This is a genomic window from Marinobacter sp. L-13 (assembly GCF_056857715.1).
Map to the genome: position 1 here is coordinate 1 of NZ_JBSXNQ010000038.1, position 57,671 is coordinate 57,671.

The following is a 57,671-nucleotide window of genomic DNA, read 5'->3' on the forward strand; positions in this document are numbered from 1 at the left end:
GGCTCACGGTTTACGCTCCACGCTTCCTCCCCACGGTCGGTCACCCTTCCGCAGTTGCGCTTCACTTCGTTCGCTGTGGCCAGCTCACGGGAGGACTTGCACCTCCAGGAGTGCGCCCGTGCCGGGCGCACCAAAAAAAGCGCCCGAAGGCGCTTTTCCCGAATCCAGCTCAATCAGTCTTTCTTGGCGCCGATGCGACCACCGAAACGCTTCTGGAAACGGTCGATACGACCACCGGTATCCATAACTTTCTGCTTGCCGGTGTAGAATGGGTGGCACTGGGAACACACATCCAGCTGCAGATCATGGGTGTAGGTAGAACGAGTCTTGAATGTATTACCGCAAGAGCAGGTCGCAGTAATCTCTTCGTACTTCGGGTGGATACCTTCTTTCATGGCGAACCTCGTTAGGTCATGCCGCTACCTGATCACGGGGCATCGAATCTGCCCAGGCGCCAGGCACCGCACGTTTGAATCAATTGAGAAGACGGGGCACAATCATGCCCTGCCGGAAACAGACCGCGAATCTTACTTGCAATTAGTTCTGCAGGCAAGCACCACACTGACTTCCGGACTCGCCCACCTTGGATTTCGCGGCAGGCCGCCGACTAGACAGGATAAGGAAAAACCGTGACACCCGTCATCCCGTGGAGCACTCAGTGCCGTTGATCGCACGCATTGCCTTGAATCGTCCCCTGCGTCGACTCTTCGATTACATTATCCCGGAAGGCCTTGAACTGACGCCTGGTCAGAGGGTGCGAATACCCTTTGGCCGGCAGCAGGCAACGGGTCTTGTTGTTCAGGTGGGCGTTGAGCCTCCTCCCGGCATCACTCTCAAGGCTGTGGCAGGGGCAATGGAAAACTGGCCTGCATTGCCCGTGGAAACCTTCAAGCTTCTCAGTTGGGCAAGCGACTATTACCAGCATCCGCTCGGCGAATGCCTGTTCACTGCCCTGCCCCCAGCACTCAGACGAGGGCGCATTGCAGAGGAAAAAAAGGATCAGTGGTGGCTGGCAATCGACAGCGGCTCGACGATTCCCGCGAATGCGCATAAACAAAAAGCCCTTTGGGATTGGCTGAACCAGCGATCCAACGGCGCCCCGACAACCGATATTCTGAGGGCGGGATTCAACCGGGCGCAACTCAAGGCACTGCAGGAGAAGCAACTGATCGAGGTTGTCTCGCCAGCCCGACCGGCGGATTTCAATGAAGCCCCCGAGCTGCTGGCCCGCCGACCCAGATTATCCGAGGCGCAGACATCTGCCGCCGAGCAGCTGGCTACCCCGGACGAAGGGTTTTCCGCCTTCCTTCTGTACGGCATCACCGGTAGCGGAAAAACCGAGATCTACCTTCATTACCTGAAAGAACACCTGGGAAATCAGGATCAGGCCCTGGTACTGGTTCCGGAGATCAATCTGACGCCCCAAACGGTCGCCCGATTCCAGCGCTATTTTGGCGCACGGATTGTCGTATGGCACTCAGCGCTGAACGACAGTGAACGTCTGACGACATGGCTGAAAGTGCGGAACGGCGAGCCCGTTATCCTTGTAGGTACGCGATCGGCTGCTTTGCTACCGTTCACCAACCTGCGAACCATCATTGTCGATGAAGAGCACGACAGCTCTTACAAGCAGGGTGAAGGTTTTCGGTACTCCGGCCGGGACCTGGCCGTCTACCGCGCACACCTGAACAAATGCCCCGTCATTCTGGGATCCGCCACTCCGTCGCTGGAATCCGTTCATAATGCAGAGCAGGCCAAATACCATCTGGTAAAGCTTGAAGAGCGCGCCGGCAATGCTGCGCCCCCGGTCATCAGCTTGCTGGATATCCGGAGTCGCCCATTGGAGGGCGGCCTCTCCCGCCCTGCCTTGAATGCCATCGAACAGATTCTGGCAAAAGGTGAGCAGGCGCTGGTTTTCGTCAATCGGCGAGGGTTTGCCCCGGTCATGATGTGCTTTGACTGCGGCCACATGGTTGAATGCCCGCGCTGCGACACTCGCCTGACCTACCACCGCCGGGACCGGGCGATGAGATGCCACCACTGCGACTACCAGACGGCGGCGACCGAGCAGTGCCCAAAGTGCAAGAGTGAGGCCTTCAAACCGGTTGGGCAGGGCACCGAGAGAACGGAGGACATTCTTGCCACGGCTTTCCCGGATACACCGGTGGTGCGAGTGGATCGCGACAGCACGCAGCGCAAAGGCAGCATCCAGGGCATCCTGAACCAGGTAAACACCGGCAAACCGTGCGTGCTTGTGGGCACCCAGATGCTGGCGAAAGGACACGACTTCCCGAATGTCACACTCGTGGTGGTGGTAAACGCGGATGGTGGGCTGTTCAGCGTGGACTTTCGCGCCCCCGAGCAACTCATACAGACCCTTCTGCAGGTCAGTGGCCGCGCCGGACGGGGCACAAAGCCCGGCAAAGTGCTTGTGCAAACCTGCCACAGCGACCACCCGCTGTTAAAGACACTGTGCGAAGGCCACTACCTCGACATCGCCGACCAACTCCTGAAAGAGCGGGAAGAAGGCCAATTCCCGCCATTCCGCGCCATGGCTATCTTCAGGGCAGAAGGCGACACCATGGAGAAAAGCTTGCAAGTGCTGGATACAATTAAGCCCCTCGCGAATACCACAGGCATCGAAACCTGGGGACCGTTGCCAGCCATGATTGCCCGGCGCGCCGACAAGCACCGCGCGCAACTGATCCTCAACGCCCGCAACCGGAAAAAGCTGAACAGCCTGCTTACCGGAATCTGTCAGGAACTGGACCAGAGAAAGCTGCCTGCCGGGGTCAAATGGATGATTGATGTTGATCCGCAGGAAACAGGATAATTTGAGCCGAGACTGCGGAATCCCGAGCCTTTTGCTTGCAGCCAAACTTTCCGCGATAATAGCCGCCTTCTGTTTTCAACGGGCCTCCTGCCCCGAATCCAATTCTCCTGTAAACCGAGTCATCTGACAGCATGAAAGAGACCGTTTCCGATCTGCTCCAGTCTGCACTGGCAGCACTCCAAGCCGATGGCACGCTGCCTGCGGACCAGTCCTTCACTCCACAGGTGGGCAATACCAAGGACAAGTCCCACGGCGATTATGCCTGCAACATTGCCCTGGTTGCCTCGAAAGCGGCTGGCTGCGCGCCCCGCAAACTGGCGGAGGCTCTGATCGAGAACCTGCCTGAGAGCAGTGCGGTGGAGAAGGTGGAGATTGCCGGGCCCGGTTTTATCAACTTCTTTATGAGCACTGCGAGTGCCTTCGAAGTGGTCAATACCATACTGGATGAAGGCGATCGTTTCGGCCGCAACAATCAGGGCCAGGGCGAAAAAGTTCAGGTGGAGTTTGTCTCGGCCAACCCCACAGGCCCCCTCCACGTTGGCCACGGCCGTGGCGCTGCGATCGGCGACTGCCTTTGCCGGCTGTTGGAAGCAAACGGTTACGATGTAACCCGGGAGTTCTACTACAACGACGCCGGGGCGCAGATTGATAACCTGGCGCTCTCAGTCCAGTCGCGGGTGAAAGGTCTGACGCCGGACGACGAAAGCTGGCCGGCGGACGGCTACCGGGGCGATTACATTGTTGATGTTGCCAAGGCCTACCTTGCCGGCGACACCGTTACTGCAGACGATCGGGAAGTGACCGCCAAGGCGGATCCGGAGGACCGCGATGCCATCCGCGAATTCGCCGTCGCCTACCTGCGGCGGGAGCAGGATCTGGACCTGAAAGCCTTCGGGGTTCAGTTCGATGTCTATTTCCTGGAATCCTCCCTGTACGAAGACGGCAAGGTCGAAGCCACGGTCAAACGCCTGCAGGAAAATGGCTACACCTACGAGCAGGATGGCGCCATGTGGCTGAAGACCACCGAGTTCGGCGATGACAAGGACCGGGTCATGCGCAAGAAGGATGGTGGTTACACCTACTTCCTGCCGGATGTCGCCTATCATCTGGACAAGTGGCAACGGGGCTTCACCACCGTGATTAACGAACAGGGAGCCGACCATCACTCAACCGTTACCCGCGTCCGCGCCGGCTTGCAGGCACTGAATGCTGGCATTCCTCAAGGCTGGCCTGATTACGTGCTGCACCAGATGGTAATGGTGACCCGCTCCGGCCAAGAGGTAAAAATCTCCAAACGCGCGGGCAGCTATGTCACAGTCCGGGACCTGATTGATGAAGTGGGCCGCGATGCCACCCGATTCTTCCTGGCCGCGCGCCGCGTCGATTCACAATTGACCTTCGATATCGATCTGGCTCGCTCCCAGACCAATGAAAACCCGGTCTATTACGTTCAGTATGCCCACGCGCGCATCTGCAGCGTGCTTCGAAAACTGGCCGAGGAAGGTGTCGAGCGCAGTCGCAACGAATGTATTGGCGACCTCTCTCTGCTGACGCTTGACGAGGAAAAGGACCTGGCCAACCAGCTGGCCAAGTATCCGGAGCTCATTGCCAATTCCGCCGCGCAACGTGAGCCGCACCATCTCACGCACTACCTGCGGGACCTGGCGGGCCAGTTCCATACGTATTACAACGCCCACAAGGTATTGATCGAAGATACGGCGATTCGTGATGCCAGGGTCAGCCTCTACCTTGCCATCCGGCAGGTTATTGCCAACGGCTTAGACCTGTTGGGCGTCAGCGCACCGGAAGAGATGTAACACGAATGTCCCGAGATTACGCCCGCAAGGACAGGCCCGCCAAAGCGTCGGCCACGTCGCGCACGAAACCGGCGAGGCAGACAAAGCCAAAAGCGGCCCGTCCAAAACCCAAGGCCAGTGCCCGTGCCCAGCACGGCAGCTTGTCACTCAAGTGGATTCTGTCCCTGGCTGCCGTGGGCGGCTTCATCGGGTTTATCTTTTATCTGAACTCCCTGCCTGCAAACCCGGGTTCGCAACCGCAAGCGGTCAGTGAGAAGCCGGCCCAGAAACCTGCGAAGACGCCCGCAGAGACCGCGAAGGAAGAGGAAAAACCCGGGTTCCGCTTCTACGAGATGCTGCCGGAATCCGAGGTGGTACCGCCGAAAGTCGAAGAATACACACCCGGACCGACACAAACGGATTTCAATTATCTGCTTCAGTCCGGCTCTTTCCGCAGCAAGGAGGACGCCGAACGACAGCGGGCCCAGATTGCCTTCCAGGGTTTGCGGGCAAGTACCCAGAGGATTGACCTGGACAACGGTTCGGTCTGGTACCGCGTCAACGTTGGCCCCTTCACCTCCCGAAGCCAGATGAACTCCGCCATCGACAAACTGGTTTCCCTGAATATCCAGCCACTGGTCCGGAAGATCCCCAAGGAAGGCTGATCTTTCGGGCCGGGTGCGAACACCTTGAATTCGCACCAGAAGCCTCCATAACAACGGGATACCAATTTCAATCAGGCAATTGGAGCCCAAATGACTACCATTCTTTCCGTCAGGCGCGATGACGAAGTTGCCATGGGTGGCGACGGCCAGGTTTCCCTCGGCAATACCGTAATGAAAGGCAATGCCCGGAAGGTTCGCCGCCTCTACAACGGCCAGGTGATCGCCGGCTTCGCGGGCGGTACCGCCGATGCCTTCACCCTGTTCGAGCGATTCGAAGCCCAGCTTGAAAAACACCAGGGCAACCTCACCAGGGCTGCGGTGGAATTGGCGAAAGACTGGCGAACTGACCGTGCGCTGCGCCGGCTCGAGGCCTTGCTGGCTGTAGCGGACAAAACCGCCTCGCTGATCATCACCGGCAACGGGGATGTGATCGAGCCGGAACAGGGCCTGATTGCCATCGGGTCTGGCGGGCCCTTTGCCCAGGCTTCAGCCCGGGCCTTGCTGGAAAACACAGACCTGTCCGCCCACGAGATAGTCGAGAAAGGTCTGGATATCGCCGCCGATATTTGTATCTACACCAACCACAATCGCACCCTTGAAGTGCTCTCCAAAAACGACTGATCCGGAGCGACCATGTCTGCAATGACTCCCCGTGAGATTGTCCACGAGCTCAACAAACACATCGTGGGCCAGGAAGAAGCCAAGCGGGCGGTGGCTATCGCCCTGAGAAATCGCTGGCGCCGGATGCAGCTGGACAGCAGCCTGCGCGATGAGATCACTCCCAAGAACATCCTGATGATCGGTCCCACGGGTGTGGGTAAAACCGAGATTGCCCGGCGCCTCGCAAAATTGGCCGATGCCCCGTTTCTGAAAGTGGAGGCCACCAAATTCACCGAAGTCGGCTACGTCGGCCGCGACGTGGAATCCATCATTCGTGATCTGGCGGATATGGCCGTCAAGATGCTGCGCGAAGCAGAAATGAAGCGTCACGAAGAACGGGCATTGGACGCGGCGGAAGAGCGCATCCTTGATGCACTGATCCCGCCGCCCCGGGATTTCGGTGAAGACAGCCAACGCAGTTCCGACTCCTCCACTCGCCAGCTGTTCCGGAAAAAACTCCGGGAGGGCGAACTGGATGACAAGGAAATCGAGATCGACCTGCGTAATTCCAACGCCGGAGTCGAAATTATGGCGCCTCCGGGCATGGAGGAGATGACCAATCAGCTGCAGAGCATGTTCTCCAACCTGTCTTCCGACAAGCGAAAAACACGGAAGATGAAGGTTTCTGACGCCCTCAAGCGGGCCAAGGAAGAAGAGGCTGCGAAGCTGGTCAACGAAGAAGAGATCAAGCAGAAAGCCATTCAGGCCGTCGAGCAGAATGGCATCGTGTTCGTGGACGAGATCGACAAGGTCGCCAAGCGATCCGAGAATACCTCGTCGGATGTTTCCCGCGAGGGCGTCCAGCGCGATCTGCTCCCGTTAATTGAGGGCAGCACCGTAAGCACGAAATACGGATCTGTGCGCACCGATCATATTCTGTTCATCGCTTCCGGCGCGTTCCACCTGTCCAAGCCCTCGGATCTGATTCCGGAGCTGCAAGGCCGCTTGCCGATCCGCGTTGAGCTTCAGGCACTGACACCCGAGGACTTCAAACGCATCCTGACCGAACCGGATGCCTCCCTGGTGCAGCAGTACGAAGCGCTGATGCTGACCGAAGGTGTGAAACTGACCTTCCGGGAGGATGCCATTGCACGTATCGCCGAGGTTGCCTGGAAGGTGAACGAGAGCACTGAAAACATCGGTGCCCGTCGGCTGCATACCGTCCTTGAGCGGTTGCTTGAAACCCTTTCCTTCGATGCCGGTGACAAGGTTACCGATGGCTTCGAGGTAACCGCCGAATACGTGGATGAAAAGCTTGGAGAGTTGTCCGAAGACGAGGATCTGAGCCGGTACATTCTGTAGGCGTGAGCGAGGGGGCAGATGACACAGTCATCTGCCCCCTCGCCTACTGAACATTATTGCGCCTTTGAAAAGAGGTGCGAAACGTTAGTCAAGCCACCCGCCAACCGGCCCTTCTCGGCTTTTTTCTTCCTGCCCTTGGCCACATACAGTGGCAGCATTTCGCCGTATAGACTGGTACTGATCGTCCGCTGCTCGTCTTCAAGGCGATCCCGGCGAAGCTTGATGCCATATTTCGCCAGCTTGGGCTCCAGCTGATCTGCGCGACTCAGAAGATCCCGCCGTGTCATCTGATAGGCGTGCTCACACACCATTCTACGGGACTGGAAGCTGAATACGTTGGAGAAGAACAGCTTGGCGTCGTCTCGGGTGGGTTCAAACAGCAGAATATCCTTGTCGGGATAATCCCGGGCATACTGGGCAATGCCCGACTGCATCCTTGAGTACACCATGGTCCTGAAGGTCTGTGACAGAACGTTTGGCATACCTGAGCGGGTCAGCTCGCCCGGCTTCATGGAGCCGGCCCGGACCGCCGCACTGGCGTCAATCGGCACCTGGGGATTCACGGCGAAAACCAGGTCGGCACCGTCTTCAAAAGCCACGGAGGCGTGCAAACCCTTGCGCAGCGTACCGTCCACATAATACCGCCCATCGATTTCCACTGGCACATACAACCCCGGTGAGGCAGTGCTGGCCTGAATAGCCTTGGAAATGGGCACATGATCAAAACCGGGAGCACCAAAGCAGACCGCTTCGGTACTCTCAACATCGGCAGCCACGATGTAGAGGCTGCGCTTGAGCTGACGGAAATCATTGGTGCGCCCAAGCATGGTGAAGGCCCGTTTGAGATACTCATGCAGGCCTTCGTTATCAAACAGCCCGGCCGGCGCTGCCTGGGCCAGAATGGTCATGGCTTCCAGCAGACTCTGATCGTAGGGGTTGTTGACGAAGCGACTCACTGCCGTCGAAACCAACCCGGGAATTGCCAGCAATCGACTGCCAATCTCCCGGAAAGCCGGGCGATAGAATACTTCCGGATGGAACGGGTGTACTTCCGCCTCGTTACGCACGAAAATTCGGCAAAGTTGCGCCGTGGTCATCTGGTTGGCGAGATTCGCCGCCACAAAAGAGCCGCCATTAACACCAACATAGACATCGATGTTGTTGAAATCGAGACCATCAAGTGCCTCATCCAGCGCCCGGAGCGCTCCGATTTCATAAATGCCGCCCAGAGGACCACCGCCACCAAGGGCAAGCCCGATGCGGGGAGCGGGTTTATGGTCAATTGGCGAGCTCATAGCCTTCCCTTTTCCGGATTAAGAATGCGGGTCCTTCAGGCAGACCGCCGGATAATTCCAGTTTCAAGATAACAACCGTATTTAGAGTGCGCACCCTATATTGCCCAAACCCGTACCTGCGATCAGGAAACGGCGGCCTCTGATACCGCCATAGCCGTCGACTTGCCGGGGCGCAGGTAACGGCCGAAGCCGGCATTACGCAACGCCAGGTCGACACAGCTCTTGATCACGTGAGGCGAGTCCAGTAACAACACATCCTCCAATAGCTGAATGGCCCACTCACGGCTGACACTGCGAATCACCGATTTGACCTTGGGCAAGCTGGCGGCGTTCATGGACAGGGAATCGTAACCCATGGCCATCAACAGCAGCGCACCGCCGGGATCACCCGCCAGTTCACCGCAGATGCCAACAGGCTTGCCCACCGAGTGAGCGTCCTGGGCGATTCGCACCAGCGCCTGGAGCACCGCCGGGTGATACGAGTGATAGAGCTGGGCAACCCGGGGATTGTTACGATCCACCGCCAGCAGATACTGGGTCAGGTCGTTGGAACCAACAGAGAGGAAGTCCACCCTGTCCGCCAGTTCCCGGATCTGGTAAACGGCAGCGGGGATTTCGACCATCACGCCCACCTTGGGCATGTGAATGTCGTAACCCTCTTCCCGAACCTCGTGGTACACCCGGTAAATCAGGTGCAGGGACTCCTCCACCTCCGAGATGTTGGAGATCATTGGCAGCATGATCTGGAGGTTGTTCAACCCCTCGCTGGCCTTGAGCATGGCCCGAACCTGAACCAGGAAGATCTCCGGGTGGTCGAGGGTAACGCGGATACCCCGCCAGCCCAGGAACGGGTTTTCCTCCTGGATCGGGAAATAGGTCAGCGCCTTGTCGCCGCCAATATCCAGCGTACGCATGGTAACGGGGCTCGGCGCGAAGGCTTCGAGCTGCTCCCGGTAATACTCTCGCTGCTCCTGCTCTGAGGGGAAGCGGTCCTTGATCATGAAGGGCACTTCGGTCCGGTAAAGACCGATACCCTCGGCACCGTGCGAGAGCGAGCGCACCACATCGGTCATCAACCCGGTGTTCACCAGCAGTGAGACCCGATGGTGATCGGTGGTTTCACAGGGCTTGTCCTTGAGAACTTCAAGCCCGCGAATAAGTTCGTCTTCTTCGTCGCAGATCGCCTGGTAGTAGGAGCGGAGGTCTGCCGATGGCGAAGCAAAAATCTGGCCCTCAAAGCCGTCTACGATCAGCTCCTTGCCGTCGAGCTGATTTACGGGAATATCGACCAGCCCCATAACAGTCGGCACGCCCATGGCGCGTGCCAGAATGGCGACATGAGAGTTACTGGAGCCTTTGACCGACACCAGACCCACCAGCTGCCCCTTGGGGACCTCGCCAAGCATGGCCGGTGTCAGCTCTTCGCTGACCAGGACCGTGCGCTCGGGGTAGTTCAGGTGTTTCTGCTCGCCTTCCTGCAGATGAGACAGCAGACGGCGGCCCAGGTCCCGGATATCAACAGCGCGTTCCTGCAGGTAATGATCGTCCATCATCTCGAAATGACGGATGTACTGCTGGACCACCTGCTTGAGAGCGCCCTGGGCCCAGATCCCTTCCCTGATCTTGTTCGACACCTCACCAGGCATGGCATCGTCGCCCAGCATTCTCAGATAGACATCGAACAGGGCCTGCTCTTCAGGACGCAGCTGCGAAGCCAACCGCTTGGCAACCCGCTCGATATCTTCCCTCACCGCTTTAACCGACGCTCCGAACAGGGCCAGTTCCTGATCAATATCGTCAGTCGGCTTTTCCGGAACCACATCAAGGTCAGCGGATGGATAAACGACAACGCCATTGCCGATGGCAACACCTGGAGCACCCGGCACGCCGTTAAAACTGACATCGTGTGCCTCCTCACCGGTCAGGGACAGGCCACTGATGGCGCCGGTGGCTTCACTATGGGCTATGACCCCCGCCAGCTGAGCGGAAACGGTTACCAGGAATGCCTCTTCGCCCTCATCAAAGCACCGGGAACTCTCCCTCTGCTGGACAACGAGCACACCCAACACCCGGCGATGGTGAATGATCGGAACACCCAGGAACGAGCGGAAGCGCTCCTCACCAGTCTCGGGGAAGTAACGATAGCGTGGATGGGAGGGCGCATCCTCGAGGTTGATAGGCTCCTCACGAGAGCCCACCAGGCCGACAAGACCCTCTGAATAGGCCAGGCTCACCTGGCCAACCGCCTTGCGGTAAAGGCCTTCGGTGGCCATCAAAATGTAGCGGTTGGTGGCAGGGTCAAGCAGGTAGACGGAACAGACCTCGGTTCCCATGGCTTTCTGCACCCGCGATACAATGATATCCAGCGCCTCCTGCAGATCGCGGGCGCTGTTTACCTCTTGTACTAGACTTCGCAGAATGCTCAGCATGGCGGTGTCAGTCCGTCATTTCTGGTGTTCCTGTAAACGCCGATTCTGCTCCGCCCTGTGCCACTGCTCCATGTTGTAGAACAGTCGCGGCGCAAGCTCTCTCAGCGCGCGTCGATACACTTCTCGCTTGAATGAAACCACCTGCCCCAACGGATACCAGTAGCTTACCCACTGCCAGCCGTCGAACTCCGGTGAATCCGTACCGTCCACGCAAACCTGCGCGTCCGGCGATAACATCCTCAGCAGGAACCATTTCTGTTTTTGGCCCACACAAACGGGGTGGGAGTTTTGGCGTACCATCCTCCTCGGGAGTCGATACCTCAGCCATCCTCGCGTGCAGCTGATGATTTCCACATCGTTTGCACAGAGGCCGATTTCCTCTCCAAGCTCCCGGTACAGCGCATCCTCGGGGGATTCATCATGTTTGATGCCACCCTGGGGAAACTGCCAGGAGTCCTGCCCTATTCGCCTTGCCCAGAGAACTTCTCCTCTGTGATTGGCCAGAATGATTCCGACGTTGGGTCTGAAACCGTCTGAATCGATCACGGCACAGTCCTCTCAAAAGTCGGTTGACCGGTACAAAAATTCACCGGTCGGATTTGTCCAAGTTGCTCTCATTCTTACAGAATCCCAAGGGTTCGGCAAACGGAGCCGTTGGGGACAGGTCATGATAGACTTGGCGTTTTACTGCAAGCCCTGTGATCACCGGAGGTAGCCGCTTGACGCTCGCAATTTTTGATCTCGACAACACCCTTTTAGCCGGAGACAGCGACCACGCCTGGGGCGAATTTCTGGTGGAGGAAGGCATTGTCGATGCCGAGGAATACCGCCTTGCCAACGACCGCTTCTATCAGGAATACCTGAACGGCGAGCTGGATATTCTGCACTACCTGGGGTTTGCCCTTCAGCCTTTGGCCAGTCACAACATGGAAGAGCTACTGGCGTGGCGGGAAGCCTTTATGGAGAAAAAAGTACGCCCCATGATGCAGGCCACTGCGAATACGCTGCTGGACAGCCACCGGGAGCAGGGTCACACCCTGATGATCATCACCGCCACCAACCGTTTTGTGACTGAACCCATTGCCGAGGCCCTCGGCATCGAACATCTGATTGCCACCGAGCCCGAGCTTGTCAACGGCCGTTATACAGGCGAAGTGGCCGGCACTCCGAGCTTTCAGGATGGCAAAGTCGCGCGACTGGATGACTGGCTGAGTGCCCATAACAGGACACTCGAGGGGGCCTGGTTCTACAGCGACTCCCACAATGACTTGCCGCTGCTGAAAAAAGTGGACAACCCGGTAGCCGTCGACCCGGACCCGACCCTGGAGCAATTTGCCCGGGACAACGGCTGGAAAGTGATGTCACTGAGAGGCTGAAATGTGAATATGGGGTCAGATGAAAGCTTTCATCTGACCCCGACTTCAAATGCTTCAGAAGAAGCCTGTTAGTGAGCGTACAAAGCAGGACTTGATGTAATCGGTCTCGGGGATGCCCGGAATCACCGGGTGATCCGGAGCCTGATGCCCCTGCTCGAGCAACTGGACAAAGCGGTCGATCTTGCGGCCGCTGCCTCGAATGATGTCCACCAGCTTCTCCTGCGAGAGATGCATCGAACAGGACGCGGAAACCAGTATCCCATCGCGCTCCAGCAACCGCAGACCGAGCTGGTTCAGCCGGGCATAGGCCTCTTCACCCGCCTTCTGGTCCCTGCGCCGGGGAATCAGTGCCGGCGGATCGAGAACCACCACATCAAACTTCTCCTTCTCATCCGCCAGCGCCTTCAGGGCTTCGAAAGCATCGCCCTCAATGGTTTCCACATTGTCCAGGCCGTTGAGTCTGGCGTTGTGGTGGACCGAATCAATGGCACTGGCCGAACTGTCCACACAGGTCACCTGGGTGGCCCCCGCACAGGCTGCCTGGATACCCCAGCCACCAACGTAACTGAACACATCCAGGACCCGCTTACCCGGCGCATAAGCCTGCAAACGGGCACGGTTCATCCGATGATCGTAAAACCAGCCCGTCTTCTGGCCGCCTTCCAACGGCACCTCGAACCGGACACCGTTCTCCTCCACCTCCAGCAGACTCACCGCAGCGCCATGGGCCTGCTCCACGTAGGTATCCAGCCCCTCCACCTTGCGCATCTTGCCATCGTTCTTGAGGATGATCGCCTCAGGGTGCACCAGCCGCTGGACTGCCCGAACAACTGCCTCCTTCATCGCTTCCATACCGGCCGTGGAAATCTGCACCACCACCGTGGAATCAAACCGGTCAATCACCAGCCCCGAAAGCCCGTCACTGTCGCCAAACACCCAACGGTAAAACGGCTTGTCGAAAAGCCGTTCTCTGAGCGCAAGCGCAGCCTCCATCCGCTGGGTCAACCGCTGGGGCGTCATACCGTGGCCCGGATCCCGACTGATCAGCCGGCCACAAATCAGCGCATGGGGATTAACGAACACTGTACCCAGAGGCTTGTCGTTCGACGCCCGAAGCTCCGCCTGAACACCGGCCTCGAATTCCGTCAGCGGACTGCGGCGGGTGTCCACCTCATTGCTGTAAACCCATAGATGGCCAGCACGGAGACGGCGCTCTGCGCCTTTTCGAAGATACAGAACCGGAAAATTCATAAAGACCACCTGGAAAGGAAAGACAGGGATTATACAAGATGAGTTGAAACTGATACCGATGTATGACGGGCTGACGGGGCGGGCCTTCCAAAACTGTGCGGAGCCAGGGATGGCGGAGCCAAGCGTACAGGGACGTATTCACAGCGTGTTTTGGAAGGCCCGCCCCGTCAGGCCAGCCTCCCAAGCGGAAGTGTTATTCCTCGGCCGCCACATGCTCCGCATAAGCTGTAGAATCCATCAGGCCATCCAGCTCACCAGCATCCTCAAGCCGCACCTTGTAAAGCCAGCCGTCACCGTAGGGATCTTCGTTGACCTTCTCCGGCTCGTCCTCAAGGCTCTCATTCACCTCGATAACCTCACCGGTCACCGGGCTGAACACATCCGAAGCCGACTTCACAGACTCAGCGACTCCGGCTTCCTCTCCACCGTTAACCGTTGCGCCCACATCCGGAACACCGATGTATACCACATCACCCAGTTGCTCCTGGGCAAAATCCGTAATACCGACAGTCGCCGTGCCATCGTCTGACACGCGAACCCATTGATGGGTCTCAATGTATTTCAGGTCTGCGGGTATCTCACTCATAGTCTGGTTTCCTGAACGAATTTTTTGCGCAGTTTAACTGAAGAGGTTAATTCCAGCGAACCTCACGTGCCAGCTTCATGAACGAATTCAGGTAATCCACCTCCCGATCCCGCTCACGAAGTCCCAAAAAGATCTGTTTCGGAATCCCCGTTTCCCCGAGCTGAACCGGCCGAACCGGAATCCGGGTACCGTAATCCTCGACCAGCCAGCGTGGGAGCGCGGCCACCCCGCGCCCTGCCGCAACCATTTGCAACATGATATCGGTGGTCTCGATGGTTTTGTGCCGCGCGGGACTGGCGTGGGCCGGAAGCAAGAACCGCGTGTAGATATCCAGACGTTCGATTTCCACCGGGTAGGTGATCAGGGTTTCTTTCTCCAGATCCCCGGGTTCAGCCCAGGCCTTGTCCGCCAGAGCATGGTCCGCGGCCACCACCAACACCTGCTCGTAGTCGAACACCGGCTCGAAAACCAGGCCCGGGCGCTGCAGGGGGTCCGGAGTTACCAGCATGTCGATGTCGTGACCGAACAGGGCGCCAATGCCGCCAAACTGGAATTTCTGTTTTACATCCACATCCACCCCGGGCCAGCCCTCCAGATAGGGCCCGACTACTTTCAACAGCCATTGATAGCAGGGATGGCACTCCATTCCGATACGCAGCGTGCCACGCTGCCCCCTGGCAAACTGGCCGATCAGCATCTCCGCGTGCTCCATCTGCGGCAGCAGCCTGTTGGCCAGCGAAAGCAGGTATTCCCCCGACTGGGTCAGTCGCAACTGCCGCCCTTCCCGCACCCAGATGTCGGTACCAAACTGGTGTTCCAGCTTACGGATGGAATGGCTGAGGGCAGATTGCGTCAAGTGCAGGCACTCGGCGGCCGCCGTCAAAGACCCCTGCTGATTCACTGCCCGGAGAATTTCCAGATGGCTTCGCTCGATCATTATCACCCTTCGCATGAGCAATATTCATTGATCTCTGAAATAATACCATTATTTTTCATTCCGCCAGGTGGATATTCTGCACTTTCTTCAAAATCACGAAATCAAGCAGAGGACACACCATGGTAACCACCCACAATCTCGGCTTCCCACGAATCGGGGCCCGCCGCGAGCTGAAGTTTGCCCAGGAAGCCTTCTGGAAAGGCCGGATAAACGAGGAGGATCTGCAGATTACCGGTGCCGATCTCCGGCGCAGGCATTGGCAGAACCAACGCCCACTGGACCGAGTGCCCGTCGGAGACTTCTCCTTTTACGATCAGATACTGGATATGAGTGTCACCCTGGGCAACCTGCCTGAGCGGGTGAACGACACCAAAGGCAGCGAACTCGACCGTTATTTCCGGGTAGCCCGGGGGCGTTCCGGGCAGGAATCAGCCTGCTGTGGTGTTCAGGCAGGGGAAATGACCAAATGGTTCGACACCAACTATCACTACATCGTGCCCGAGTTCCACCAAAACACCCGCTTTCGACTCAATGGCAACCGACTAATCGATCAGATCGACGAGGCGCGAGCCCAAGGATTAACACCAAAGCCGGTGATTATCGGCCCCGTCACCTATCTCTGGCTTGGCAAAGCCAAAGACGACAGCGACCGACTATTGCTGCTGGAGTCTTTACTGCCCGTGTACTCAGAGCTTCTGGAACTGTTAGCAGACCGTGGCGTTGAGTGGGTTCAGGTAGACGAACCCGCGCTTGTGACCGACCTGGATGCGGACTGGCGCCACGCCTTCAGCCTCGCTTATCACCACCTCAAGACAAGCACGCCGAAGTTGTTGGTAACCACTTACTTCGGTGAATTGCGAGAAAATCTGCAGCTGGCCTGTGAATTACCCGTGGCCGGATTGCACCTCGATGCCATCAGTGCCCCACAGGAAGTCCCCCGTGTGGTCGACTGGCTACCGCCCCACAAGCAACTTTCTTTGGGCGTTATCAATGGCCGGAATATCTGGCGATCGGATCTGGAGAAGACCCTCGACTGGCTCGAACCGGTCTATGAAAAGTTGGGGAATCGTCTCTGGCTCGCGCCATCCTGCTCACTGATTCATGTGCCTGTCGATCTAACGAGTGAAGACAAGCTTGACCCGGAAATCCGCAGCTGGCTGGCATTCGCCGTCCAGAAACTGGATGAACTGAAGACTCTCGCCACAGCGTTGAGTAATGGAAGAGCGGCCGTTCGCGAACAACTGGCGGAATCGACGGTAGCCGTCAACAGTCGGGCAACATCCGAACAAGTTCACAGCGCTTCTGTGCAGGCCCGTCTCGCCGACGTCAGCCCGGCACTCGGTCAGCGGCAAAGCCGTTTCCCGGACCGCATCGCCATACAGCAACGGAAGCTTGGCCTACCCCGCTTCCCGACAACCACCATCGGGTCCTTTCCCCAAACACGGGATATCCGCCAGACCCGCTTGCAGTTCCGAAAGGGTGAGCTAACGGAGCCGCAATACAACGCCCGGATTCGCGAAGAGGTTCGTCGCTGCATTGTCGAGCAGGAGGCCCTGGGGCTCGATGTGCTTGTTCACGGCGAAGCCGAGCGAAACGACATGGTCGAATATTTCGGCGAACAACTGGACGGCTATGCCTTCAGTCAGTTCGGGTGGGTTCAGTCCTACGGCTCGCGATGCGTGAAACCACCCATCCTGTTCGGAGACATATCTCGCCCGAAAGCCATGACCGTCGAATGGATCCGCTATGCCCAGTCGCTCACGAAAAAGCCTCTGAAGGGCATGCTGACCGGACCTGTCACCATCCTCAACTGGTCGTTCGTGCGGGACGACCAGCCACGGCGAGAGACCTGCCTTCAACTGGCACTGGCCATCCGGGAGGAGGTGCTGGATCTGGAGGCCTCGGGCGCCCGAATTATCCAGATCGATGAAGCCGCCCTTCGGGAGGGCTTGCCGCTGCGGCAAGCCGATTGGAAGAACTATCTGGACTGGGCCATCGAGTCATTCCGGATATCTGCCAACGGCGTTCGAGACGAAACCCAGATCCACACCCACATGTGCTATTCGGAGTTCAACGACATTATCGAAGCCATCGCCCGGATGGACGCTGATGTGATTACCATCGAGACCTCCCGGTCGGACATGGAGCTTCTCGATGCCTTCCGTGGTTTCCATTACCCGAACGACATCGGGCCCGGTGTCTATGACATACACTCGCCGAATATTCCCGACAGCGAGCAGATTCGATCATTGATGATAAAGGCGGCAGAGCGGATACCAGCAGAGCGGCTATGGGTGAACCCAGACTGTGGCCTGAAGACCCGTCAGTGGGAGGAGGTCCGCCCTGCCCTGAAAGGCATGGTCGCCGCCGCTCGGGAACTCAGAGAAAGTATTCAGTAACCGGAACTGTTCTGATCCAGCTCGAACTGGAAATCCTCGGCCCGGCGGACTTCCGTTGCGAAGTCGCCATAATCGTGGAATTCGAACCAGCGGTAACCGGGCGGTAAATCCTCAACCGAGAACTTACTGGAACCGGAAGTAAACTGGATGCAGGTGGACGGCGTGGCCAACAGCTGCACGCCGTTGCGCTCGCGCTCGTGCTCCTGATGGATATGCCCCCACAACACGATCCTGACCTGAGGAAATCGATCTAGCACCTGCCAGAACGCATCGCGATTGGTTAGGCCAATTTTCTCCATCCAGTCGGAGCCGATATCCACCGGATGATGATGGAGTGCAATCACTGCCGGTATGTCCGGATGTTGCTCAAGCGTCTCCGAGAGGAACGCCAGTTCGGATTCAGCCAAAGCGCCGAAAACCTTGCCGGGCACAGAGGAATCCAGCATCACAAACTGCCAGCCACCCTGAATCACGTGACGATCAGAAGCGTTGTACTCGCGAGAAACCTGGAGCAGGTTATCGATATGATCGTGATTACCAGCGATCCAGACTGAGGGACAGGAGAAAGACTTCAGGCTCTCACCAAAGACTCGGTACGCTTCCACCGACCCGTCTTGAGCGAGATCCCCGGTAGCCAGAATCAGATCCGGCTGACCGTGCACTTTCAATACCTCTGCAATAACCGCCTGCAGGCTTTCCCGGGTTCTAACGCCCAACAGATCTCCGTCGGCACGCGCCATCAGGTGCGGATCAGTCAGCTGCAGTACCCGCAGTGGCCGGTTTTTTTCCTTCGTGGTCATGGCGTTCTGGATCTACTCGCTGGCAATACGTGGTCTGATAACAAGTGTACGACGCCGATTCACAGATTTATCACTTTCGAATCGAACCCGGGTCACATTCTGGCAAGGCTTAGACGATATATTGCAATTTTTGACAACTATGGCACATCGGTGCGCCATAGCCACACCACTTTAGTACAGGATAAGCGTGTATCGAACCGCCTCAGTCGACGCCTTCGCCGGCAGACCAGGCTGCATGTTCCATGGGCAGGTGACCAAACCTGAGACAGTAATCCAGCCAATCGGCGAGGAAGCCGTTGACCTGGACCTTTTCATCCGGATGGTGCATGAAGCGATTGGGGTAATCGTTGACGGGAGCAATCTGGCGATCACGGTAGCAGCTGATCACTTCCGCCATGCTGGCGTCGTGGTAGACCCGTACGGTCATTTGAGGGTTGTTTAACCAACGACCGGAATTATGGACCTGCTCAAGCAACAGGGTTTCGGTGAACTTTGCTGTCTGGAGCACCTGAATCCGGACTCGTCCCAGGTAGTGGTTCTCCCGATGCAGCTCGAACTCGCACACGGGCTTGCCGTCCACCTCCAGCTGCCTCAGCTTACGGAGCCGCTGATAGTTTCCGTCACACAAGGCGCCGAGCTGTCTGAGATCCGGAACATACCGCCTGGGTTTCATGGTCCACTCGCCCATCACTGCCACCCTTTCCTCAAACGGGCCCGATTCAGCTCGAGCCACTGCAGGGCTATAATGGCGGCCGCGTTGTTGATGCGACCATCGTGGATCATCGCTATGGCGTCGTCGGATGACACCACATGGGCACGGATATCCTCATGTTCATGTTCCATACCATACAGACCACCGGCATCCGCGGTGCTGACACACCCGCAATAAAGGTGAATCATTTCCGTGCTGCCGCCGGGTGACACCAGGTAATCGCAGATTTTTTCCAGCGGCTCAAAGGTAAGTCCGGCCTCTTCCTGGCCCTCGCGTTGAGCGACTTCTTCAGGGCTCTCGCCGTCTTCGTTCATACCAGCCACCAGCTCCAGCAGCCACGGCGACTGGTCACGACCCAGGGCACCAAGACGGAACTGCTCAAGAAGGACTACCTCGTCCCGTTCCGGGTCGTAGGGAAGTACACAGGTGGCATCGCCACGAATGAAGAGTTCTCGGGTAAACACCGGCATGTCCCGGCCGTCAAAACGCGGATGGGTCAACCAGAGCTTATCCATGCGGAAGAAGCCCTGGAAGACGGTTTCACGTTTTTCGACGTTGACGTCGTCGGCGTTGAACTGGAACGGTTTGGCCATTTTTTGTCCGGTCGTTGAATCGACTTGGAACGATAGCCTTTAGTTGGGTATTACTTCAAGTTCAAACCTTGTCGTAAAGCTTACTCCCGGACTCCACGAACTCGCGGGATTTCTCCTGCATGCCGGCATCCACTGCCGACACCTCATCCAGGCCGTGCTCCTTCGCATAATCCCGAACTTCCTGGGAAATCTGCATGGAGCAGAACTTCGGTCCGCACATGGAACAGAAATGCGCCACCTTGGCGGATTCCTTCGGCAGGGTCTCATCGTGGTAGGCGCGAGCCGTATCCGGGTCCAGACCGAGGTTGAACTGGTCTTCCCAACGGAATTCGAAACGGGCCTTGGAGAGCGCATTATCGCGAATCTGGGCACCCGGGTGCCCCTTCGCCAGGTCCGCGGCGTGGGCGGCGATCTTGTAGGTGATGATACCGGTTTTCACATCATCCTTGTTGGGCAGGCCAAGGTGCTCCTTGGGTGTGACGTAGCAAAGCATGGCGCAGCCATACCAGCCGATCATGGCGGCACCAATACCGGACGTGATGTGATCGTAGCCCGGCGCAATATCGGTAATCAGCGGGCCCAGGGTGTAGAACGGCGCTTCGTCGCAACATTCGAGCTGCTTGTCCATATTCTCTTTCACCAGATGCATGGGCACATGGCCGGGGCCTTCAATCATGCACTGCACATCGTGTTTCCAGGCGATCTTGGTGAGCTCACCGAGGGTTTCCAGTTCGCCGAACTGGGCTGCGTCGTTGGCGTCGGCGATGGAGCCGGGGCGCAGGCCGTCGCCAAGGCTGAAAGAGACATCGTAGGCTTTCATGATTTCGCAGATGTCTTCGAAGTGCTCGTACAGGAAGCTTTCCTTGTGGTGAGCCAGGCACCATTTGGCCATGATCGAACCACCCCGGGAGACGATGCCTGTGGTGCGCTTGGCAGTCATAGGCACATGGTGCAGGCGGACGCCCGCATGGATGGTGAAGTAATCCACGCCCTGCTCGGCCTGTTCGATCAGGGTATCCCGGAAGATTTCCCAGGTCAGGTCCTCGGCCACGCCGCCGACTTTTTCCAGGGCCTGGTAAATCGGCACGGTGCCGATGGGTACCGGGGAGTTGCGGATGATCCATTCCCGGGTCTCGTGAATGTTCTTGCCGGTAGACAGGTCCATGATGGTATCGGCGCCCCAGCGGATGCCCCAGGTCAGTTTCTCGACTTCTTCCTCAATGGAGGAGCTGACCGCTGAGTTGCCAATGTTGCCGTTAATCTTCACCAGAAAGTTACGGCCAATGATCATCGGCTCGGATTCCGGGTGATTGATGTTCGCGGGGATAATGGCGCGGCCGCGAGCCACTTCGTCCCGGACGAATTCGGGGGTAATCTGGTCCGGCAGGCCCGCACCGAAGGACTGTCCGGGATGCTGGTCTTTCAGCAGACCCTGTTCCCGGGCCTCCTGCAGCTTCATGTTTTCACGGATGGCGATGTACTCCATCTCCGGGGTCACGATACCCTGCCGGGCGTAGTGCATCTGGGAAACGTTTTGGCCAGGTTTGGCCCGTAGCGGTTTTCGCTCGTCCATGAACCTCAGCGGGTCAAGCTGGGGGTCTTTCATGCGGCGGCGGGTGAACCCGGAAGAGTAGTCCGGAAGCTGCTCCACATCACCGCGTTCGGCGATCCAGGCGGCGCGGACTTGTTTGAGACCTTTACGAAGATCAATAGCAGCTTCAGGATCTGTGTACGGGCCGGACGTATCGTACACAACCACCGGAGGGTTCGGCTCGCCGCCCATCTCCGTGGGCGTGTCCTGCACGGTAATTTCCCGCATAGGTACCCGCAGATCGGATCGGCTACCCTGCACGTATACTTTTCGTGAGCCTGATAATGGTTTGATGGCGGCGGAATCCGCCGCTGCGGATTCACTGAGATAGGCTGGCAAGTCCGTCATGGTCTGCTCCCGGTATTGGAGGGTTGTCGGGTCGCGTATGACGGGCCTTCCGGTACGGAAGAGGCTGGAACCAGCACGTTTTGAATGGTCTTAATCCCTACGCCGGCATTATCCGGATCAGGTTGCGGGTTCCGCACTGCAATCTCAGCCAACCACCGGTTTTCGGTGTATCAGCACCCCGTCAAGACGCGAACTGCTCACAAAATGAGTGAACTCTGCAAGTGTAGAGGCGGAGGCGTTTATTGTCCATAATGAGCAACCAATACCTTTGGGTCACCGTCGGCACCGGCCCATACCTTGAATACATGCCTTCCGAACCCCCTATCCAGATCAGGGATACCCGGAGATAGTTTGTCAGGAGAAGCAATGAATAAGCGTTTACTTCCAGGATTGATCAGCCTGCTCGCAGCCCAGCCTGCGTTCTCTCTGGATCTGATGGAAACCTATGAAAAGGCACTGTCCTATGACTCCGGCATTGCCTCGTCCCTGGCGCAGTTCCAGGCACAGCAGGCAACCAGCGATGTCAGCAAGAGCGCCCTGCTGCCCAAAATCTCGGCGGTTGGGTCAGCAAGCTACACAAGTTTCGAGCCCAGGAATATACCCGGGGGGGCAAACGCCGATGAACTGACGCGGCAACTCTTCTCGGGAGACAGTTATCGCACCTACCGCTACGGAATCGAACTGACTCAGCCACTGTTCCGGGCTCAAGACTGGTTCAGCTATGAGGCCAGCCAGTTCCAGACCGAGGCGGCCGAGGCCCAGTACAACCTGGCCCAGCAACAGCTGATTCTTGATGTAGCAACCGCCTACTTCGATGTCTTGCGCGCCAAAGACACCGTCACAACCGCCAAAGCAACTGAAACGGCCATCCAGCGCCAGTACGAACAGGCCCAGGAACGGTTTGACGTGGGGCTCATTGCCATCACCGAAGTCTATGAGGCGCGTGCCAGCTACGACGATGCCAGAAGCCAGCGCATCGCCGCCGACAACGACCTCAATGTGGCCAAAGAACAACTGGCCCGGTTAACCGGAGAATATCCGGACGCCATGGAAAATCTCAGGCAGAATTTTCCGCTCGGGCGCCCGGAGCCTATGGATCCAACTTCCTGGGAAACAACCGCCGTGGAGCAGAACTGGTCCATTCAGGCGGCCCAGAGACAGTTCAGTGCCAGCGAAGCCAGCCTGAAAGCGGCAAAGTCTGATCATTTACCAACTCTTGAGCTGAGCGCCTCCTACCAGGAAACCAGTCTGGAGAACGCCCTTTTTACTCAGCAAGAAGGCAACCAATCGATTGTCTCACTGTCACTGACCATCCCGTTCTACACGGGCGGCGGCACCCAGGCCGGCGTCCGGGAACAGCGCTCGCTGCTCACCGCCGCCGAACAGGACCTGAATACGGTGCGCCGGGACGTACGGGTGAATACCCGGAGCCTGTTCCTGACGGTCAACAACAATATAGAGACCGCTTCCGCCCTGGAACAGACCATCATCTCTCGCCGCAGCGCCCTCGACGCCACCCGCGCCGGCTATGAGGTTGGAACGCGCAATATTGTGGAAGTACTGGATGCGGAACGGGCCTACTACGTAGCCCTGAGAGATTACGCCAACGCCCGCTATGATTACCTGATCAACTCGCTTCAGCTCAAACAGGCCGCCGGAACCCTGACCCCTCGGGACCTGATCGACCTGAACAACTGGCTGAGCGCCGCTGCACCCGGCATCGGGGCGCTGGCCAACGAGAAGAAAACCTTGGACGATCCTACCCAGTAACCACCAGGGCGGGCCCGAAGGCTCGCCCGCATCTTTTGGGCGGATGTATCACACCCGCTCAATAATCCCATCAACCACCTTGTCTAACGCCCCGCGGTTCTTGTTCACCACTTCCAGGGCTCGCTGACCAATCGCTTCACGTTCCTGACCGTCACTAAAAAGAGACGACACGTGAGCGGCCAGATCATCTGCATCGGTAACCAGTTTAACGCCCCGGTCATTCAGCAGGCTCTGGTATATAGTTTCGAAATTAAAGATATGCGGGCCTGAAAACACCGGAATACCCCATCCGGCGGGTTCGAGGGGGTTGTGGCCGCCGCGCTCGATCAGTGAGCCGCCTACAAAGGCCAGGTCACTGGCGCCGTAAAGCATCATCAGCTCCCCCATGGTATCTCCGAGATACACCTGGGCCTGGGCAGGGCCCTCTCCAAGGGAGCGACGGGCCAGAGTCAGCCCCTCCTTGACCGCTTTTTCTGCCACAGGCTCAAAGCGGTCGGGGTGTCTCGGAACCAGGATCAGCAGAGCGCCTGGATGTTCTGCCAAAACTTTTCCATGAGCCGCCAGCAGTTGATCGTTTTCGCTGCCGTGGGTGCTGCCGGCAATCCAGACTGGCCGCCCCGCCAGCTCCTGTCGGAGCGCCATAGCCGCAGCTCGCACATCTTCAGGGATATCAACGTCAAATTTGACACTACCCGTTACGGCCACTTTCTCAGGCGCAACGCCAATTCGCCGAAACCTCTCGGCGTCTTTCTCTGCCTGGGCCGCCACCCAACTGATACTGCGCATGATTGGGGCTGCGAGGCCGCGAATACGCTCATAGCCCCGGGCGGATCGTTCTGACAGGCGGGCGTTGATCAAAAACACCGGAACCCGGCGAGCCCGGCACTGACGAATCATGTTCGGCCAGATTTCGGTTTCCATGATGACCAGTATTCGCGGGCTGGCGCGATCCAGGAAACGCCGGATGGCGCCCGGCGTATCATAGGGTGCGTAGGCGTACTGCACCTGATCACCAAACATCTTGCGTGCCTGGGCCAGGCCGGTGTCGGTCATGGCTGTCATCAGGATGGTGATACCCGGGTTCCGGGCCAGCAATCGTCGAACCATGGGCGCTGCCGCTATGGTTTCACCCACCGAGACAGCATGAACCCACACAACCGTGCCGCTAGCCCGGGGCACAATGCCCAAGCGCTGGTACCAGTTGCGCCTGAGTTCCGGAGCTCGACGTCCGTTCCACCACAGGCGCAGCAGAATGAACGGCAGAATCAGCCTAATAAGCTGGGAATAGATAAATTGCAGCACACAGGACTCCGGGCAAAACAGTGCGCTATCATAGCGCAAAACCTATTGATTTGCTTCCGATTGATGGCTCGGGCCATTGTGCCACCATCAATCGATTCAGACTTTGCAGGACCGGCTTTACGTGAAAACGAAATACCGCAAAATACCGCGAAACACGGATTACTCGGCCTACCGCCATCCCCGATGGTGGCCCACCTGGCTGGGAGTCTTTTTGATGTGGTGTGTGTCCCGGCTGCCAATACGCGTTCAGTGGTGGCTGGGCAAACTGGCGGGACTGCTGGCGTTCCGCCTTGCCCGGGAACGTCGGCACATCGCCGAGGTGAACATTCGGCTGTGCTTCCCGGAACTCACGGCCGCTCAGCAATCTGCGCTGGTTCGGAAAGCGTTTATTGCCAATGGTATTGGCTTGCTGGAAATTGGCATCGCCTGGTTCCGCGATCCAGCCAAACTGACAGGCATCACACAGGTCCATGGCCTTGAGCATTTCGAGCATGCTCTGGCGCAGGGCAAAGGCGTTTTATTACTGGGAGGCCATTACAGCACTCTGGATCTGGGCGGGAGCCTGGTGACCGAGTTCATTGAAGCAGACGTGATGCAGCGGGACCATAACAACCCTTTGATGAACGCCGTGATGACGAGAGCCCGTGAACGCCGGTATGGCAACGTGCTCGGCGCCAAGGACCTCCGGGGCCTGTTTCGCAGCCTTAAGAAAAACCGGGCCGTCTGGTATGCCACCGATCAGGATTACGGCCGCAAGGATATTGTCTTTGCGCCCTTCTTCGGAATACCGGCGGGCACGATTACCGCTACGTCCAGGATCGCGGAGCGCAGCGGCTGCAAGGTCGTCCCGTTCAGTCATTTCCGACGTGACGATGGTCCGGGTTACGACATCTACTTCCATCCTGCCCTTGAGAGCTTTCCCAGCGGGGACGATCTTCAGGATGCAACATTGATCAACCAGACTATCGAGCGAGAAGTGCGGCGCGCCCCGGATCAATATCTGTGGATGCACCGGCGCTTCAAGACCCGCCCTGATGAGAACGATCCGGGATTCTACAAACGCCGGTAATAACGAACTCAGGCAACACGGAGGCCGGCAATACATGCCGGAACACCATGGCCAAACCCGAGCCCAGAACGCAGGATGCATCCACTCCGGTGGTGTGGCTTCTGACCGACAACAAGCCGGGTCACCGGAATCAGCTGAAGGGGCTTGGCAACCGGCTTCGCGTCCTGGCGGGAGCAAGCACCTACTGGGTTGATGCCTCCACCGTAGAGGTACCTCTGTGGCGGGCATTGCTGGCCTCTTCGCCACGTATGGAGGCGTCACTGCCTCGCCCCGATCTTGTCGTCGCGGCAGGGTCCGGCACGCATCGATTACTGCTTGCGCTGCGAAAACGTCGCGGGACCCGAACGCTGGTCATCATGAAGCCCGCGTTTCCGCTGTCTCTGGTCAGCGGCGCCCTGATTCCAGCCCATGATCGCGTCCAACCAGGCCCGCGGGTGCTGTTAACCGAAGGCGTTCTGAACACCATCACACCCCTGGCCAGAATCACCGAGAAACGGGAAGCGTTATTACTCATAGGCGGGCCTTCGCCGCACTTCGACTGGGACGACGATGTCGTCCTGGGCCAGATATCCCACCTGATCGGTCAGTACCCTGACTGGCGCTGGACCATCAGCACCTCACGGCGAACACCGGAGCCCCTGCAGGACCGCCTCGACGACATGGCCGGAGTGCGGATCACCGTTGTTCACCCCCAGCAGACCCACGAGGATTGGCTAAGCCATCAACTTTCCGCCTCACGGGCGGTCTGGGTGACTCCCGACAGCATGTCCATGGTTTGCGAGGCGGCAACCTCCGGAGTGCCAACGGGCCTTTTCGAGTTGGCGGCGAGACCCGGCAGCCGGGTCGTGGACGGAGTGGAACGGCTGGTCCGGGACGGCTATGTTGCCAAGTGGACGGATCACGCCAGCGTCATGGCCGGCAGGGCCGACCACAACCAGTCGCTCTGGGAAGCCAATCGCGCAGCCCTATGGGTCATCGAAAACGGGTTACTGCCAAAGAGCCACAAAACCAATCAACGCCTGCCCAAGGGGGCCCAGCCTTGAGAATTCTTCAGGCACTTCCAGCGCTGTACAGCGGCGGTGTAGAAAGAGGTACCGTAGAGTTCGCTGCAGACCTCGTCAAACGCGGCCACGAATCCTTTGTCGTCTCCAAGGGCGGACCCATGGCGGAACAACTGCGGGGACAGGGTTCAAAGCATATTTTCATGCCGATTCACCGGAAAAATCCGGCGTCCTTCGGGCAAATCCTGCCGATGCGAAAACTGCTTCTTGAACTGAAGCCGGACATCGTTCATGTCCGCTCGCGCATGCCCGCCTGGATTATCTTCCTGGCTCTGAAAAGCATCCCGAAACGGGAACGCCCGGCGGTTGTGTCCACATTCCACGGCATGTATTCGGTAACACCCTACAGCGCCATCATGACCCGCGCCGATCACATCATTGCTGTGTCCCAGTGTGTGCGGGACTACGTGATGAACAACTACCCCGTTCCGGCGGAGAAGCTGACGGTTATTCAGCGTGGTGTCGATGTGGATGCGTTCCACCAACGTGAACTTAGCCAGCAATGGCTGGACCGCTGGTTCCGTCAGTATCCGCAGCTTGCCGGCAAGAAAATCATCATGATGCCCGGACGGATTTCCCGCTGGAAAGGCCAACTGGATTTCCTGGCCATGATGGCGAAGCTGGTGCGCGAGCGGCCCGATTGCCATGGCATCATTGTCGGTGGCGCGGAGCCCGGCAAAGAGCACTTCCTGGATGAACTGGAAAAGGAGCGGGCACGCCTGGACCTGACCGACAAGGTCAGCTTTCTCGGCCAGCGCAATGACATGACCACGCTGTACCTGCTCGCCGATGTGGTCTGCCATATGAGCACCAAACCGGAACCCTTTGGCCGGACAGTGACCGAAGCCCTGGCTTCGGGAACACCGGTCGTGGCCTATAATCGTGGCGGGGCGGCGGAAACACTGCAGGCGTGCTTCCGGGAAGGCCTGGTGGCGCCGGATAACGTGGAGGAGTTCGCAAAGGCCGTTTCCCGGATGTTGGATGCCGGGCCTCCGGCCATTGAGATCCCCTACCGGTTCCGCCTGGAGGCACAAACAGAAGCGAGCCTGGCCGTTTACGAGACGGTGCTTCAGAATGCCGCAAGTCGATCATGACCTCACCGCCCCGATTTACGATCGCCCTTCTGATTGCCACGCCCGGCACAACCTGGGGCGGCATGGAAAAACACACCGCCGATCTGGCAGCCAACCTGGCCAGACGGGGGCATTGCGTCCATGTAGTGGCTCACAAAGACTACCGGGATAGATTTCATTCCGGCATCCACTTTCATGCGCTGCCCGTTCAACTGGGGCGACGGAACCTCTGGCTCCAACTGGCCCTCCGCCGGCGACTTCGAGAAATAGCACCTGATATTCTGCACGCCCAAGGCAACAAGGCTGCACAACTCGCGGCGAAAACCGGAAACCTTGTCCGCGTGCGAATCGGCACGGTGCACGGCACCAAGTCCAACCATAAGGCATTTGATCGACTTGATGAGGTCATTGCCGTAAGCCCCCAAATTCTGGCAGCCCTGCGACATCCCCGAAAACACTTGATCTATAACGGCGTGAACTGCAAGGGCCAAGGAATTAAAACTGACGACGGCCCGAAGCTACCGTCAGGAGTCACCAATGTCATCGCCGTGGGACGACTCGAAACCGTTAAAGGTTTTGATGCGCTGATCCGAGCATGGGCCATGCTCGGCGACTCCACTCATCGCTGCCATCTCACTATTTTCGGCGAGGGCAGCCAACGGTCACAGCTGGAAAAGTTCATCCGTCAGTCTAAACTGGAACAGTCGGTCACTCTGGCAGGGTTCAGGGAGGATCTGGCGCCCGTCTATGACAAGGCCGAATTGACGGTGATCAGTTCCGAACGGGAAGGCTTTCCCTATGTACTGGCGGAGTCCCTTCTCAGTGGTTGCCCAGTGGTCTCCACTCCGGTGTCCGGACCGCGGGATATTCTTCCAGAATCGTCTCTCAGCGCAGGGCATCGGGATCGGGACCTTGCCGAACTGATAACACGAGCGCTCTCTGATCTGGAAACACTGAAACAGAGCGAGCAGCCCGCCATGGATTTTGCCCGTAAAACTCTCACGATCAACGCCATGGGGGAGCAAACGGAAGCGCTGTACCTGAGGGCAATGGGCGAGCAACGAGGCACCTGATGTCCGCTGTATTCGGCAGAGACCTACCGGGTATTTTCCCTCTCAAATTCGGATAGCATCTGCATCTCCCGAGCCTTGGCCAAGCGCATGAAGTTCCTGTTGGCTGCGGTAATGGCAACGCTTAGACCAAACCAACCGTTCAGGATCTGGCGGTGCAGCAGGTAATATTTCAGGAACTTCAGGGGAAACTCGGCAAACAGGCGGGGGCTGGAAATTCGCCGTCCCTTTGCGGCGATAAAGCGGGCCTGCTCCGTCGACAACTGGCAGTACTTGCGCTCCATCTGCTCCAGAGAAATCAGCGTGCGGTGCAACACATCGCCCTTTAAATCCACAACCCGGCCAGCCTTCACCTGCGGCCGGTCATTGTTGCTGTCTTTTTCGGGCTCAATCACTGCCTTGTTACGATTGTAGAGCCTGAGGATCTTCTTCGATTTATCATGGCGGAACGGATGCCGGGGATCCGGCTGGGACAGCACCCAGCGCATCCGGAATCCCGCAATGGCCGGGTCAATCGGCTTTGAAAACAGGTCCTGGATGTTGGCCACAAGCTCGTCCGATAGCACCTCATCCGCATCCAGGTCCAGCACCCAGTCATTACGACAAAGGCTTGCAGCAAAGGCTTTCTGGCAGGCAAACCCCTGCCAGTCGTTATGAACAAAACGGGCACCCGCCGCTTCAACAATGTCACGGGTTCGGTCAATACTTCCGGAATCGACTACGATAATCTCATCAACCCAGCCGGAAACCTTTGCGAGGGATTCCGGCAATCGCAGTTCTTCATCCTGGGTGATGTAATAAACGGATAACGGTAGCTTCATCAAAATTCCTGGTATCGGGCAATCAGTTTACGGACTGGTCAAAACAATATCATGGTTGCCTTATGATAAGATGGCGCGCCTGATTTTGATGTTTTTCTTGGCATTCTCTAACTCAAGCCCGGAGTGTACAGATGATTCACCCCGTCATTATGGCTGGCGGTACCGGCTCACGCCTTTGGCCGATGTCGCGCCAGCTGAATCCGAAGCAGTTCCTGAAACTGACCAACGGCCCCCTGTCGATGTTGCAGGCCACCGTTGCGCGGCTTGAGGGCATGGACGCAGCAAACCCTCTTCTGATCTGCAACGAGGAACACCGGTTCCTGGCTGCGGAACAAATGCGGCAATCCGGCCACGAGGATACGCGGATCATTCTGGAGCCCTGTGGCCGGAATACGGCGCCGGCGATTGCCTTGGCAGCGCTGCAGCTGACCGAGGCTGCAGAAAGCGGTGCCGATGATCCCCTGATGCTGGTGCTGGCAGCCGACCACCTGATCAAGGACGTCACCGCCTTTCAGGAAGGGGTGAAGAAAGCCATTCCGCTGGCGCGGGAAGGGAAGCTGGTCACCTTCGGCATTGTCCCTAACCATCCTGAAACTGGCTACGGCTACATTCATCGAGGCACCGAACTGGGCCCTGACAGCTACCTGGTGGACAAGTTTGTCGAAAAGCCGGACCAGGCGACCGCCAATGGTTACCTCGATTCCGGAGAGTACCTCTGGAACAGCGGAATGTTCCTGTTTGGTGCCCGTCAGTACCTCGAGGAGCTGGAAGCCCATCGCCCTGATATCCTGGCCGCGTGCCGTGCCGCCATCGCAGACACCGCCGATGACCTGCACTTCACGCGAATCAACGCCGAACGCTTCGCCGAATGCCCGTCAGACTCGGTGGACTACGCCGTCATGGAGAAGACCGACAAGGCCGCCGTGGTTTCCCTGGATGCCGGCTGGAGCGATATTGGCTCCTGGTCCGCGCTATGGGAAGTCAGTGACAAGGACGCGGCCGGCAACAGCCTGACCGGCGACGTGATCACCCATAACACCGCCAACACGCTGATCCGTGCCGATAGCCGGCTGGTGGCCACCGTTGGTGTGGACAACCTGGTGGTTATCGAAACCAAGGATGCCCTGCTGGTCGCCCATAAAGACAGTGTTCAGGACGTCAAAACCGTGGTGGAACGGATAAAAACCGATGGCCGCCACGAACACATGAACCATCGGGAAGTCTACCGCCCCTGGGGCGTCTACGATTCCATCGACAACGGTGCCCGCTATCAGGTCAAACGCATCACTGTGAAACCCGGCGCCAAGCTCTCCGTGCAGATGCATCACCATCGCGCCGAGCACTGGATCGTGGTAAGCGGCACGGCCCGGGTCACCAACGGCGAGAAAACCTACCTGGTCACCGAGAACCAGTCCACCTACATTCCGGTTGGTCAGGTGCACTCGTTGGAGAATCCGGGCGTCATCGACCTGGAACTGATCGAAGTTCAGTCCGGCTCTTACCTGGGTGAAGACGACATTGTTCGTTACGAGGATCGGTACGGTAGGAAATGAGCAAGCTCAAGTATTTCATCATCGCCGGGCTGCTCAGGATTGCCGGCTGGCTATCCCTTGCCGGTGCCCAGAGGGTAGGTCGTTTCGTCGGTTATCTGGTATGGCGATTGCCCACCAAATCTCGCCAAGTAACCGACATTAACCTGTCCATTTGCCTCCCCGAACTTTCAGACACCGAACGCGCGGTTATGTCAAAGAGATCCCTGGCCCAGACCGGCATGACCATGCTCGAGGTGCCCTTGATGTGGGAGTGGCCGGTGGAGAAATGCCTTGGCCTGATCCGGGAAACCGAAGGCCTGGATCTTATCGACGAGGCCATGGCCGGCGACAAAGGCCTGATTCTCCTGGCGCCGCACCTCGGTAACTGGGAGCTCGCCGGGTTGTTCTTTTCCTCACGCTACAAAATGGCAGCGCTCTATAGTCCGCCGAATATGCCCGAGTTCGAGGACTACATGATCAAGGTACGCGGGCGACTTGGCTCGGAGCTGGTCCGGGGCGACCGCCGCGGCCTGGCCAGGCTCGCCTCGATTCTTCGGGAAGGCGGGGTTGCCGGAATCCTGCCGGACCAGTCGCCCCGCGGAAAGGGCAACGCCTTTGCGCCTTTCTTCGGCATGGAAGTGAAAACCATGACTCTCGTATCCAAGCTGATTCAGCGCACCGGTGCCAACGTGCTGATTACTTATGCCGAGCGCCTGCCCGACGCTTCCGGGTTCCGGATCGTTGTACGTGAGACCGGCCCGGGCCTCGGTGACAAGGATCCTGTTGCCGCGACCAGTGCCATGAATCACGCGATTGAGCAATGCGTGCGAGAAATCCCCGAGCAGTATCAATGGGAATACAAGCGTATGCGACATCGGCCGCCCGGCGAAATCAACCCCTATAATCCGGACCGAGTATGTTGAACCCCAGACTCGCCTTTCATGCGCTGCTGATCATCGGGCTCGGCGGCGCGCTCCTGTCCTCAAGCATCCTGGCCGGCGCGACTCTCTTGCTAGCGATTGCCGGAATGGTGCTCAGTGCCCGCAAATCTTTGTATAAAGACGGCTGGGACAAACCCAAAGAGCTCAGGCTGCTTCACTTTTCCTTCTGGTTCTTCGTGCTGGTGAGTTTTCTGTCCTGGGCCCTTGAAGGGTTTGATTACGAGGGTGGAAAAACCCTGGGCACGCACGCCCGGTTCATCCTGTTCTGGCCCCTGATTGTTGCCATCAGCTATGCACGGATTGGCGCCCGCACGACTTTCGCCGCCATCGGACTGGTAGCCGTGTCTGTCATCGGGATTTTTCTGGTGACCATTGCTGCCCGCCAGGGCGCGCTTGGTCAGGTCTTGAATTCCCGTTTTGGCGGTGGAATCAACCCTATCAGCTTTGGCAATCTCGCCCTCCTGGGGGGCATGTTGACGATCGTCGCTGCCATGTTTTTTGTCCGGAAAAAAAGGGGGGGCCTGGCGGTACTGTTTTTTATCGGTGGAACGGCGGCCGTTCTCATTTCCATGTTGTCGGAAACCCGCAGCAATCTGGTAGCTCTACCCTTCCTTCTGGTTGGGCTGACACCACTAGTCGGTAAAAGACTTCGAATTGCCGGATTGATTGTCGTGCCAATGCTCGTCGCCGGCGCGATTATTACCAGCGACCGCATGTCCAGCTCGCTCAATGGACTGCTACATGATGGCCAACTGGACTCCGGCATGGAAATTCGTCTGGAGGTCTGGGGGCAGGCGCTGAACATGCTCAGAGAAAGCCCCTGGTCGGGCGCTGGCCTTGGTGGCTATACCCACCGCATAGAATCGGAAGTTGCCGCGGGCAATCTGCCAGAGCATTTCCTGGACTGTTGCACGGGGCATGCGCATAACGATCTGCTGAACAATGCCGCAACCAGCGGTATTCCCGGCATTCTCAGCTGGGCCCTGCTTATTTTCATTCCGCTGGCCATCTTTGGCAGAAACCTGTCCAGCCGCCACGCAGCCACGGCGCACCTTGCGGCGGCTGGCTGCATGGTATCCCTTGGATACTTTTTCTTTGGCCTGACCGAAGCCACCTTCAATCGGACTTTGTTCCTCACCTTCTATCTGCTGGCTGTTAGCTCCATCGCCTCGGCCATGTTTACAGAGTTGAGTGCGTCCTATGTTCGAAACAGGGCCCGCAAGGTGTCTGCCACTATCATCACGAAAAACGAAGAAGACCACATCACCGACTGCTTGAAGTCCGCAAGGCTGGTTGCCGACGAAATTATCGTTCTGGATAGCGGCAGTACTGACAGAACGGTGGAACTGGCCAGAGAGCTTGCAGATGTTGTCGAAGTCACAGACTGGCCTGGCTTTGGCATCCAGAAACAGCGAGCTCTCGAGAAAGCGACAGGAGAGTGGGTGCTGTCACTGGATGCCGATGAGCGTGTCACACCCGAGCTGGCAAGGGAGATCAACGATCACCTGGCAGATCCTGACGCGGACGCGTACAAGCTTCCCTGGGCCGTAACGATCTACGGCAGCCGCCTGGATTTCGGGCGCAGCGGCCGAGCCCCCCTCCGGCTGTTCCGTCGCGAGGGAGTAAGCTTTTCGGACGCCCTCGTACACGAGCGGATACTGATTCCGTCCGGACGCAAGATCAAAACCCTAAGGGGCCGCCTGACACACTATACACACAGGGATTTCGGCCACTCGCTGGAAAAAAGCGCCAAGTACGCATGGCTTGGCTCACTGGAGAAACATCGCAAAGGCAAGAAGACCCGCACCATGATCTACCCCACCCTGCGGGGCCTGATGACATTCGTGCAGGTGTACTTTATCCGGTTCGGGTTTCTGGACGGTGCTGTGGGCTATCTTACCGCTGTGACTTACGCACAGGTAACGTTCAACAAATATGCAGGGTTATGGACTCTGGACCGGCCGGCCCGCTTCGAAAAGTCGTGACCCCCGAAGGAGCGTCGTTTCCACGCCGACGCTCCCGAACATACGCCTTATTTCGTCATAGTAAGGGAGCCGGGCGCCCAGAGCGGCATCATCGATCTGGAACACCCGGATTTCCGGGAATATCTTTTTCAGGGTAAACAGAGCGGTTGAAGCAAAGCTGTAGAAAGCGAGATAGATTTCCCCGGACAGGGCCACTTCGACCTCGATCGGACGACCGGCCTGCCGTATCTCGAGCGGAAATTCCGCCAGCAAAGCCTCCAACTCTTCCCTGCTTTCCTTTCGGTGCATGAAGTACACCACGCGGCTATCAGGATGACGCTCCACCACGTGCTGGATTTGCAGTTTCAATTGCTGAAGCCGATCCTCACCACCAAAGGGTTGGCCAAGGAACCCGACCATGGGCGTCTGGCTATTGTCACAGGGCGTTTTTTTGAAAGTTTTACGAAACACCGGGAAATCGTGAACACGCACCTGGACAAGCTCGGAGTTCGGTAACGGAAAGAAGGTGAAGAATGCGATCACCTCCGGAACAACACGATGGATCCTGATCCCCATGGTTCGCAAAAGTCGCTTCTTGGCCGGTGAAATCCGGGAGGCGATGCCCTCGTCGTGAATTGCATGGTAATAGGTTACTGTTGCCAGGCCGTCATCCACGAAAATCAGCTGTTCGCTGTCGAATCCCCGATAAAACACTTCGTGAATCCAGCTGGATTTGTTTCCGATAAACAACCTCTCAATAGTTCGCTTTGAGAGACTCCTGGCAACTGACCCCAGACGAAGGTAAAAGGAACTCTTTTTAAGATAGATGGTTTCGATGCCCTGCCAGCCCAACGCCTCGGCCAGGAAAGCCATTTGTCCCTCGGTCTCGCGATTATCAGGTCTAGCAATGATGAGCAGTGTTTTTTCGGAGCTGCAGCCATAGTGGTAACGAGCCTCGGAGCAACTGATCAGTTGCAGGGGCGTACTCGCAACAAAGACATTGATTGGGCTTGCGGCGCTGATCAAATCGTTCGTTTCCTGGTCGGGATCTTTGCTTGGTCTATCCTGAGCTTTCAGGTGCCATGCGTGCAAGTTCCTTCCGCAACCGGCGCCGGACTTTCAGTTTGCGTAACAGGTTTATCGGCTTTGGCTTGAGTTGGCTACGCTTGTTGATCAGGAAGTCCTCGACCGCATCAAGAACCCGCTTGCTGGAACGACCATCCCGGAAACTGTGCAACTGGTCGCAAAGAGCTCGCGTTTCTGTCATCAGCGGATCGGGATACTGCACCGCCTCTTCCAGAGCTTTCTCAACGTTCGCCACTTCCTGGACATCGATCAGATAGGGCCCCGGCATTTTGGTTCTGAATGTGACCACCGGGCGATCAAGGAACATGAATTCGAACATGATGGACGAAGTATCGCAAAGCATCACATCCGCCTCAGGAAGCAGGGGCAACAAATCCTCATCGCTTTCGACAAAGCGAAGGTTCTCGCCGCTCAGATTGCGATACTGATCCACAACCGCCGGATCCATTTTCGGATGAAGCGTTACAATGAACTTCCAGCGACCACTTCTGGAGAGCTCGCCGATCTTCTCCACCAAATCCGGAGCTGACGTAACGGACCGGCTGAACGTTGAAGCGTAAAAAACAACCGGCAACTCATTTTCCAGACGGTTTCTCTTCCCGATTTCATTCCGCGACAGCAATGGATCGAGCTTTGGCCAACCTGTGTGAGCAACCCCGAAATGCTGGTACCGCTCGGCCAGTTCACGGAACTTTTCCGTGTCTTTAAGGGCATGCGTACAGTAAAGATCGAACCATCCCCGAATTCGGTAATGGTCACTTTCATCTTCGCTGCTATGGCCCCGCTTGTTGCGCGCCATGCCATGGAATACCTCAACCTTGATTCCGGGAAAAAAGTAGGGCACCCAATCACCGGGAACGAAGGTCGCATCCGCGTTGTAATCCATGACCTCTTTTACGGAAACGAGACGGCGCTCATCGGCCTGAAGTGGAGCTGTTGAGCACCCGGCGACGAACCAGGCAGCCTCATCGCCCCGGCGCCGTATCTCTTCCTGCAGCGGTCGCAGTATTGAATAGGAATAGGGTTGGTTTACAAAAAACAGGTACCGGCGCATTCAAGCCCTGCCCGTCAGCGATTTGTATAGCTCACCCGTCTCAGTGACGGTCTGTGAGGTGTGAAAATGCCGGGCTATCCGTTGCCTCGCAGCCTGCCCAAGAGAGGCCGCCAATTCACGATCGCGGTAAAGCCGCTCAATAGCCGCTGAAAGCCCGGGAGCATTTTTCGGTTCAACCACAATACCGCTGACGCCATCTTCCACCAGCTCCGGCATACCGCCAACACTGGTCACTACCGGCGTCACTCCGTAGACCATCGCCTCGATGACGGCACGGGGCAGTCCTTCCCTTTCCTTCGAGGGAAGCACAAACACATCACTGGCCGCCGCTATGGCCGGCGCATCGTTGCGGTAACCTGTAAAGTGAATCCGCTCGGGGTGAGAAGTGGCAGCGGCCTGCGACTGAATCTCTTCGTTATCAATAACGTCTCCCACCAGCAGCAAATGTATATCTACATCCTCAGGCAGCTTATCGATCGCTTCAATCAGGTCATCGAAGCCTTTTCTCGGGGTATTTCTCCCGGTGCAGCACACCACGAAGGCATCTTCCGGAACACCAAACTGTGTCAGGTCGGCCTTAGGCGATTGATACCAGTCCAGGTCGTGCCCTTTGTAGATTCTCTGAAGCTTCCGTTCAGGAATGTGCATCCACAGAAACCGGAGGCTGGCCAGGTAATCCTTGATGGCATCAGCGACACAGACAATCTTGCTGACGCGAGGATGCAGGAAGGTAATCCAGGATTCCGGATTGAGAAAACTGATGTTACCGATCACACCACGATAGGCGACGATCTTGATATCCGTGCCCCGGGAAGCCCGTAATCCGCAGGCCAGGGCCCGGGGATTATAGGCATGAATGACCTCGTAGTTTTTCTTGGCCAGTTGTTGGCGGATGGACTCGGTGCCCTCTTTGTCAAAGCGGTTCTTCAAGGCCATGGGGCAGGCAACCATGCCCTCGTCGACAAGACGCTGATAGTTCCGGCCCTTGGGGTTACACATGACGTCGACGTCGAACCCGGCCTTTCTGAGCCCGATAAAGAGTTCAGTCTCCGGACGATCACAGGCATCCGTAAGACAAAGTATCGACGGAAGCGATCCGCCCTGTTGTGGATTGGTCAAGTGGCCATTCCCCTGTTGTATCCGTTCATGAAATAACTCCAGGTTTTTGCCCGTGCGTCTTCTCCGGCCACCTTTACCAGCGATCGCGAGAAGCGATCAAGATTGGCCTCTTTCCAGCGCGCCGGGGCACTACCAGTCATCAACCTGCTCTTGTCGAAATCAATCAGAAAGTATTCGTTGCCCCGGACCAGTACATTGAAGCAGTTCAGGTCCGCATGCATGACGCCGGCGTCGTGAAATCGACGAATGGTTTCTCCAATGGACGTCCACGCCTCATTGTCCAGCTCCGAGATAAGGTCAGCCAGGGGCGTAGTGTTCTCCAACCGTTCAATGATGATGGCGGCCCGGTACTGAATTGGCGACAGTTTGCGATACCAGGCCGCAACAGGACAGGGTACGGGAAGCCCCTGGCTAACCAGTTTGTTGAGCAACCGGAACTCTGCAAAGGACCGCACATACTCCTCGCCGGTGAAGGCATAGGCGTATCGCGCAAATTTCGCCATCAACCCGCCCCGGCGATATTCTCGAAGCACCAGTCTGTCCTCTCCGGCCTGCAAAAACCAGGCGCCGCCGCGGCCCCCGCTGCTTACCGGGCGGGCTTGATTGCCCCAAGAGGCGGAATTGAACCAGTCCTCGGTAACCCTGCCCTCGTAATCCGGGTGAATCAGCATTGCCGAAGCCCTTTCCCGGATACAGATTTCAGACTCCACCATGCTGGGCCCCCGGTCACCGAAATTGAAAGAAGGCACGTACTACCCACTCACGCCGGGACGGAAACGCGCGAGTAAGTTAGAATGACGGCCAGTTTACCAATGATTGCCGACAAAGCTCCACAGCACCAGGCCACAACCTGAACCGGATCAATATCTGATGAACTCCATCTGCATTCTTCGCCTGTCCGCCATCGGCGACGTGACTCACGTAATACCTGTCGTACTGAGCCTCCAGGAGCAGCTTCCCGGCGTGAAGATTACCTGGGTTATCGGCAAGATCGAAGCCAAGCTGGTTGGCGATCTGCCCGGCGTTGAGTTCATTATTTTCGACAAAAAGACTGGTCGCAAAGGCTACGCTGAGCTTCGCAGACAAATGACGGATCGCAAGTTTGACGCGCTGCTTCACATGCAGGTGGCTTTCCGAGCCAACCTCGCCGCTGCCTGCATTCCGGCCAGAGTCAGAATTGGCTATGACAAGGCCCGCAGCAAGGATCTGCACAGCCTGTTTATCAACCACCGGATCAAACCGGCACCGAAGCAGCACGTGCGAGACTGCCTTGCCAGCTTCCTCGAACCTTTGGACCTCAAGGCCGCGCCGCCGCGCTGGCAGATTCCGTTGAAGGATTCAGACCATGAGTTTGCGCGCGAGCAACTGGCTAATGACCGCAAGAACCTTGTAATAAGTCCGTGTGCCAGCCACACACTGCGTAACTGGCCCGCTGAGCGTTACGCACAGCTGGCTGATCACGCGATTCAGAAGCACGGTATGAAGGTGATTCTGGTGGGCAGCCCCGCCCCGTTCGAGGCCGAGTACTGCGCCGCCATCGAAGCCGCAATGAAGGAAAAAGCGCACAACATCTGCGGCAAGGACACCCTGAAGCAACTGACAGCGTTAATGACCCATGCCGACCTCGTGGTAGCGCCCGATACTGGGCCGGCACATATCGCCAGTGCGGTGGGCACCGATGTCCTTGGGTTGTTTGCCGCAAGCAATCCTTACCGCTCCGGGCCCTATAATTCTCTGGACTGGTGTGTGAACCGGTATCCTGAAGCACTGGAGAAGTTTACCGGCAAAACGGTGGAACAGGCCCGGTGGGGGGCGAAAGCAGAGTTCGAGGGGGCGATGGACCTGATCACGGTTGCAGATGCCACGAATATGCTGGATCGGTGGGTTGAAGTTAACCCGGTGGCCAAAGCTGAAAGCTGGGTCAGATGAAAGCGTTCATCTGACCCAAAATTTCACTTCCGTGCGGTGTAGTCTTGGTAGGACTTCTCTTCCACGAAACGAGACCCCAGGGCCAGGTTGACCTCTTTTTTGATCGCAGCGCGCTTGTCATTGGTGACGTATACAGCGCGTGCCAGCTCAATAAATCTCGCGCCAAAGTCCTGGGCGGCTTCCTGATCCCGAATATCGTCTTCAATCACCCACAGCTCTTCGTTGACCGCTTTCAGCTGCTTGCGGAGATCGGCGATTTCAGCAGCCTTGTCCTTTACCGCCTGGTCCCAGGTAGCGCTCAGCTCATCAAGCTCAAGCCGGACATTCTTGACCTTCGTTTCATCCTTGATGCGCTCGGACTTGATTTCGAGAATGGTGATTTTGTCCAGCACCTCGCCAAAAGATACCGGTACCTTGATAACGTCTGCCATTTGCTCGTCCCGCCAGTAAACAGGGTGTGTTAAACAACAAAGCCGCCGGGCTGAAACAGCAAACGGCGGCCTGCGGTTATTCTGGAATCAGCCTTTTACGTGGGTCAGCCAACCGCTGTGCTCGGCCAGCTTGCCCTTGACTGCATCAAAGTACATAGACTGAAGCTTCTCGGTCACCGGGCCACGCTTGCCGGCACCGATCACACGGCCATCCAGTTCGCGGATCGGCAGCACCTCGGCCGCTGTGCCTGTGAAGAAGGCTTCGTCGGCGATGTAGACCTCATCGCGGGTAATCCGGCGCTCCTTGATCGGAATGTTGAGCTCACGCGCAAAATCCATGATCGTGGCACGGGTAATACCCTCCAGGCAGGAGGTGAGTTCAGGCGTATGCAGCACACCATCACGCATGATGAAAATGTTTTCTCCGGAGCCTTCGGCAACGTACCCTTCGTTGTCCAGCAGCAGGGCTTCCTCGGCACCACCGGAAATGGCCTCGTTCAGGGCCAGCATCGAGTTGATGTAGTTGCCGTTCGCCTTGGCCTTGCACATGGTGATATTGACGTGGTGGCGGGTGTAGGAGGACGTGCGCACCTTGATCCCCATTTCCTTCGCTTCCGGTGACATGTAGGAAGGCCAGCTCCAGGCCGCAACCATTACGTGCACCTTTAAGTTATCAGCCCTGAGCCCCATACCCTCGGAACCGAGAAACGCCATTGGGCGCAGGTAGGCTTCGTCAAGATTGTTTTCCCGTACCGCTGCACGCTGGGCCTCGTTGATCTCGTCCTTGCTGAACGGCATCTTCATGTTCAGGATGTGGGCGGAACGGAAAAGACGATCTGTGTGCTCTTTCAGGCGGAAAATGGCCGGGCCATTCGCGGTATTATAGGCCCGCACACCTTCAAAACAGCCCAGGCCGTAATGCAGGGTGTGAGTCAGGACGTGGGTCTTGGCATCCCGCCAGGGAACCATCTCACCATCCATCCAGATAACGCCATCGCGATCAGCCATCGACATTCTTCATTGCTCCTAAAAAAGCGTTTTTCGGGGGAACCGGCATTCTAGCAGGAAAATCTGCCGGAATTGAATTTGCCTCAGGCATCAATCATCACTTTTTTCCACATGGCGCGGATGTAGTCACGCTCCTCTGTGAAGGCATCGCCATCGACCTGGCTATTCAGATTCTGCAGCGCCCGTCGGTGAATAGTAGAGCGAAGGGCGATGAAGGTTTCCCGGAGCTTTTCAGCATCTTCCACAGCCATCACACCGGCCTTTCCCAACTCTTCCATCTGACGGATATTGTCGGACCACTGGGTCAGTTCCGGATGATCGGCACACCAGGCCAGCATCAGGTACTGGACGATGAACTCGATATCAATGATGCCGCCGGTATCGTGCTTGATATGGAATACCTCGGCCTGCCGGCTCTCCGGTGTGCCCAGACTGGTCCGCATTTTTTCCCGCATGTCGACGACATCCTTGCGAAGCGCGTCACGGTCCCTTTGCTGGCAGAGAATATCGTGCCGGATGCTTTCGAAGGCTTCGAGCGTTTCCTTGCAACCCGCCACGCCTCGGGCGCGAGCCAGCGCCTGATGCTCCCAGGTCCACGCATCTTCACGCTGATACTTGTCGAACGCCTGCAGCGTACTGACCAGCAGGCCTGAGTTGCCGGAGGGCCGGAGACGCATGTCCACTTCATAGAGCTGACCAGACGGCGTCTGGGTGTTCAGGATGTGGACAATCCGCTGGCCCAGTCTCGTGTAGAAAACCGCATTATCGATGGGCTTTTCGCCATCGGTGGCCAGTTCCGGATCGGCCTTGTGGACGAAGACCAGGTCAAGATCGGAGGTATACCCAAGCTCTATACCACCCAGCTTGCCATAGCCAATGATGGCGAAATCGGTCTCGCAGGCGGAACCATCTTCCCTTCGTGGGTAGCCGTGGCGGCTGACCAGATTGGCGAAGGCAACATCCACCACGTGGTCCAGGACCACCTCGGCGATCCAGGTCAGGTAGTCACTGACCTTCATCAACGGCAGAGTACCTTTGAGCTCCGACGCCGCTACCCGCAGGATGTGGGCTTTTTTGAAGTGACGCAGAGATTCCATCTGGTCTTCCAGATCCTCAAACGGAATCCGCAGCATCTGCTGGCGCAGATCGTCCTGCAACTCAGCCTTGGCCGGCGGATGATAGAGGCTTTCGGCGTTCAGCAGTTCATCAAGCAGCAACGGCGTTTCCGCCAGTTGCCTCGCAATCCAGGGACTTTCACTGCACAAACGGACCAGCTGGGTACAGGCGCCCGGGTTTTCCAGCAGCAACACCATATAGGCCGTTCGCCGCAAGATGGCCTCGACCAGCTGCAACACGCGAGACAGGGTCTCCGAGGGATTATCCACCTGGGTGAGCGCCTCCAGCAGCATGGGCATGAATTGATTCAGCCGTTTGCGACCCTGAGTCTGGAGCGTCTGTACCGTCCGGTTGTCACGCAGTTCTGCCAACTCCGCCAAGGTGCCTTCGGGGTTTTCGTAGCCCCGGGACCTCAGCCAGTCAACCGCTGCACTGTCTTCCGTTTCTGCCAACCAGAGTTCAAACCAGCCCTCTTCAAGCGACTCTTGCCCCTCGTCTTCTTCGTCTTCGGTGGCAATGATATTGGCAAAATGGGTCGCCACCCGCTCACAATGTTCCCTGAGGCTCTGTTCACAGCCCTGCCAGCTGTCAAATCCCATGATCGTAGCAACCCGTGCCTGGGACAGTTCATCTTCCGGCAGCAGCTGGGTCTGTTTGTCCTCCATACCCTGAAGCGCATGTTCCAGGTTTCGCAGGAACACATAGGCGTCGCGCAGTTCACGGACCACCGGTGAAGGCAATAGCTCCAGTTCTTCCAGCTCCTTCAGGATCACCAACAGCTCCCGCTGCTGGAGTTCCCGGTCACGACCACCGCGGATGAGCTGGAACGCCTGGACCACAAACTCAATCTCACGGATACCGCCGCTGCCGAGCTTGATATTGTTTTCCAGTCCCTTGCGGCGTACTTCGCGGCCGATCATGGCTTTCATGCTGCGAAGGGATTCAAAAGCGCTGAAATCGATATACTTCCGATAGACAAAGGGGCGCAGGCTTTCCATGAGAACCTTCCCCGCCCTCTGATCGCCGGCGACCACACGGGCCTTGACCATGGCATATCGCTCCCAGTCCCGCCCCTGATCCTGATAGTAGGTTTCGAGCGCAGCAAAGCTCAGAGCCAGGGCACCGCTCTGGCCGTAAGGCCGCAGGCGCATGTCCACACGGAAAACGAATCCGTCCGCGGTTATCTGGTCGAGGGCCTGGATCAGCCGCTGACCCAGACGGACGAAAAACTGCTGATTGTCGAGGGAACGTCGGCCACCAACGGTTTCGCCCTTTCCGGGGAAGGCAAAAATCAGGTCGATGTCTGAGGATACGTTCAACTCCCGGCCACCAAGCTTGCCCATGCCCAGGACAACCATCTTCTGGTCGGACTCTTCGCCGGTGACCGGATCAGCACCTCGAGGCGTGCCATATTGCTCGCAGGCGTCCTGGTACAGCCAGTCAAGGGCGCCTTCAATGCAGATATCGGCAAACGCGCTGGTCGCCGCCATGGTTTCGGCCAGATCGGCCCAGCGCATCAGATCCCGCCAGATAATCCGGAACTGGGACTCCATGCGAAATTGCCTGAGGGCCGAGTGCAGTGCCGGCTCGCCATCGACGCCTGCCAGATAATCCTGCCATCGGCTCTGGAGATATTCAGGGGTCGTGGGCTCCGTGAGTAAACGGGACGCCAGCAGGGGCTGAACCTGCTCTGGATGACGCTCCAGAGTCTGGCGCAGGAAGAGGCTGCGGGAGATCGCAGTAGCGACCACAGCGTCATCCATGCCCTCTGGAGAGGTCAGCCAGGCCGGAACCCCCTCCGGAAACACCGAACTCCAACACCCGGCGACATCCTCAGCCAGCAGTTTCGGAAGGCCGTGCCATGGTTCGGACATAATGCAAACCCCTGTCTCTCTGTTATATTTCCGGTACTGTATAACGAACTTCTCCGCAACTGAACAGGCCCCTGACACGGATGCAAAGAAACCGACGCCCACTGAATCCGGAGCATCAGGAAACCCACCTGCCCATGGGCGGACTCATTCGAAGCCGGATGAAGCGCCTGTTCGCGATCCTGGGCGTGTTGCTGTTAGTTCAGATCCTGATCATCTGGGCGGCCGAGGACCTATCACTTTCCGAAGCCGCCTGGCTGACCATGACCACGCTGGTAACGGTCGGCTATGGCGATTACGCACCCCAGACGATGATCGGGCGGTTCAGCACCATTGTGCTGATGTTTATCTCCTCAATTACGCTGCTGACACTGATCGTCAGCGACTATATCGAATACCGGTTCTACCGCCGGGAACGTATTTTGTCGGGAAGGTGGATCTATAAAATGAATAACCACATCATCATCATTAACACGCCCCAGCACGGCGGCGACCAGTATTTTATGAGATTTGCTTCCCAGATTCGGGAGATTCCAGGGTACGAAACCATTCCAATCATGATTCTGACCCGGAAGTTTCCAATGGGGCTACCCACCGAGCTCTCGGACATCGGGGTGGTGCATCACCACGGAGCAGGCTTTGATCCAGAGGCGCTGAAGGCCGTCCATGCAGGCAGCGCGAGGCATATCATTGTGCTGGCCGCAGACGAAGCGGACCCATTTTCAGACAGCCTGACGTTCGATATTGCCCACCGCCTCACAGAAATCAATCTGGGCCATCGCACCATTGTCGAGTGTGTAAACGACCAGAACCGTGGGCGCTTCAAATCCCTCGGAGTGCGCATTGTGCTCCGCCCAGTGAGAACATACCCGGAGATTATGGTTCGTTCTGTGGTTGCACCCGGTTCCGAGAAAGTGCTGGAAGATATGTTCAACTACGAGCATGACCACCCTCATCGTTATGACTTGCAGCTGGACGACCTGAATTGGGCCGACATCGTAAGCGCTCTGGTACGCCATGGCATTGGCACCGCTCTCGCCTACATTGATGAAGATGACGAGGTTATCTGTCATCCGCCAACCAACGAAGAAATCGAAGGCAAGGGGCTGATAGTACTGGTTAAATCTTCTGAAACACCGGAGGTCTCTGTGGTGCAGGAAGCACTGGAGCGGTACCGGGCATTCCTGAAGCAGTGGCGCGCCCATTCCGCGGATCAGGAAACCGGCGATTACTGACCGGCAGTGGCAAGCTGTAACTGGAGGACACCCAACGTCGTGGAGCCTTCAGCGAGATCACGAATTGCAGCGCCCGTGGCCAGATCAGACATCACACACTCCCAGAGTTCACCGCACCCTGCGGCGCCAGCCGCATTTGCGACGCGCGACAGGTCGTATTCCTGTGCAGGAAACGGCTGATCCAGCAACCAACAGACACTCAAGGCCTGAAGGAATTCGGTAATGGAAAGCGCCTCGCTTTTACGCGCCGGCTCCGGGTGATACAGGCCCGCCAGAAAATAGCCCTGCTCGGCCTTACTGACCAGATTCAGGAAAACCGGCACTTCCCTGGCCAGCTCGAGCGCCCAAGCCACCAGCTTGCTGTCGTCCCCACTCTTGAGCTCAAACTCCACCTCGTGGAGCGGCCACCTGGCATCATTGCCGGCCACAGTGCCGGAATCGACTGCTATCTCAATGGAAGTCTGCCCTTCTTCCAGCCAGAGCACCTGGCGCTGAAAGTTGGTTTCAAACACAATCTGGAGCCGGCTGAGGTCCAACCCGGCATTCAGCGGTGTGTCTTCCAGTAACGACAAAGCCAGTTCAGGACTGGATACAGGCCACTCCCACTCCTCGCGTCGGTGGGCGCCATCAACGAATTCGCCCCGGGTTTTCAGGGTCTGGATATAGTCATCACCTGCTTTGCGAACCCTCAGCGCAGCTTTGGCTCGATTCAGATCGGCATTGGGCGTGTCGAAATAGTGATTGATCAGGGATTTGGTTTTTCCAGCTCGGACTTCAGGAAGTGAGGAAAGCCACTTTAAAGCCTGTGCCTGTGCGGCCTCAGAAACACTGAGCTTGATTTCCAGTTCGGTTGCCATGCCAATGCCTTATTTTTCGGGATTCATAAACGCAAAAAAACCGGCGACCCTGAGGTCGCCGGTTTTCATACTACAGGATTAGCCGATTGGCTGATCAGAAGTAGTAAACACCACCAACGGAAGCGATAGAACGCTCGCTTTCGTCAGCAACGCCGTATACACCGTCGTCACCGCCACCGAGGTAGCCTTCGAAGTACACATACATGTGGTCAGACAGGTTGTGCAGAGCCTGGAAGGTTACGGTAGAAGTTTCAGTGTCGTTGGCGTCGTCAGCCAGGGGCGAATTCGTGGTCGTGCTAAACACCGATGGTGGAACCGTTGTCAGCGTGCTCAACTTCAGAGCTTCCGCCTTTGACGCTGTCATGGTACAGAACGTACTGGATGTTACCTTACACGGTCGGCATGGAATCCATTTTGGCTGCCAGCTCGGAAGCAGACATAGTTTCCTGGGCCAGCGCGGAGCCAGAGAACGTTGCGACTGCGATAGCAGATGCGAGGAGCGTTTTTTTCATGTTGCGCCTTCCTTTTTGAGTTAACTCAGGTTTTAGCGACGGGTTCTTATCCCGATTTTGTAAGGCTTCACCAGTCAGGCTGGATGAGGCCGATTCTGCATCACCCTATGTTAGTTTTATGACAAAGGAGTAACTTTTCTTCTTTTTCGAATAAATCTGGCAGATTCCAGATCTATACAGATCACTCACTTATCGAACTTTCTTAAAGTTCTGGATGATGAAAATGCTTTAATACAATCATTCTCATTTTGCAAATTAACTGCAGTGCGTTTTTAGCTCTTTTGGCACCAGAAACGCAATCATTTATGCAATTTTGTGCTCGTGAGCTGCGTTACAGTTGCATATCAAATCCGAGGCCAGATTTTAACAAACCCCTTATCAACAAAACTTAGACTGAAAAAACCCTTGGATCGCAACGACTCCGAGGACATTTCCGCACCATTAAAGGCCGGCATGACCACCCGCGCACTACAATAGTGCAAACACTTATACACTCTGTTATCGAGTCTCGAGCATGAACGTGACGGGCCCGTCATTCACCAACCCGACCTTCATATCTGCGCCAAATCTGCCCTCACCCACCTTTTCCGGCCCCAAACCGGAACGTGCTTCTACCACAAACCGTTCATACAGCGTGTTGGCGGCATCCGGCCCCGCTGCAAGAGAGAAGCCCGGCCTGGTTCCGGAGGACGTATCCGCCGCCAAAGTAAACTGGGGAACAACAAGAAGGGAACCACCGATATCCAGCAGGCTACGATTCATCCGGCCAGCCTCATCGGGAAACACACGGTAAGTGAGGATTTTTCGGCAAAGTTCCCTTGCCTCGTGCTCGCTATCTCCCTTTTCCACACCCAGCAACAGCAAAAGGCCTGTGTCGATCGAGGCTATCTGCTCACCGTCCACGGTAACACTGGCTTGCGACACTCGCTGGATCAATCCTTTCATTCACTGCCTTGAGGACGTTTGAACAGGCGAACATTAAGGTCGGGCAAGAGTGTATCCGTGGCCATTACGGGCCGCAACCCTGAAAACGGGATTCAGCCAGCACTTTTTTCAGTTTTCGCGACAACGGACTCAACACCGCGAATGAGGGCATCAACAATCGCCGGCTCGGAAGCCGAGTGGCCGGCGTCGCGAATGATCTGGAATTCCGCTTCCGGCCAGGCCTTGCTGAGTGCCAGCGCATTCTCCAGAGGGCAGACCATATCGTATCTGCCGTGGACGATTATTCCGGGAATGTCCGCCAGGCGGTGGGCATCACGCAGAATCTGGTCTGGCTCAAGAAAAGAAGAATTCATGAAATAATGGCATTCGATACGAGCGAGAGCGATGGCGACATGGGGATGGCCAAAGTGCTCTATCACCCTGGGGTTCGGGTGCAACGTCGCGCACCGGCCCTCCCAGATCGACCAGGCCTTGGCAGCCTGGATCTGCTCCAGTTCATTGGTGCTGGTCAGTTTGCGGTAATAGGCTGCGACCAAATTATCCCGTTCAGCTTCCGGAATCTGAGCTTCAAAGTCCTCCCAGTAGTCCGGGAAAACCCGGCTGGCACCGTCCTGGTAAAACCAGTGAATATCCCGGGGACGGCAAAGGAAGATACCTCGCAGCACAAGCCCGGAGACTCGCTCCGGGTGCGTTTGGGCGTAGACCAGGCTCAGCGTTGATCCCCAACTTCCGCCGAACAGAAGCCACTTGTCGATGCCAAGAAACGAACGCACCGTTTCCATATCCGCAACCAGCTTGTCCGTGCTGTTGCCCTCAAGCTCTGCCAGCGGGGTAGATCGCCCGGCACCGCGTTGATCCATCAGGATGATCCGGAATCGTTCAGCGTCGAAGAAACGTCGGTGATAGTCTTCACAGCCGCCACCTGGACCACCATGAACGACGAGAACCGGTATCCCGTCAGGATTCCCACTTTCTTCAACGTAGAGCTCATGAGGCGGATCAACCGCAATGCGGTGCTGGGCGTTGGGTTTGATTTCCGGGTATAGGGTGAGCATGGAACGCTCCGTTTACAGGATTTACCGGGAGTTTAGCTTAAGCGAAAAGAAAGGGGCATAGAGTGGGGGCAAATGAAATCGGGGTCAGATGAAAGCGTTCATCTGACCCCTTACTGACGTTACTTCTTGCCGGCGCGCTTGCGCTCGTTTTCGGTCAGAAGCTTCTTCCGCAGCCGGACGGACTTCGGCGTCACTTCAACCAGCTCGTCGTCGTCAATGAACTCCAGCGCCTGCTCAAGGGTGAACTTGATGGGCGGCACCAGGCCGATGACTTCGTCCTTGCCGGAGGCACGCATGTTGTCGAGCTTCTTGCCCTTCGTCGGGTTAACCACCAGGTCATTGTCCCGGCTGTGAATACCACACAGCTGCCCCTCATAGATCTCCTGGCCCGGATCCAGGAACAGCTTGCCGCGGCTCTGCAGGGTTTCCAGTGAGTATGTCAGGGCGGTACCTGTGGCCATGGACACGATGACGCCGTTCTGGCGGCTGGTTACATCGCCAACCTTGATCGGGCCGTAGTGGCTGAAGGTCGAGGTCAGGATGCCAGTACCTGATGTCATGGTCAGGAAGGTGTTCCGGAAACCGATCAGGCCGCGAGCAGGAATGGTGTATTCAAGACGCATGCGCCCTTTACCATCCGGCACCATGTTGGTCAGATCGCCCTTACGCAGGCCCATCTGTTCCATGATCGGGCCCTGGTGCTGCTCCTCGATGTCGACGATAACGCTTTCGTACGGCTCCTGTTTTACGCCATCCACTTCCTTGATAACCACTTCCGGGCGACCAACGGCCAGCTCAAAATTCTCGCGGCGCATGTTCTCGATCAGTACCGACAGGTGCAGCTCACCACGACCAGACACCTTGAACTTGTCCGCCGACTCGCCTTCTTCAACGCGCAACGCCACGTTGTGCAGCAGTTCCTTCTCGAGGCGCTCCTTGATGTTCCGGCTGGTGACGTACTTGCCTTCCTTGCCAGCGAACGGCGAATCGTTCACCTGGAAAGTCATGGATACAGTCGGCTCATCCACCGTCAGCGCCGGCAGCGCCTCTACGTTCGCCTGATCACAAAGCGTGTCGGAAATGAGCAGCTCGTCCATGCCGCTGACACAGACAATATCGCCAGCCTGGGCTTCGTCGACTTCAACGCGCTGAAGACCGGAATGCCCCATAATCTTCAGGATACGACCGTTACGCTTTTTACCGTTGGCGCCAATGGCGGTGACAGGCGAATTGGTCTTGACCTTGCCGCGCGTGATACGACCAATGCCGATTACGCCCAGGAAGCTGTTGTAATCCAGCTGGGAGATCTGCATCTGGAACGGCCCGTCCGGATCCACGTTCGGCGCCGGCACGTGGTCAACAATCGCCTGGAACACGGCATCCATGTTGTCATCCAGTTTTTCGTGATCCATTCCGGCAATGCCGTTCAGCGCACTGGCAAACACAATCGGGAAGTCCAGCTGCTCGTCGGTGGCTCCCAGGTTGTCGAACAGGTCGAATACCTGATCAACCACCCAGTCAGGACGCGCACCGGGGCGGTCGATCTTGTTAACTACCACAATCGGCCGGAGGCCCGCAGCAAATGCCTTCTGGGTAACAAAACGGGTCTGGGGCATGGGGCCGTCGATGGAATCAACCACCAGCAACACGCAATCAACCATGCTCATTACGCGCTCAACCTCACCGCCGAAATCAGCGTGGCCCGGGGTGTCGACAATATTGATGTCGTAGCCATTCCATTTCAGGGCGGTGTTTTTCGCCAGAATGGTAATACCCCGCTCTTTTTCCTGGTCATTGGAATCCATGACCCGCTCGTTCTCGAGTTCTTTCCGATCCAGCGTACCGGACTGGCGAAGAAGCTTGTCGACAAGCGTGGTTTTACCATGGTCAACGTGGGCGATAATGGCGATATTACGAAGTTTTTCAATCACAAAAATATTCCTGCGGCATGCACTCAATGACCTGAGAAGGTCGTTCGCAGGGGGAATCCCAGCACATGCCGTCTCAAATCCGTAAAATGAACTCATTCACCGGAGCTGGCTGCCCGGCACCCTGCACGGTGCTTTCCGATCCGGGATCTGGAAATGACAGGGTAAAAAATGAAGCGGCGCGCATTATAGCGAAAAGTCTGTGTCGTTAATATGAAGAAAAACGCCTATTCTCTACACTAAGCACTCGCACTCATTTAGGGCGCATAGCCAATAAATGCACCAACGCGGTGCACCAATTAAGTGCAAGCGACCAGCCCAGAGCTACTAATTTCTCGTGAACATGCCCCAAACCCTTGCAGTTGCGCTGTTCTGGAGCATGCCCTAAAAATTGGCAAGCGCCTTGCTTTATCGAAATCAGCCGAAATTTGCAGGTAAGACGCAACGGCATTTGCTAAGCTGCGCGAACCTGAGAAACAGATCGGAACCCGTTTATCCGGGCGATCCGGCACCACGAACATGAATACAGCCGCCTGTGCGGTATAACTTACGGAGCATGCACAATGTCCAAGACAGTTGATTTGATCAAAGAACACGAAGTCAAATGGGTTGACCTGCGCTTCACCGACAGCCGCGGTAAAGAGCAGCACGTTACACTGCCTGCCACCGAAGTGGATGAAGACTTTTTCGCAGACGGCAAGATGTTTGACGGCTCCTCAATCGCGGGCTGGAAAGGCATCAACGAATCCGACATGATCCTGATGCCGGACGACGAAACCTCCGTTCTTGATCCCTTCACCGAAGAAACCACTGTCAACATCACCTGCAACATCGTAGAGCCTTCTACCATGCAGGGTTATGAGCGTGACCCGCGTTCCGTTGCTCGCCGTGCCGAGGAATACCTGAAGTCCACCGGCATCGCCGATGGCGCGCTGTTCGGCCCGGAGCCGGAGTTCTTCGTGTTTGATTCCGTGAAGTGGAATGTAGACATGCAGGGCGCTTCTTACCATATCCACTCTGAGGAAGCCGCCTGGGTATCCGGCGAAGATTTCGACCGCAACAACATCGGTCACCGCCCGGGCGTTAAAGGCGGCTACTTCCCGGTTCCGCCGGTGGACAGCCTGCACGACCTGCGTGGCGCCATGTGTGCCGCCATGGAATCCATGGGCCTGGAAATTGAAGTACACCACCACGAAGTCGGTACTGCCGGCCAGTGTGAAATCGGCGTTGGCGCCAACACCCTGACCCGCAAGGCTGACGAAGTACAGATTCTCAAGTACTGCGTACACAACGTGGCCCACGCCTACGGCAAAACCGCCACCTTCATGCCCAAGCCGGTGGTTGGTGACAACGGTTCCGGCATGCACGTACACATGTCCCTGAGCAAAGACGGCAAGAACCTGTTCGCAGGCGACAGCTATGCCGGCCTGAGCGAAGCGGCACTGTACTATGTTGGTGGTGTTATCAAGCACGCCAAGGCCATCAACGCCTTCACCAACCCGGCAACCAACAGCTACAAGCGCCTGGTTCCGGGCTACGAAGCACCGGTTATGCTGGCCTACTCCGCCCGCAACCGTTCGGCCTCCATCCGTATCCCGTACGTGAACAGCCCGAAGGCGCGTCGTATCGAAGTTCGCTTCCCTGACCCGGCGGCCAACCCGTACCTGGCGTTCGCGGCGCTGATGATGGCCGGCCTGGACGGCATCCAGAACAAGATCCACCCTGGCGATGCCATGGACAAGGATCTGTACGACCTGCCGAAGGAAGAGGCGCTGAGCATTCCGAAGGTTGCCGAAACCCTGTCTGAAGCCCTGGACTGCCTGGAAGCGGACCACGAGTTCCTGACCCGTGGCGGCGTATTCACCGAGGACATGATCGCGGGCTACGTGGATCTGAAGCGCGGTGAAGTCGAGAAGCTGAACATGACCACTCACCCGGTCGAGTTCGATCTGTACTACTCCTGCTAATATCTCTCTTTAGAGAGAAAGCAGACAAGCCCCGCCCTCGTGCGGGGCTTTTTTTTGAGCAAAAGCACAGTGCCTGCAGCCCTTAACGATATGTAACCAACATCCGGGGCTGCAGACGTTGAAAAGACCCCGGGCGCCACCGATAATCGGGGAAACCCAATAACAGGTGAGCTTATGAATCCAAAGTCTGGATTGGTTACCGGCCTTCTGTTTTTTCTGGCGATTCCGGTCTCGGCCGAGGTTTATCGCAACGTTGATGCCTACGGCAACGTCACCTATTCTGACGAGCCCAGCGAAGGCGCTGAAGCGGTAGAGGTCAAGCCGGTCACGACGATCACCCTGCCCAAGCCAGAGGCTGTGCAGGAAACCGAAAAGCTTCGTGAAGAAGTTCAGCGGGAAGGCGCTGCCTACGAAAGTCTGTCCTTCGCCTATCCGGATAACAACCAGGCGTTCTACAGTGGCAGCGGCGATGTCCAGTTCGAGGTGCGCAGCACCCCCGGCCTCCAGCCCGGCCACAAATACGAAGTGACCCTGGACGGGCAGCCTGTCGGGCAAAGCACCTCCGGCTCAATCACCGTCAACAACGTGTTTCGTGGAACCCATGAAGCCCGGGTCCATATCGTGGATGAAAACGGGGTTCAGGTAAAAACCGGCTCACCGATTACCTTCACGGTTCACCGTCCTTCCGCTCTGAACTAGCCAAGCCGCCCACATATCCGCACCATTTTGGTGCGATCGCACCAAAAAGCAGCCATACTCTGATCAGCAACGGGGCGCATTTTCCGGACTGATCAGAGGCTTTCTTTCCATTTGCACCAGCTTACGGCACTTTTCCGCGCCAATGTCCCCTTTTGCCCGCACTTTGCTCATTCATTTGTGAACCTGGCTAAAGTGGTTCGCTTTTTGCAAAACTCCGGAGGTCACACTTTGTCGAACCAACGGGATTCACGCATGGCATTGCCTTCGGCCCAGCAAAACGGATACAAGAGCATTCTCGACAGCCTGACTACGGCCGTCCTGGTGCTCGAGGATAATCTGAGCATTCAGTATCTTAATCCGGCCGCCGAAAGCCTGTTCGAAACCAGCATGACCCGAAGCCAGGGCCAGCCCTTCCAGGACATTCTGGTCGAGTCCGAAGACGCCCTGAAAACCCTGTTTGCCGCCGTCCGTAACGGGCAATCCTACACTCGCCGCGAAGCCGAGTTTCTGCTCGCCAGCGGCTCCCGACTCACTGTGGATTATTCCGTAACGCCTATCAGCCTGGAGCCGACGGAACTGCTGATCGAAATCCAGCCCAGGGACAGGCTGATGCGGATCAGCCGTGAGGAAGACATCATCTCCCAGCAGGAGACCACCCGTATCCTGGTGCGGGGCATGGCCCACGAGATCAAGAATCCGCTGGGCGGCATCCGTGGCGCGGCCCAGCTGCTTGATCGTGAACTCAGCAGTGAAGACCAGCGGGAATACACTCGGGTCATCATTGACGAGGCAGACCGCCTCAGAAGCCTTGTTGACCGGATGCTGGGCCCCAACAAGGCACTGAAGCTGGCGCCGACCAACATCCATGAAATACTGGAAAGAGTTGGCACACTGCTCGAGGCTGAGAGCAAAGGGCGACTGAATTTCAAACGGGATTACGACCCCAGCATTCCGGAGTTCAAGGGTGACAAGGAACAACTGATCCAGGCGTTTCTAAACATCGCCCGGAACGCAATGGAAGCGGCCTTCGAAAACCAGGCGGGGCATAGTTCCGAGGAACCGCCGACTATTACCTTCCGCACCCGCACCCTGCGTCAGTTCACCATTGGCAACCGCCGCCACAAACTGGTGTGTCGGGTCGACGTGATCGACAACGGACCCGGAATTCCGCCGGAGCTGGTGCAGAACATTTTCTATCCGATGATCAGTGGCCGTGCCAGTGGCACCGGTCTGGGGCTTTCCATCACCCAGAGCATCATCGGTCAACACCGCGGACTGGTTGAATGCAAAAGCGAACCAGGCCGAACCGACTTCATCATCTTCCTGCCTCTGGAGGACACCCCATGAGCCAACCGGCGAACGTCTGGATCATAGACGACGACCGCAGTATTCGCTGGGTGCTGGAGCGCGCCCTTAACCAGGCCGGTATGCAGCCCCGAGTTTTTGACAGTGGTGAAAGCATCATGATGCGGCTGGAGCACGAACAGCCGGATGCCATCGTCAGCGATATCCGCATGCCCGGCGTTGACGGCATCACCCTGCTTTCCCAGATTGTGGACGTTCACCCGGACGTGCCCGTGATCATAATGACCGCCCACTCGGACCTCGAGAGCGCGGTGACCAGCTACCAGACCGGCGCGTTTGAATACCTTCCCAAGCCCTTCGATGTGGATGACGCCGTGGCGCTGGTCAAACGCGCTGTGGCCCATAGCCACGAGAAGCGGGCCAGTGGTGAGCCTCAGGCCGAGATGGCCCAGCGAAACGCCGAAATTATTGGTGAAGCACCGGCCATGCAGGAAGTTTTCCGCGCCATTGGCAGGCTGTCCCACTCCAATATTACCGTGCTGATCAACGGCGAGAGCGGCACAGGCAAGGAGCTGGTGGCTCAGGCACTGCATAACCACAGCCCCAGGGCCAACCACCCGTTCATTGCCCTGAACATGGCCGCTATTCCAAAGGACCTGATTGAATCCGAACTGTTTGGCCACGAAAAAGGCGCCTTTACCGGTGCCGGCGCCGCCCGACAGGGTCGTTTTGAACAGGCCAACGGCGGCACCCTTTTCCTCGATGAAATCGGCGACATGCCCGCGGACACCCAGACCCGACTATTGCGGGTTCTGGCCGATGGCGAGTTCTACCGCGTAGGTGGCACCACCCCGATAAAGGTGGATGTGCGCATCATCGCGGCAACGCACCAGGATCTGGAAAAGCTGGTCCAGGCGGGCACCTTCCGTGAAGACCTCTTCCACCGCCTGAACGTTATTCGCGTGCATCTGCCAAAGCTGGCCGAGCGGCGGGAAGACATCCCCCGCCTGATGCAGCACTTCCTGAAACGGGCCGCAAAAGAGCTGGCCGTAGAGCCGAAGATCCTGCGTGAAGAAGCGGAAGAATACCTGACCACCCTGCCCTGGCCGGGCAACGTCCGCCAGCTGGAGAACACCTGCCGCTGGCTGACCGTCATGGCCAGCGGTCGCGAGATCCACATTGATGACTTGCCCCCGGAATTGCTGCACCAGGCAGAAACACCGACCACCGGGACAACCTGGCAGGAAGGCCTGAAAAACTGGGCCGAACAGGAACTCAAGCGGGGCAAGAAAGGCATTCTCGATACGGCCGTGCCCGAGTTCGAGAAAATCATGATCGAGACCGCCCTGAAGCACACCGGCGGCAGACGCCGTGATGCGTCAATACTTCTGGGCTGGGGACGGAATACGCTGACCCGGAAGATCAACGAACTGGGGATGGACCATCCGGAACACGAAGACGACTGACGATTGGCGAACCGCCGGGGTTCGTTGATGTTTTGGGGCAGGACTCAGGTCCTGCCCTTTTTTATCGTTCCTGCCAGTAGATCACTCTGTCGTGGCCCCGATAGACGCCGAATGTCGCGGTTGCTTGCGGATTTTCCTCAACACCGTCGCCGTCGAAGTCAGACTGCCAATATAGAGGCACGGGATATTCAACCTGAACATTACCGGTGTTACCTTCTCCCGGCGCAGTGAGACGGATCGGCGCTCCAGCGGCAGGCCGACCGCTATTGATTGTCCCTGAATTGGCATCCACGGAGGTGTTCGGAGGTATGTCCGTTATCACCGCATCAGCGGTATTGTAAGCCCAGCAAATTTCATCACTGTGCAGCTCAAAATCAGTCCCGTTCCAGATCTGGACTTCAAACGGCATCGCCAGATCGAGGGTTTCAGGGCCATAAGCGTTCTCTAAAACCATTCGACCATAACGAATTGAAGCGGTTGGGTAGGGCACGTGCGCCTCACAAAGAGGTTAGCCGTTGCCCCCCCACCGAACCGTACGTGCACATTTCTATGCATACGGCTCTCCAACAAGCTTTTTCCGGAAAGCGCGTAGGTCGGGTAGTGTCCCCTTGTGCAGATCACGGTGGCAGTCAAAGCATAGGACCAGGGTCTTTCTGCGTCTTGCCATCATGAGCCTTTTCCATGGCTCCGTACCCTTCGAGATGTCCTTCAGTTTGCGCACATGGTGCACTTCCAGACGACCCGAGGGTTGGGTGCAGTATTCACAGACACTAGCATTCAACCGGTCAAGCAGCTCCGTTCGCCCCGAGTATTTATAGGGGTTGGGGAGGATATCCACCTGACCTGGCCTAGGTGCAGCCCGGTTTTTCAGCTTAAACACCGTTGTTTCGAAGACTTTATCCCCTCGCCACTCCTTGAGAACAAAGGAGCCGTCCCCTCTTTTGAGTTGACTGGCGATTTTGGCCCTGCTCGTCTTGTGCTTTGCAGCAAGCGTTTTGAAGAGACTGTTCTGCCATATCCACTCTACCTTATTCAGGTAGAATTGCGGCGCGAGGTTGTAGTAGTTCGCAAAGCCTCTCAGCTCTGCGTTGTACTGACCAACAATCTCGGTGTCGCTATGGAATAGGAGCGCCTTCTTGGCCAACGCCTTTCCTGAGTCATAGAGACCGTAGCCCTTAAGCTCCACGAACTTCTGCGCTTTTTCCCGAGGAACCCCAAGATGTACGTGCTCGGTAATGGTACGTTTAGTTCCATGCACCTTGCTTCCATCAGCCTTATGACTGACCACGCACTTTACCCTCTTGCTTTCGCGCCGACAGACGACGGAATAGCCTAGAAAGGTAAATCCTTGTTTTGGGTCCACGATGCCAGATTTCTCTTGCGAGATTTCCAGCCTCAACTCCGTTTCCACGAAGCGGGTGACGTCTGCCATGATTGCTTTCGCTTCCTGCTTAGTGCCAATGACACCAATCAAAAAGTCGTCCGCATATCTGACATACCTCAGACGCTTGAAGCCGGGGTCGTCCATCAGCACACTGCTCATGTTGCCGAGTCTTTCCCCCCATTCCTGAATCTCACGCCGCCATATAGCAGCCTTTTCTTCAATTATGTCGCTTCGCTCTTTGAGCCATTTTATCCGATTACTCCGATTGCACAGAAGTTTTCGGTATTCAGGGTTGGGTCTTCTCCGGCTGCCCATGCTGAACTCCTTGACCTTACTCACCATGAACTCATCGAGTTCGTGCAGGTAAATGTTGGCCAGAATTGGAGAGATAATCCCTCCTTGAGGTGTCCCGCTGTGCGTGCCGTAGTATCGCCAGTCTTCCATGTATCCGGCCTTCAGAAATCTCCGAACCAGGTTCAGAAACTTTCGGTCATCAACACGTTTGCTCATAAAATGCAGCAAGCGATC

The 57,671-nt window shown here is 57.1% G+C and carries 49 protein-coding genes and 1 riboswitch (1 of these 50 running past the window's edge); of the genes, 21 read left to right on the top strand and 28 right to left on the bottom strand.

Annotated features, from left to right (window positions below; translation table 11 throughout):
• Window positions 1-173: 173 nt before the first annotated feature.
• On the bottom strand, window positions 174-395 hold the full coding sequence (gene rpmE, locus AC13DD_RS03680) for a 50S ribosomal protein L31 (protein WP_008170804.1): 222 nt from the start codon (window positions 393-395) through the stop codon (window positions 174-176).
• 263 nt (window positions 396-658) lie between these two features.
• Between rpmE and AC13DD_RS03685 the strand changes: the two genes are divergently transcribed.
• The 5 genes from AC13DD_RS03685 to hslU all read left to right on the top strand — a co-directional run bounded on the left by AC13DD_RS03685 (window position 659) and on the right by hslU (window position 7,256).
• Window positions 659-2,833 (top strand): primosomal protein N', encoded by a 2,175-nt coding sequence (locus tag AC13DD_RS03685; RefSeq protein WP_085986433.1) that lies wholly within the window; start codon window positions 659-661, stop codon window positions 2,831-2,833.
• A 131-nt stretch (window positions 2,834-2,964) separates the two neighbouring features.
• Window positions 2,965-4,650, top strand: a complete 1,686-nt coding sequence (gene argS, locus AC13DD_RS03690) for an arginine--tRNA ligase (RefSeq protein WP_273096140.1) — start codon at window positions 2,965-2,967, stop codon at window positions 4,648-4,650.
• A 5-nt stretch (window positions 4,651-4,655) separates the two neighbouring features.
• Window positions 4,656-5,294: an SPOR domain-containing protein gene (locus AC13DD_RS03695; RefSeq protein WP_482930867.1), complete on the top strand. Its 639-nt coding sequence runs from the start codon at window positions 4,656-4,658 to the stop codon at window positions 5,292-5,294.
• A 90-nt stretch (window positions 5,295-5,384) separates the two neighbouring features.
• A complete protein-coding gene (gene hslV, locus AC13DD_RS03700) occupies window positions 5,385-5,915 on the top strand; it encodes an ATP-dependent protease subunit HslV (RefSeq protein WP_008170810.1) in 531 nt (176 codons plus the stop codon).
• A 12-nt stretch (window positions 5,916-5,927) separates the two neighbouring features.
• On the top strand, window positions 5,928-7,256 hold the full coding sequence (hslU, locus tag AC13DD_RS03705) for an ATP-dependent protease ATPase subunit HslU (protein ID WP_092032952.1): 1,329 nt from the start codon (window positions 5,928-5,930) through the stop codon (window positions 7,254-7,256).
• A gap of 53 nt (window positions 7,257-7,309) precedes the next feature.
• On the opposite strand, the gene AC13DD_RS03710 is transcribed toward hslU, so the two are convergent.
• The 3 genes from AC13DD_RS03710 to AC13DD_RS03720 all read right to left on the bottom strand — a co-directional run bounded on the left by AC13DD_RS03710 (window position 7,310) and on the right by AC13DD_RS03720 (window position 11,526).
• Entirely contained in the window at window positions 7,310-8,551 is a 1,242-nt protein-coding gene (locus AC13DD_RS03710) for a patatin-like phospholipase family protein (protein ID WP_008170814.1), read from the bottom strand.
• Window positions 8,552-8,673: 122 nt separating this feature from the next.
• Complete coding sequence (gene ptsP / locus AC13DD_RS03715; protein WP_014576019.1) at window positions 8,674-10,980, bottom strand: phosphoenolpyruvate--protein phosphotransferase; 2,307 nt, start codon at window positions 10,978-10,980, stop codon at window positions 8,674-8,676.
• Window positions 10,981-10,995: 15 nt separating this feature from the next.
• Window positions 10,996-11,526, bottom strand: a complete 531-nt coding sequence (locus AC13DD_RS03720; RefSeq protein ID WP_041644941.1) for an RNA pyrophosphohydrolase — start codon at window positions 11,524-11,526, stop codon at window positions 10,996-10,998.
• 173 nt (window positions 11,527-11,699) lie between these two features.
• Between AC13DD_RS03720 and AC13DD_RS03725 the strand changes: the two genes are divergently transcribed.
• On the top strand, window positions 11,700-12,356 hold the full coding sequence (locus AC13DD_RS03725; RefSeq protein ID WP_053114358.1) for a histidinol-phosphatase: 657 nt from the start codon (window positions 11,700-11,702) through the stop codon (window positions 12,354-12,356).
• 54 nt (window positions 12,357-12,410) lie between these two features.
• Here the strand turns inward: AC13DD_RS03725 and AC13DD_RS03730 are convergent, their stop codons facing one another.
• The 3 genes from AC13DD_RS03730 to AC13DD_RS03740 form a co-directional block, all read right to left on the bottom strand.
• The gene (locus AC13DD_RS03730) at window positions 12,411-13,607 is read right to left on the bottom strand and encodes a class I SAM-dependent rRNA methyltransferase (protein ID WP_108019256.1); all 1,197 of its coding nucleotides are present in this window, start codon (window positions 13,605-13,607) and stop codon (window positions 12,411-12,413) included.
• Between the two features lie 193 nt (window positions 13,608-13,800).
• Window positions 13,801-14,193 (bottom strand): glycine cleavage system protein GcvH, encoded by a 393-nt coding sequence (gcvH, locus tag AC13DD_RS03735; protein ID WP_008170823.1) that lies wholly within the window; start codon window positions 14,191-14,193, stop codon window positions 13,801-13,803.
• 46 nt (window positions 14,194-14,239) lie between these two features.
• Window positions 14,240-15,130 carry a LysR family transcriptional regulator gene (locus tag AC13DD_RS03740; protein WP_104271659.1) on the bottom strand — a complete coding sequence of 297 codons (891 nt, stop codon included), beginning with the start codon at window positions 15,128-15,130 and terminating at the stop codon, window positions 14,240-14,242.
• A gap of 119 nt (window positions 15,131-15,249) precedes the next feature.
• Here AC13DD_RS03740 and metE point away from each other — a divergent pair, with 119 nt between their 5' ends.
• Window positions 15,250-17,529, top strand: a complete 2,280-nt coding sequence (gene metE / locus AC13DD_RS03745) for a 5-methyltetrahydropteroyltriglutamate--homocysteine S-methyltransferase (protein WP_008170826.1) — start codon at window positions 15,250-15,252, stop codon at window positions 17,527-17,529.
• Here the strand turns inward: metE and cpdA are convergent.
• From cpdA to thiC, 4 genes are all read right to left on the bottom strand, one after another.
• Window positions 17,523-18,329, bottom strand: coding sequence for a 3',5'-cyclic-AMP phosphodiesterase (gene cpdA, locus AC13DD_RS03750; protein WP_008170828.1), 807 nt, complete (start codon window positions 18,327-18,329; stop codon window positions 17,523-17,525). The genes metE and cpdA overlap by 7 nt on opposite strands.
• Before the next feature lie 202 nt (window positions 18,330-18,531).
• Window positions 18,532-19,017 (bottom strand): DUF1249 domain-containing protein, encoded by a 486-nt coding sequence (locus AC13DD_RS03755; RefSeq protein WP_008170830.1) that lies wholly within the window; start codon window positions 19,015-19,017, stop codon window positions 18,532-18,534.
• Window positions 19,017-19,634, bottom strand: coding sequence for an NUDIX domain-containing protein (locus AC13DD_RS03760; RefSeq protein ID WP_008170832.1), 618 nt, complete (start codon window positions 19,632-19,634; stop codon window positions 19,017-19,019). Before AC13DD_RS03760 ends, AC13DD_RS03755 begins: the two co-directional genes overlap by 1 nt.
• A gap of 61 nt (window positions 19,635-19,695) precedes the next feature.
• Window positions 19,696-21,573, bottom strand: a complete 1,878-nt coding sequence (thiC, locus tag AC13DD_RS03765) for a phosphomethylpyrimidine synthase ThiC (RefSeq protein WP_053114352.1) — start codon at window positions 21,571-21,573, stop codon at window positions 19,696-19,698.
• A gap of 77 nt (window positions 21,574-21,650) precedes the next feature.
• A riboswitch (TPP riboswitch) is annotated at window positions 21,651-21,764 on the bottom strand.
• 175 nt (window positions 21,765-21,939) lie between these two features.
• On the opposite strand from thiC, the gene AC13DD_RS03770 reads away from it, so the two are divergent.
• Window positions 21,940-23,343 carry a TolC family outer membrane protein gene (locus AC13DD_RS03770; RefSeq protein ID WP_053114350.1) on the top strand — a complete coding sequence of 468 codons (1,404 nt, stop codon included), beginning with the start codon at window positions 21,940-21,942 and terminating at the stop codon, window positions 23,341-23,343.
• A 48-nt stretch (window positions 23,344-23,391) separates the two neighbouring features.
• Here the strand turns inward: AC13DD_RS03770 and waaA are convergent, their stop codons facing one another.
• Window positions 23,392-24,645, bottom strand: coding sequence for a lipid IV(A) 3-deoxy-D-manno-octulosonic acid transferase (waaA, locus tag AC13DD_RS03775; protein ID WP_008170840.1), 1,254 nt, complete (start codon window positions 24,643-24,645; stop codon window positions 23,392-23,394).
• A gap of 121 nt (window positions 24,646-24,766) precedes the next feature.
• Between waaA and lpxL the strand changes: the two genes are divergently transcribed.
• Genes lpxL through AC13DD_RS03795 form a run of 4 tightly spaced genes read left to right on the top strand, consistent with a single transcriptional unit; the run spans window position 24,767 to window position 28,921 of the window.
• Entirely contained in the window at window positions 24,767-25,714 is a 948-nt protein-coding gene (gene lpxL / locus AC13DD_RS03780) for an LpxL/LpxP family Kdo(2)-lipid IV(A) lauroyl/palmitoleoyl acyltransferase (RefSeq protein WP_075267653.1), read from the top strand.
• 47 nt (window positions 25,715-25,761) lie between these two features.
• On the top strand, window positions 25,762-26,757 hold the full coding sequence (locus AC13DD_RS03785; protein WP_053114346.1) for a mitochondrial fission ELM1 family protein: 996 nt from the start codon (window positions 25,762-25,764) through the stop codon (window positions 26,755-26,757).
• Window positions 26,754-27,869: a glycosyltransferase family 4 protein gene (locus tag AC13DD_RS03790; protein ID WP_053114344.1), complete on the top strand. Its 1,116-nt coding sequence runs from the start codon at window positions 26,754-26,756 to the stop codon at window positions 27,867-27,869. The genes AC13DD_RS03785 and AC13DD_RS03790 overlap by 4 nt, the downstream gene beginning before the upstream one ends.
• Entirely contained in the window at window positions 27,866-28,921 is a 1,056-nt protein-coding gene (locus AC13DD_RS03795; protein ID WP_008170847.1) for a glycosyltransferase, read from the top strand. The genes AC13DD_RS03790 and AC13DD_RS03795 overlap by 4 nt, the downstream gene beginning before the upstream one ends.
• Window positions 28,922-28,944: 23 nt before the next feature.
• Here AC13DD_RS03795 and AC13DD_RS03800 read toward each other — a convergent pair whose 3' ends face one another.
• Entirely contained in the window at window positions 28,945-29,739 is a 795-nt protein-coding gene (locus AC13DD_RS03800; RefSeq protein ID WP_008170849.1) for a glycosyltransferase family 2 protein, read from the bottom strand.
• Window positions 29,740-29,870: 131 nt separating this feature from the next.
• On the opposite strand from AC13DD_RS03800, the gene AC13DD_RS03805 reads away from it, so the two are divergent.
• The 3 genes from AC13DD_RS03805 to AC13DD_RS03815 are packed head-to-tail and all read left to right on the top strand — an operon-like array spanning window position 29,871 to window position 34,197.
• A complete protein-coding gene (locus AC13DD_RS03805) occupies window positions 29,871-31,292 on the top strand; it encodes a mannose-1-phosphate guanylyltransferase/mannose-6-phosphate isomerase (RefSeq protein WP_008170851.1) in 1,422 nt (473 codons plus the stop codon).
• On the top strand, window positions 31,289-32,194 hold the full coding sequence (locus tag AC13DD_RS03810) for a lysophospholipid acyltransferase family protein (protein ID WP_014576002.1): 906 nt from the start codon (window positions 31,289-31,291) through the stop codon (window positions 32,192-32,194). The genes AC13DD_RS03805 and AC13DD_RS03810 overlap by 4 nt, the downstream gene beginning before the upstream one ends.
• Window positions 32,188-34,197, top strand: coding sequence for a glycosyltransferase (locus tag AC13DD_RS03815; RefSeq protein WP_482930868.1), 2,010 nt, complete (start codon window positions 32,188-32,190; stop codon window positions 34,195-34,197). The genes AC13DD_RS03810 and AC13DD_RS03815 overlap by 7 nt, the downstream gene beginning before the upstream one ends.
• On the opposite strand, the gene AC13DD_RS03820 is transcribed toward AC13DD_RS03815, so the two are convergent.
• The 4 genes from AC13DD_RS03820 to AC13DD_RS03835 are packed head-to-tail and all read right to left on the bottom strand — an operon-like array spanning window position 34,156 to window position 38,148.
• Complete coding sequence (locus tag AC13DD_RS03820; protein ID WP_273085665.1) at window positions 34,156-35,202, bottom strand: polysialyltransferase family glycosyltransferase; 1,047 nt, start codon at window positions 35,200-35,202, stop codon at window positions 34,156-34,158. The genes AC13DD_RS03815 and AC13DD_RS03820 overlap by 42 nt on opposite strands.
• A 34-nt stretch (window positions 35,203-35,236) precedes the next feature.
• Window positions 35,237-36,316 carry a CDP-glycerol glycerophosphotransferase family protein gene (locus AC13DD_RS03825; protein WP_482930869.1) on the bottom strand — a complete coding sequence of 360 codons (1,080 nt, stop codon included), beginning with the start codon at window positions 36,314-36,316 and terminating at the stop codon, window positions 35,237-35,239.
• Window positions 36,317-37,435, bottom strand: a complete 1,119-nt coding sequence (locus AC13DD_RS03830) for a glycosyltransferase family 4 protein (RefSeq protein ID WP_273085663.1) — start codon at window positions 37,433-37,435, stop codon at window positions 36,317-36,319. It abuts the gene before it with no gap.
• Window positions 37,432-38,148: a 3-deoxy-D-manno-octulosonic acid kinase gene (locus AC13DD_RS03835; RefSeq protein WP_008170870.1), complete on the bottom strand. Its 717-nt coding sequence runs from the start codon at window positions 38,146-38,148 to the stop codon at window positions 37,432-37,434. Before AC13DD_RS03835 ends, AC13DD_RS03830 begins: the two co-directional genes overlap by 4 nt.
• 157 nt (window positions 38,149-38,305) lie before the next feature.
• On the opposite strand from AC13DD_RS03835, the gene AC13DD_RS03840 reads away from it, so the two are divergent.
• A complete protein-coding gene (locus tag AC13DD_RS03840; RefSeq protein WP_008170871.1) occupies window positions 38,306-39,364 on the top strand; it encodes a glycosyltransferase family 9 protein in 1,059 nt (352 codons plus the stop codon).
• A gap of 23 nt (window positions 39,365-39,387) precedes the next feature.
• Here AC13DD_RS03840 and AC13DD_RS03845 read toward each other — a convergent pair whose 3' ends face one another.
• From AC13DD_RS03845 to glnE, 3 genes are all read right to left on the bottom strand, one after another.
• On the bottom strand, window positions 39,388-39,795 hold the full coding sequence (locus AC13DD_RS03845; RefSeq protein ID WP_104271632.1) for a DUF6165 family protein: 408 nt from the start codon (window positions 39,793-39,795) through the stop codon (window positions 39,388-39,390).
• An 87-nt stretch (window positions 39,796-39,882) separates the two neighbouring features.
• The gene (locus AC13DD_RS03850; RefSeq protein WP_473979224.1) at window positions 39,883-40,809 is read right to left on the bottom strand and encodes a branched-chain amino acid transaminase; all 927 of its coding nucleotides are present in this window, start codon (window positions 40,807-40,809) and stop codon (window positions 39,883-39,885) included.
• A 77-nt stretch (window positions 40,810-40,886) separates the two neighbouring features.
• Window positions 40,887-43,793 (bottom strand): bifunctional [glutamate--ammonia ligase]-adenylyl-L-tyrosine phosphorylase/[glutamate--ammonia-ligase] adenylyltransferase, encoded by a 2,907-nt coding sequence (gene glnE, locus AC13DD_RS03855; protein WP_482930870.1) that lies wholly within the window; start codon window positions 43,791-43,793, stop codon window positions 40,887-40,889.
• 80 nt (window positions 43,794-43,873) lie between these two features.
• On the opposite strand from glnE, the gene AC13DD_RS03860 reads away from it, so the two are divergent.
• The gene (locus AC13DD_RS03860) at window positions 43,874-45,025 is read left to right on the top strand and encodes an ion channel (protein ID WP_273085660.1); all 1,152 of its coding nucleotides are present in this window, start codon (window positions 43,874-43,876) and stop codon (window positions 45,023-45,025) included.
• Here the strand turns inward: AC13DD_RS03860 and AC13DD_RS03865 are convergent.
• From AC13DD_RS03865 to typA, 6 genes are all read right to left on the bottom strand, one after another.
• Window positions 45,019-45,882, bottom strand: coding sequence for a CYTH domain-containing protein (locus tag AC13DD_RS03865; protein WP_008170885.1), 864 nt, complete (start codon window positions 45,880-45,882; stop codon window positions 45,019-45,021). The two genes, AC13DD_RS03860 and AC13DD_RS03865, sit on opposite strands and share 7 nt — an antisense overlap.
• Before the next feature lie 94 nt (window positions 45,883-45,976).
• Complete coding sequence (locus AC13DD_RS03870) at window positions 45,977-46,246, bottom strand: hypothetical protein (protein ID WP_008170887.1); 270 nt, start codon at window positions 46,244-46,246, stop codon at window positions 45,977-45,979.
• 25 nt (window positions 46,247-46,271) lie between these two features.
• A complete protein-coding gene (locus AC13DD_RS03875) occupies window positions 46,272-46,394 on the bottom strand; it encodes a hypothetical protein (protein WP_008170889.1) in 123 nt (40 codons plus the stop codon).
• Window positions 46,395-46,892: 498 nt separating this feature from the next.
• The gene (gene dtd, locus AC13DD_RS03880; protein ID WP_273085658.1) at window positions 46,893-47,339 is read right to left on the bottom strand and encodes a D-aminoacyl-tRNA deacylase; all 447 of its coding nucleotides are present in this window, start codon (window positions 47,337-47,339) and stop codon (window positions 46,893-46,895) included.
• A 92-nt stretch (window positions 47,340-47,431) separates the two neighbouring features.
• The gene (gene pip / locus AC13DD_RS03885; RefSeq protein ID WP_273085656.1) at window positions 47,432-48,394 is read right to left on the bottom strand and encodes a prolyl aminopeptidase; all 963 of its coding nucleotides are present in this window, start codon (window positions 48,392-48,394) and stop codon (window positions 47,432-47,434) included.
• Between the two features lie 119 nt (window positions 48,395-48,513).
• Window positions 48,514-50,325, bottom strand: coding sequence for a translational GTPase TypA (typA, locus tag AC13DD_RS03890; RefSeq protein WP_482930871.1), 1,812 nt, complete (start codon window positions 50,323-50,325; stop codon window positions 48,514-48,516).
• 560 nt (window positions 50,326-50,885) lie between these two features.
• Here typA and glnA point away from each other — a divergent pair.
• The 4 genes from glnA to ntrC all read left to right on the top strand — a co-directional run bounded on the left by glnA (window position 50,886) and on the right by ntrC (window position 55,759).
• Window positions 50,886-52,289, top strand: coding sequence for a glutamate--ammonia ligase (gene glnA, locus AC13DD_RS03895; RefSeq protein ID WP_053114316.1), 1,404 nt, complete (start codon window positions 50,886-50,888; stop codon window positions 52,287-52,289).
• A 174-nt stretch (window positions 52,290-52,463) separates the two neighbouring features.
• On the top strand, window positions 52,464-52,988 hold the full coding sequence (locus AC13DD_RS03900; protein ID WP_053114314.1) for a DUF4124 domain-containing protein: 525 nt from the start codon (window positions 52,464-52,466) through the stop codon (window positions 52,986-52,988).
• Window positions 52,989-53,240: 252 nt separating this feature from the next.
• Window positions 53,241-54,335 (top strand): nitrogen regulation protein NR(II), encoded by a 1,095-nt coding sequence (glnL, locus tag AC13DD_RS03905; RefSeq protein ID WP_482930872.1) that lies wholly within the window; start codon window positions 53,241-53,243, stop codon window positions 54,333-54,335.
• Complete coding sequence (gene ntrC / locus AC13DD_RS03910) at window positions 54,332-55,759, top strand: nitrogen regulation protein NR(I) (protein ID WP_014575986.1); 1,428 nt, start codon at window positions 54,332-54,334, stop codon at window positions 55,757-55,759. The genes glnL and ntrC overlap by 4 nt, the downstream gene beginning before the upstream one ends.
• Window positions 55,760-55,820: 61 nt before the next feature.
• Here the strand turns inward: ntrC and AC13DD_RS03915 are convergent, their stop codons facing one another.
• Together AC13DD_RS03915 and AC13DD_RS03920 are read right to left on the bottom strand one after the other, a co-directional pair.
• On the bottom strand, window positions 55,821-56,249 hold the full coding sequence (locus tag AC13DD_RS03915; protein ID WP_139216055.1) for a DUF6701 domain-containing protein: 429 nt from the start codon (window positions 56,247-56,249) through the stop codon (window positions 55,821-55,823).
• A gap of 57 nt (window positions 56,250-56,306) precedes the next feature.
• On the bottom strand, window positions 56,307-57,671 hold the 3' portion of the coding sequence (locus tag AC13DD_RS03920; protein WP_273018321.1) for a reverse transcriptase domain-containing protein. Its footprint extends 321 nt past the window's final position; 1,365 of the gene's 1,686 nt are visible here — the last part of the coding sequence; its start codon lies off the right edge, out of view — the gene reads right to left on this strand; the stop codon is at window positions 56,307-56,309.

What these genes read in the sequence shown, in the direction of transcription:
- rpmE (WP_008170804.1), bottom strand. Translation starts at nt 395, where the DNA reads ATGAAAGAAGGTATCCACCCGAAGTACGAAGAGATTACTGCGACCTGC.
- argS (WP_273096140.1), top strand. Translation starts at nt 2,965, where the DNA reads ATGAAAGAGACCGTTTCCGATCTGCTCCAGTCTGCACTGGCAGCACTC.
- AC13DD_RS03695 (WP_482930867.1), top strand. Translation starts at nt 4,656, where the DNA reads ATGTCCCGAGATTACGCCCGCAAGGACAGGCCCGCCAAAGCGTCGGCC.
- hslV (WP_008170810.1), top strand. Translation starts at nt 5,385, where the DNA reads ATGACTACCATTCTTTCCGTCAGGCGCGATGACGAAGTTGCCATGGGT.
- hslU (WP_092032952.1), top strand. Translation starts at nt 5,928, where the DNA reads ATGTCTGCAATGACTCCCCGTGAGATTGTCCACGAGCTCAACAAACAC.
- AC13DD_RS03710 (WP_008170814.1), bottom strand. Translation starts at nt 8,551, where the DNA reads ATGAGCTCGCCAATTGACCATAAACCCGCTCCCCGCATCGGGCTTGCC.
- ptsP (WP_014576019.1), bottom strand. Translation starts at nt 10,980, where the DNA reads ATGCTGAGCATTCTGCGAAGTCTAGTACAAGAGGTAAACAGCGCCCGC.
- AC13DD_RS03730 (WP_108019256.1), bottom strand. Translation starts at nt 13,607, where the DNA reads ATGAATTTTCCGGTTCTGTATCTTCGAAAAGGCGCAGAGCGCCGTCTC.
- gcvH (WP_008170823.1), bottom strand. Translation starts at nt 14,193, where the DNA reads ATGAGTGAGATACCCGCAGACCTGAAATACATTGAGACCCATCAATGG.
- AC13DD_RS03740 (WP_104271659.1), bottom strand. Translation starts at nt 15,130, where the DNA reads ATGATCGAGCGAAGCCATCTGGAAATTCTCCGGGCAGTGAATCAGCAG.
- metE (WP_008170826.1), top strand. Translation starts at nt 15,250, where the DNA reads ATGGTAACCACCCACAATCTCGGCTTCCCACGAATCGGGGCCCGCCGC.
- cpdA (WP_008170828.1), bottom strand. Translation starts at nt 18,329, where the DNA reads ATGACCACGAAGGAAAAAAACCGGCCACTGCGGGTACTGCAGCTGACT.
- AC13DD_RS03755 (WP_008170830.1), bottom strand. Translation starts at nt 19,017, where the DNA reads ATGGGCGAGTGGACCATGAAACCCAGGCGGTATGTTCCGGATCTCAGA.
- AC13DD_RS03760 (WP_008170832.1), bottom strand. Translation starts at nt 19,634, where the DNA reads ATGGCCAAACCGTTCCAGTTCAACGCCGACGACGTCAACGTCGAAAAA.
- thiC (WP_053114352.1), bottom strand. Translation starts at nt 21,573, where the DNA reads ATGACGGACTTGCCAGCCTATCTCAGTGAATCCGCAGCGGCGGATTCC.
- AC13DD_RS03770 (WP_053114350.1), top strand. Translation starts at nt 21,940, where the DNA reads ATGAATAAGCGTTTACTTCCAGGATTGATCAGCCTGCTCGCAGCCCAG.
- AC13DD_RS03785 (WP_053114346.1), top strand. Translation starts at nt 25,762, where the DNA reads ATGGCCAAACCCGAGCCCAGAACGCAGGATGCATCCACTCCGGTGGTG.
- AC13DD_RS03795 (WP_008170847.1), top strand. Translation starts at nt 27,866, where the DNA reads ATGACCTCACCGCCCCGATTTACGATCGCCCTTCTGATTGCCACGCCC.
- AC13DD_RS03800 (WP_008170849.1), bottom strand. Translation starts at nt 29,739, where the DNA reads ATGAAGCTACCGTTATCCGTTTATTACATCACCCAGGATGAAGAACTG.
- AC13DD_RS03805 (WP_008170851.1), top strand. Translation starts at nt 29,871, where the DNA reads ATGATTCACCCCGTCATTATGGCTGGCGGTACCGGCTCACGCCTTTGG.
- AC13DD_RS03810 (WP_014576002.1), top strand. Translation starts at nt 31,289, where the DNA reads ATGAGCAAGCTCAAGTATTTCATCATCGCCGGGCTGCTCAGGATTGCC.
- AC13DD_RS03815 (WP_482930868.1), top strand. Translation starts at nt 32,188, where the DNA reads ATGTTGAACCCCAGACTCGCCTTTCATGCGCTGCTGATCATCGGGCTC.
- AC13DD_RS03825 (WP_482930869.1), bottom strand. Translation starts at nt 36,316, where the DNA reads ATGCGCCGGTACCTGTTTTTTGTAAACCAACCCTATTCCTATTCAATA.
- AC13DD_RS03835 (WP_008170870.1), bottom strand. Translation starts at nt 38,148, where the DNA reads ATGGTGGAGTCTGAAATCTGTATCCGGGAAAGGGCTTCGGCAATGCTG.
- AC13DD_RS03840 (WP_008170871.1), top strand. Translation starts at nt 38,306, where the DNA reads ATGAACTCCATCTGCATTCTTCGCCTGTCCGCCATCGGCGACGTGACT.
- AC13DD_RS03845 (WP_104271632.1), bottom strand. Translation starts at nt 39,795, where the DNA reads ATGGCAGACGTTATCAAGGTACCGGTATCTTTTGGCGAGGTGCTGGAC.
- AC13DD_RS03850 (WP_473979224.1), bottom strand. Translation starts at nt 40,809, where the DNA reads ATGTCGATGGCTGATCGCGATGGCGTTATCTGGATGGATGGTGAGATG.
- glnE (WP_482930870.1), bottom strand. Translation starts at nt 43,793, where the DNA reads ATGTCCGAACCATGGCACGGCCTTCCGAAACTGCTGGCTGAGGATGTC.
- AC13DD_RS03860 (WP_273085660.1), top strand. Translation starts at nt 43,874, where the DNA reads ATGCAAAGAAACCGACGCCCACTGAATCCGGAGCATCAGGAAACCCAC.
- AC13DD_RS03865 (WP_008170885.1), bottom strand. Translation starts at nt 45,882, where the DNA reads ATGGCAACCGAACTGGAAATCAAGCTCAGTGTTTCTGAGGCCGCACAG.
- AC13DD_RS03870 (WP_008170887.1), bottom strand. Translation starts at nt 46,246, where the DNA reads ATGACAGCGTCAAAGGCGGAAGCTCTGAAGTTGAGCACGCTGACAACG.
- AC13DD_RS03875 (WP_008170889.1), bottom strand. Translation starts at nt 46,394, where the DNA reads ATGAAAAAAACGCTCCTCGCATCTGCTATCGCAGTCGCAACGTTCTCT.
- dtd (WP_273085658.1), bottom strand. Translation starts at nt 47,339, where the DNA reads ATGAAAGGATTGATCCAGCGAGTGTCGCAAGCCAGTGTTACCGTGGAC.
- pip (WP_273085656.1), bottom strand. Translation starts at nt 48,394, where the DNA reads ATGCTCACCCTATACCCGGAAATCAAACCCAACGCCCAGCACCGCATT.
- glnA (WP_053114316.1), top strand. Translation starts at nt 50,886, where the DNA reads ATGTCCAAGACAGTTGATTTGATCAAAGAACACGAAGTCAAATGGGTT.
- AC13DD_RS03900 (WP_053114314.1), top strand. Translation starts at nt 52,464, where the DNA reads ATGAATCCAAAGTCTGGATTGGTTACCGGCCTTCTGTTTTTTCTGGCG.
- glnL (WP_482930872.1), top strand. Translation starts at nt 53,241, where the DNA reads ATGGCATTGCCTTCGGCCCAGCAAAACGGATACAAGAGCATTCTCGAC.
- ntrC (WP_014575986.1), top strand. Translation starts at nt 54,332, where the DNA reads ATGAGCCAACCGGCGAACGTCTGGATCATAGACGACGACCGCAGTATT.